The organism is Pseudomonas sp. BN415 (genome assembly GCF_029871195.1).
In the GTDB taxonomy this organism is placed as follows: Bacteria; Pseudomonadota; Gammaproteobacteria; order Pseudomonadales; family Pseudomonadaceae; genus Metapseudomonas; species Metapseudomonas resinovorans.
On the sequence record NZ_SSOK01000063.1, the window covers coordinates 180,790 to 237,264 of the forward strand.

Consider the following 56,475-nt stretch of genomic DNA (forward strand, 5'->3'; position numbering starts at 1 on the left):
GGTGATTGCTGCCGCCCGTGGAGAGCGCTCTGCTGCCTTGTGCAAGACCACCAGCGGCACCTTGTCCGAGCGGGAGACGGAGATACTCCGGCGCATCAGTTCAGGGGCGAGCAACAAGGAAGTGGCGCGCGATCTCGGCATCAGCTCGAGCACGGTGCGAACCCATGTCGAGAATGTATTCCGCAAACTGAATTGCTCGACTCGCGCGGCGGCGACGCTGAAGGCGCTGACGCTTGGGTTGATCTGATCGGCTGGACCGCCAGCCCAACCCTGCTGCCCGCCGTGTTGGTAGGCATGGGCACCGTCGCAGCGCCGTTGCTGGTGATGCAGCCGGCCATGAGCGCCGGCCTGTTCGTCAGCAAGACGCCCACATTGTTGAAGAACTGCCTGCGCAGCCTGATCAATCACAGCGTCTTCGGTCTGGGCCTGTTGCTTGCCGCTGCCTTGGTGGACTGGGTCGCCCGCTGATATGCAGGATGAAGTCGATTGTCTGTAGTAGCCCGGATGAAATCCGGGGAAAGTCTGATCGCCGCTCCCGGATTTCATGCGGGCTACGATCTGGCTAGCGGCATCCGCGATGCCACCTTATTGGGGGCGTAGGCAAGTCCACGCAGCAGTCCCATAGGGTGGCCGCCGTCAGTTCAACCGGTACTTCGCCAGCTCATCCTTCGTCAGCACCCGCATGCGCGTTGGCTCGATGCTGTTCATCTCGTCCAGCAGGCTCAAGGGGACGTTCATTTCCCTGAGGTAGGCAGTCGGGCTGTAGCGGCTGCCAACGGGGGCAACCTGGGCGGAATCGCCATGGGGGAAGTAGGGGCGGTGCAGGCCGACGTAGCCGCGCACGGTCTTGTTGCGGCCGGCGGCCAGGAGGTAGACGCAGCTGCCCTGGCACACACCGTCAGTAGGGACCATCACATCGAAGCCGGTTTCCCGCAGCAGGCGGCCCATGCGGATGGCTTCGGCCACGCTGCCGCCGATGTTATCCAGCAACACCAGCTTGCGGTCGAACTTGCCGGCGTTGGCGCGCAAACCTTTCATCAGTGCTTCGTAGTCGCCGGGGGCGATGTCTTCGGAAATCTGCACGGCGAGAATCCGGCCCGCCTTGGTGTGCTGGACGGGCTGGACTTCCACCTTGGCAGAGGCGGCAGCCGAACAGAGGGCGGCAAGACAGAAGACAGCAGCCTGGAGGGTGGTACGGCTCATGGAGCAGGCACTTCCTGTGGGGGCGGTTGGCGACGGCTGGAGAAGATACCCGCAAAGGTGCATGGGCTCCATATGGGCAGGCAAGGTGGTTTCGTCGGCTGGCCACTGGAAGCTGGGAAGGGGAAATTGCGGGAATACTTGCAAGCTATTATCATTCGCGCCTTTCGATTTCCGACCCTTCCTATTCCCAGATGCCTCAGCGCAATCATGGCTTCTTCGAACACTATGAAGAGCTCATCGGCACGTGGACGCGCCGGCTGAGGAATCGCCATCGCGCCGAAGATCTGGCCCACGACGCCTTCGTGCGCGTGCTGGAAACCGACCAGGGCAACGTCCAGCAACCCCGCGCTTACCTGCACCAGACCACGCGCAATATCGCAGTGGACCAGTTCCGCCGTGAGGAGCGCCGCGCCCAGTTGGAACTGGACATGGCCGGGCAGGACGAGGAGGGGAGGAACGACCCCGAGGCCTATATGCACGCCGTGCAGCTTGCCGATTCCATCGAGAAGGTGCTGGCTGAGTTGCCCGTGAACTGCCGGCAGGTTTTCATCTGGCAGAAGCTGGAAGGGCTGAGCCAGGCGGAAATTGCCGAGCGCCTAGGGTTATCCAAGAATATGGTGGAGCGTTATATGATCCGCACCCTTCGCCATTTGCGTGAGCGCCTGGACTTGAGCGCTTCATGAGCCGGACCTACCAGACAGGGCACCAAGACCTGATCCATGGACAACCACCGCAGCCTGATTCCCGCCACCTGGATGGCGCAACGATGACGCACGCCTGCAACGTACGAGACGAGGCTGCCCACTGGTTCAGCCGCAATCGCGACCCCGAGCAGAGCGTCGAGGAGCGCTGCCGCTTCGAAGCCTGGCTGCAGGCGGATGCGTTGCACCGTGAGGAGTACCGGTTGCTCGAGCAGATGTGGAGCGCCGCCGACCTGATCCCCGAGCAACGTCTGCGTGCGCTCTGCACGGCGGAGGTTCGAGCCTTGCCGGTAGCGTCGCGCCGGCGTTTCCTGCAGGGCGCGCTGGCGGCTGCAGCCAGTGTGGTGCTGGCGGGTGGGGCGACCTACCTGTTCGATCCCTTTTCTCTGCGCGGCGACGCCTTTGTCACCCAGCTTGGCGAGCGCCGCCAGGTCACGCTGGCGGATGGTTCGACGCTCGACCTCAATGGCCGGACCCGCGTCACCGTCCAGTACGGTGACGACCGCCGCCTGGTGCGGCTGGATGCCGGTGAGGCGATGTTCAGCGTGGCACCCGACAAGGCGCGACCCTTTGTGGTGGAAGCCGGGCCTGGCCGCGTGACGGTCACCGGCACCCGCTTCAACGTCCGCCATGGCGTGCAGGAGATGCGTGTGGCAGTCGAGTCGGGCCAGGTGCTGGTGGCAGGCGGGCAGGGCGCGGCAAGCCGGCCGTTGCTGGCCGGAGATGGCGTGCGGGTAGGGGCAGACGGTAGCGTCGGAGCGGTGCAGCGCATTGACATCCAGGCCATCACTGCCTGGCGCGAGGGCAAGCTGATGTTCAACGATGTGCCCCTGTCCGAGGTCGCGGCAGAGGTGTCCCGCTACCGGGAAAAACCGCTACGGGTTTCTCCAGAAGTGGCGAGCTTGCGCTTCTCCAGCGTGTTCCGCTCGGACGATACCAATGCCCTGCTGACGGCCTTGCCGCGCATCTTGCCAGTCAAGGTCAGAACCCTCGCTGACGGCTCAAACGAAATTATTCCGTTTTAGATTCAGGTTTTTTTCGTCTCGTTCGTCTTCTCGTCCGACTCTTCACGCCCAGCGCATGGCTGGGCGCTTTCTTTGGCTATGTCCGCTTGACGTGTTGCAAGCAGCTGCATTGCCCGTAGGAGCTGGCTTGCCAGCGAATGGCCCAGTTTCGCCGGCAAGCCAGCTCCTACAAGGCTTTTGGCCTGATGGTAAATCACTCGCAACAGCCAACGCAGACATAGCGCCTTCTTTCAGGACCGGACGAACGTGAATAACGAAGTACAGCAACACGCGGTATCGCCAGCCTCCTCTCGCAAGCCCCTTCGTAGCCAACCCTGGTTGTCCCTGAGCCTGGCCGTCGCCCTGGCGGTGGGCAGCCTCGGCGCCGTGGCCTCCGAGCGCAAGGAAGTGCACATCCCGGCCCAGTCCCTGGCTGGCGCCCTTGGTCAGCTCGGCCAGCAGACCTCGCTGCAGCTGTTCTTCAGTCCCGATCTGGTGGCCGGCAAGGCGGCCCCGGCGGTCGACGGCACCCTGTTGCCGGAAGAGGTCCTCGCTGCGTTGCTTGCCGGCAGCGGCCTGACCTTCGACCTGACGGACGGCACCGCCATCCTGCGCCGGGTTTCCAGCGAAGAAGGCGCCTCGGCCATGGAACTCCCGGCGTCCAGCATCAGCGTGGTGGGTGACTGGCTGGGTACGGCTGAAGATGCCGTGGTACAGAACCACCCCGGCGCCCGCACCGTGGTGCGCCGTGAAGCCATGATCGAGAAGGGCGCGATGAACGTGCGCGACGCCTTGCGTTCGGTCCCCGGCGTTCAGGTGCAGGAGTCCAACGGCACCGGCGGTAGCGACATTGCGCTGAACTTCGGCGTGCGTGGCCTCACCTCGCGCCTGTCGCCCCGTTCCACCGTGCTGATCGACGGCGTGCCGGCAGCCTTCGCCCCCTATGGCCAGCCGCAGCTGTCCATGGCGCCCATCTCGCTCGGCAACCTCGACAGCATCGATGTGGTGCGCGGTGCCGGCTCTGTGCGCTATGGCCCGCAGAACGTCGGTGGCGTCATCAACTTCGTCACCCGCGCCATCCCGGAGAAGTTCTCCGGTGATGTGTCCACCACCATGGAAGACACCGCCCACGGTGGCTGGAAATACCTCAACAGCGCCTTCATCGGCGGCACGGCCGACAACGGCTTCGGCGCCGCGCTGCTCTACTCGGGCGTCAATGGCGACGGTTACCGCGACAGCAACAACAACAACGATATCGACGACGTCATGCTCAAGACCCACTGGGCGCCCACCGAGCAGGACGACATCTCGCTGAACGTTCACTACTACGACGCCACGGCCGACATGCCTGGCGGCCTGACCCAGGCGCAGTACGACGACAATCCCTTCCAGTCCGACCGCGACTGGGACAACTTCAGTGGTCGCCGCAAGGACGTCTCGCTGAAGTACCTGCGCCAGGTGGATGACGTTACCCAGGTCGAGGTGCTGACCTACTACAGCGACAGCTTCCGGGGCAGCAACCTCGCCAGCCGCGACCAGGCATTCCTCAGTTCCTTCCCGCGCAGCTACTACACCTACGGTTTCGAGCCGCGTGTTTCGCGCATTTTCTTCGCCGGCGAGAGCACCCATGAAGTGGGCGTCGGTTACCGCTACCTGAAGGAAGCCATGCACGAAGAGACCAGCCGGGTGCGGCTGGTGAACAACGTTCCGACGCCGACGACCGGCCCGTCGGCGGACGGCCATGTCTATCAGGACCGCACCGGCGGCACCGAGGCCAACGCCTTCTACCTCGACGACAAGATCGATGTTGGCAACTGGACCATCACCCCCGGCATCCGCTTCGAAAGCATCAACACCGACTGGCATGACCGCCCGGTGCGCGGCACCAACGGCCTGCCAGTGCAGGAGAAGAACCGCAGCAAGGACTACAACGAGCCGCTGCCGGCCATCAGCGTCATGTACCACCTCTCCGACGCCTGGAAGCTGTTCGCGAACTACGAAACCTCCTTCGGCAGCCTGCAGTACTTCCAGATCGGCCAGGGCGGCGTCGGCGACAGCACTGCCAACGGCCTGGAGCCGGAGAAGGCCAAGACCTACGAAGTGGGTACGCGCTACAACGGCGACATCTGGGGCGGCGAAGCGACGCTGTTCTACATCGACTTCGACCATGAACTGCAGTACATCAGCAACGACGTGGGCTGGACCAACCTGGGCGCCACCAAGCACCAGGGCCTGGAGCTGTCGGGCTACTACAACCTGGACGAGATTCTCGCCGGCCTGAGCCTGACCGGTACCTACACCTTCACCCGCGCCACTTACGAGGGCGACATCCCGGGCTTCGAAACCCGCGACCTGCCGTTCTACTCGCGCCATGTGGCCAACGTCGGGCTGCGTTATCAGGTCGAGCGCTGGACCTACAACTTCGATGGCTACGCGCAGTCCGGCCAGCGCGCACCGGGCACCGGCATCGATTCCAATGGGAACTTCACCGGCGACTACATCACCGAACCGACCGCCGACGGCCAGTTCGGTGACATTCCCGGCTACGTGACCTGGAACCTGCGCGGCGCCTATGACTTCGGTGAGCAACTGTCCAACCTGAAACTGGGGGTAGGGGTGAAGAACATCTTCGACAAGCAGTATTTCACCCGCTCCAGCGACAACAACGCAGGCATCTACGTCGGCCAGCCGCGTACCTGGTACGTGCAGGCCAGCGTGGGGTTCTGAGGCCTCGTCACGCCCGGTGGACCGGTGAAGCCCGGTCCACCGGAGTCGGCCGTCGTAGGATGCGGTAGAGCGAAGCGAAACCCATCAGGGGCGCCTCGAGCTTTCACTCCCAATCATCCGGCTTCTTGTCCTTGCAGGGTGCCTTGTCGCTGATGCGTTTGACGTCTGCTGCCGGTACCTGTTCCGGTGGCTGGCTGGGCCCCTGTGGCCTGGGGGCGGGTGTGCGGACATTGGGATCGCTGCTCATCGCGAGTCTCTCCGGTTTGCGCCATCCCCTAAGCCCAGCACAACGGCGAGTGATGCGCTGGCCGTCGGTCGCCTCGGGTATCGGTGAATGGCGCGATGGTGGAATCTAGGTCCAGACCACTTGGCAAGCGGGAGGCTGGGCCATGAGCAGCAACGTCGACTTGAACCAGCGACCGCCCTACGACCAGGTGATCCAGGACATCGCGGACTATGTGCTGGATTACCGTGTGGAATCGGCGGAGGCGCTGGACACCGCGCGCAACTGCCTGATGGACAGCCTTGGCTGTGCGCTGCTGGCCTTGCGCTTCCCCGAGTGCACCAAACTGCTCGGCCCGCTGGTGGAGGGCACCCAGGTGCCCCAGGGATCACGGGTGCCGGGCACCTCCTACCGGTTGGACCCGGTCAAGGCCGCCTGGGACCTCGGCGCCATGATCCGCTGGCTGGACTTCAACGACACCTGGCTGGCGGCGGAGTGGGCACATCCCTCGGATAACCTCGGCGGCATCCTCGCCGTTGCCGACCACCTGTCCCAGCGGCGCGTGGCGCGTGGCGAGCCGCCGCTGAGCATGCGTCTCGTGCTTGAAGCGATGGTCAAGGCCCATGAGATACAGGGCGTCATGGCCCTGGAGAATTCCTTCAATCGCGTCGGCCTGGACCATGTGGTGCTGGTCAAACTCGCCTCCACCGCAGTGTGCGCCTGGCTGATGGGGGCGACCCGTGAGCAACTGCTTTCGGCCATTTCCCACGCTCTGGTAGATGGCCAGGCCCTGCGCACCTACCGCCATTCGCCAAACGCCGGATCGCGCAAGTCCTGGGCGGCTGGGGATGCCACCAGCCGGGGCGTACGCCTGGCGGATATCGCCCTGCGCGGCGAGATGGGCGTTCCCGGTGTGCTGGGGGCGCCGCAATGGGGCTTCTACGACGTGTCCTTCAGCCACACCAACAAGGACCTGGCGACCAAACCTTCGGCACAGCACCGTTTCAGCCTGCCCCAGCCCTTCGGCAGCTATGTGATGGAAAACATCCTGTTCAAGGTCAGCTACCCGGCGGAGTTCCATGGACAGACGGCCTGCGAAGCAGCGGTGCGCCTGCATCCGCTGGTACGCAACCGCGTCACCGAAATCGATCGTATCGTCATCAACACCCAGGAGTCGGCCATCCGCATCATCGCCAAGGAGGGTGCCCTGGCCAATGCCGCCGACCGCGATCACTGCCTGCAATACATGACAGCGGTCGCCCTGGCCTTCGGCGACCTGACCGCCGAGCACTATGAAGACGGATTCCATCAAGCCCACCCGATAATCGACCGCCTGCGCGAACGCATGGAGGTGATCGAGGACCCGCGCTACAGCCGCGAGTATCTGGAACCCGACAAGCGCTCCATCGCCAATGCCGTGCAGGTGTTCTACAAGGATGGCCGCAGCACCGAGAAGGTAGAGGTCGAGTACCCCATCGGCCACCGCCGGCGGCGCAGCGAAGGGATGCCCTTGCTGGAGGAGAAGTTCAAGGTCAGCCTGGCGACCCGCTTCGCGCCTCAGCGTTGCGCCGGGGTCCTCGCCCAGTGCAAGGACCAGGCCGCGCTTGAGGCGATGCCGGTGGAGCAATTCGTGGAGTTGTTCGTGATCTGAGGCGGAAATGGGACCGGCGCGATTGGCCGGCCCCGGAGCGATCAGTCGTCGTAATGGTTTCGCCCGCGACAGACCCTTTCCTTGTCGAATACTTCGCGGGAGGCACTGATGCGAACCCGGCAGGCGCCGTCTCGGTAGTCGCGGTGCCAGTCGCCGCGTCGCCAAGTCTTTCCACGACCGTTCGGGCAACGGATGACTTTCCTGAAATAACCGCGGTCGGTGATTTCCTTTACCCGGCAGGGGCCGTCGCGATACTGCTCGACCCTGCCGTCGTCCCTGTCCCATCTGTGATCCGCCTGGGCACTTTGCACAGTGCCGGCAAGGGCTGCGACCAGAACAAACACACCCACGAACGGGCCTGTTTTCATTGCTTTACCTCGATTCCGATACGACTGGAGTTGGCCAGTGCCCACGCACTCATCGCGATGCTCGACCTGGCGACGATTAAGACCGCGCGGCGGCGTTTTTGCTCCGTGGTGCAGCGTGTCCGACAACGGGATGGGGTAGAGACGGGGTACCTATACTCAACGAACCTGGGCCTAAAGGCACACGGGTGGGCGAACCCTCATGAGCACTGCGCAAGTTTGCCTTGGAATCCGAGTGGAGCAGGTGCCCGGCAGGCTCCTCGGAACGCCGGGTACGCTGCTTTCGATGCTGATTGTCATCCTAGCGCTGACGGTCAGCGGGTGCGCGTCGAAACCCGAACCACCTCCCGTGGTGGTATCCCAGGCCACCTGGAGCCGGGTGGACAGGGACATCGTCGCCGCTTCCCTGGCGGCCACCAACCAGGCTCGTCGTTATGCCCAGGCATCCATGGAACGCTGGATGGATCTGGTCTACCGGCAAACCGATAGCGAATTCCTCCCCTGGTTCTCCAGTTTCTGGACCCGCAAGTGGCTGAGCATGAAGGTGGGCTGGTATCGCCTGAGTTCTGACGGCAAGCGTGAGGAAACGGTGAACCGGCTGGCCGTCTACCTGCAGGAGGAATATGACGAGCAGGTGCTGGAACCGGTTTCCCGGGAGCTCGATCCGGACGACATCATGGAGCAGGCCACGCGCACCTACATCCAGCAGCTCGATGAGCGTCTGCAGGTTATTCCCCAGCGTTTCGGTGTGCCCGGCGATCAGTTCGCCCAGCATTTGCAGAAGATCCCAGCCATCGAGTTGCCGCCACCGGGCCATAGCGCATCCCTCTACCAGGTGCTGAAGGCCGACCCGCTGGAGGAACTGCCCGCTTATTCCTCGCTCATGGAGCGGATCCGCAATGCGCCGGGTGGCGCCGGGGCCTGGGCCACCGATGACGGCCTGTCGCGCATCACCCGGGACACCAGCCAGCAACTGGAATCGGAACTGGCGACCAGCGGTGCCGCCAGTGTCGTTACCAGCTTCATGGGGCGCGTGGCTGGCCCGGTGTTGTCCCTCGGCTTCACCGGCATCAGCGCGATGCTCAATGAAGAAGGGCGGACTGACCGTGAAGCGACCTTGCGCAAGAGCCTCAACCAAGCCTTCGACGAGGAGTGGCTGGAACTGATGCGCAACCCGGAAGTAGGCGTGATGGCCGGGGTGATCCACCTGTCCGGGCAGGTGGAAAACAGCCTGACGCAGACCAGGACCCAGCCCATCCAGTTCCAGCCGCTGCCACGAGTGATTCCTGCCGAGTAACCCGCCGTGGGCCTCGCGGCTTCCTCGTCGGCCTGCCAGGCCTGTCATGAAATGCGAAGCGCCTGACGCCCTATGAGAAGCAGCCAATAGGGGGGATGCCTAGAGTCCAATCCATGGGTCCGTGACCCGACTACAAGAATCATGATTGGAGAAAAGGCATGGCCAAAGCCGTTCGTTTCTATGAGACCGGGGGTCCGGAAGTACTTCGCTACGAAGAGGTCGAGGTCGCTGACCCGGGCCCCGGTGAAGTCCGAATCCGTCACGTTGCCGTAGGGTTGAACTACGCCGACACGTATTTCCGCAATGGCACCTATCCCATTCCGCTGCCCAACGGCATCGGCGTGGAAGCCGCCGGCGTAGTGGTGGCGGTGGGCGAGGGCGTGAGCAACGTCGCCCTGGGTGACCGCGTGACCTACACCGGCTTCCTCAACACCCTTGGGGCCTATAGCACCGAGCGCCTGGTGTCGGCAGCGCCGCTGATCAAGCTGCCCGAAACCATCGCCTTCGAGACGGCCGCCGCGATGACCATGCGCGGCCTCACGTCGGCCTACCTGATGCGTCGCATCCACGACTTCAAGGAAGGCGACAGCATCCTCCTGCATGCTGCCGCTGGTGGGGTGGGTCTGATCGTTTCGCAATGGGCCAAGCTGCTCGGCCTGACCGTGATCGGTACCGTATCCACCGAAGCCAAGGCGGAAGTCGCCCGGGCCCACGGCTGCGACCACGTGATCAACTACAGCGACGAAGACATCGCCAAGCGCGTTCGTGAGCTGACTGGCGGACGCGGTGTCGATGTGGTCTTCGACAGCGTGGGCAAGAACACTTTCAACGCCTCGCTGGATTCGCTCAAGCGTCGTGGCCTGCTGGTCTGCGTCGGCACCGCCTCCGGCCCGATTCCGGCCTTCGACCCGGTGCTGCTGGCCATGAAGGGCTCGCTGTTCATTACCCGGCCGGCCCTGGCGGACTATATCGCCGATCCGGTCGAGAAGGCCGATCTGGTGGGCGAGCTGTTCGACCACGTCGGCAGCGGCCGCATCAACATCGACATCAACCAGCATTACGCGTTGGAAGATGCGGTCCAGGCCCATCGGGACCTGGAGTCGCGCAAGACCACCGGTTCGTCCATTTTCGTCATCTGAGGCCGCTGACCATGAAAGTCGAGCAACTCACCTGCGCCATCGGTGCCGAGATCAGCGGTGTGAACCTGGGCGATGCGTCCCGCGACGACGGCCTGTTCGCCGAGATCAAGGCGTTGCTGCTCCGGCACAAAGTGCTGTTCCTGCGTGATCAGGACATCAGCCGCGCCGAGCATGTGGCCTTCGCCCGTCGCTTCGGCGAGCTGGAAGACCATCCGGTGGCGGGCAGTGACCCGGAGCATCCCGGCCTGGTACGCATCTACAAGAATCCCGACCAGCCCAACGACCGCTACGAGAATGCCTGGCACACCGACGCCACCTGGCGTGACGCACCGCCCATGGGCTGCGTGCTGCGCTGCGTGGAGTGCCCGCCGGTGGGCGGCGATACCATGTGGGCGAACATGGCCCTGGCCTACGAGAAGCTCCCCGAAGATGTGAAACAGCGTATCGAGGGCTTGCGCGCCCGCCACAGCATCGAGGCCAGCTTTGGGGCAGCCATGCCCATCGAGAAGCGCCTGGCACTCAAGGCACAGTTCCCGGACGCCGAGCACCCGGTAGTGCGTACCCATCCGGAAACCGGCGAGAAGGTGCTGTTCGTCAACGCCTTCGCCACGCACTTCACCAACTTCCATACGCCGGAACATGTCCGTTACGGCCAGGACTACAGCATGGGCGGCAGCGACCTGCTGCGCTATCTGGTCAGCCAGGCCTACATCCCGGAGTACCAGGTGCGCTGGCGCTGGAAGAAGAACAGCGTGGCCATCTGGGACAACCGCTCCACCCAGCATTACGCCGTGATGGATTACCCGCCCTGCGTGCGCAAGATGGAGCGCGCCGGGATCATCGGCGACACGCCTTACTGACCACCGATTCGCCCGGTCGGACATCACCCGGCCGGGACTACCGAACAAAAACATACCGAGGACATTCCCATGCAATTCTTCGACGATTCCCTGCACCCGGAAAATATGGAAAAGGTGGTCATCACCGTGGCGCCCTATGGCCCCGAGTGGATGCCAGCGGATTTCCCGGAAGACATCCCGGTGACCATGGAGGAACAGGTCCAGAAGGCCGTGGACTGCTATGAAGCTGGCGCCACCGTGCTGCACCTGCACGTACGCGAGCTGGATGGCACAGGCTCCAAGCGCCTGTCGAAGTTCAACGAGCTGATTGCCGGCGTGCGCGAAGCCGTGCCGGACATGATCATCCAGGTGGGCGGCTCCATTTCCTTCGCCCCCGAGGGTGAAGGCGAGGCGGCCAAGTGGCTGTCCGACGATACCCGCCACATGCTGGCCGAGCTGACCCCGAAGCCCGACCAGGTCACCGTGGCCATCAACACCACCCAGATGAACATCATGGAGCTGCTCTATCCGGAGTACCTGAAGGGCACCTCCCTGGAGAACCCGGTCTACCAGGCCGCCTACAGTGAGATGACCGTGCCGGCCGGCCCGGCCTGGGTCGAGGAGCACCTCAAGCGCCTGATGGCCAATGGCATCCAGCCGCACTTCCAGCTCACCGGCATGCATGCCCTGGAAACCCTCGAGCGCCTGGTGCGCAAGGGCGTCTACAAGGGCCCGCTGAACCTGACCTGGATCGGTATCGGCGGCGGCTTCGACGGCCCTAACCCGTTCAACTTCTTCAACTTCATCCACCGCGCCCCGAATGGCGGCACCCTCACCGCCGAATCGCTGCTGAAGAATGTGCTGCCGTTCAACACCATGGCCCTGGCCATGGGCCTGCACCCGCGTGTGGGCATCGAGGACACCATCATCGACCAGCACGGCAAGCGCTTCACCTCGGTGCAGCAGATTCAGCAGACCGTGCGCATCGCCCACGAGCTGGGTCGCGAAATCGCCAGCGGCAAGGAAGCGCGCGAGATCTACAAGATCGGCGTGGAGTACAAGGACGTGGAAGAAACCCTGCGCATGAACGGCATGGCACCAAACCGCCAGCCGGGCCAGAAACACGTTCCCATGCGTGCCTGACCAGCGTAGCCAGAACGGCCGGCCCACAAGGTCGGCCCCGGCGGGGCGCCAACCGCGCTCCCGCCAGCTAGCGTGACAAAAACAACTACACGCACAGATTCAAGGTAACCGCGATGGCCTTTCATTCCGCTGCCACCGCCGATTTCGACCAATCGGCCGTGAACGTCCCCCGCACCTACGCCTGGGTAGTCTTCGCCCTGACGTTCGGCCTGCTGATCTCCGACTACATGTCGCGGCAGGTGCTCAACGCGGTATTCCCGCTGCTCAAATCCGAATGGACGCTCACCGACTCCCAGCTTGGCCTGCTCAGCGGCATCGTTGCCCTGATGGTGGGGCTGCTGACTTTCCCGTTGTCCCTTCTGGCGGACCGCTGGGGCCGGGTGAAGAGCCTGGTGCTGATGGCCATGCTCTGGAGCCTGGCAACCCTGGGCTGCGGCCTGGCGAAAAACTACGAGCACATGTTCATTGCCCGCTTCCTGGTGGGCGTGGGCGAGGCAGCCTATGGCAGCGTAGGCATCGCAGTGGTGCTGTCGGTATTCCCCCGCGAGATGCGCGCCACCATCACCGGCGCCTTCATGGCCGGTGGCATGTTCGGCTCGGTACTGGGCATGGCCCTGGGTGGCGTGCTGGCGCAACAGCTGGGCTGGCGCTGGTCGTTCGCCGGCATGGCGATCTTCGGACTGGTGCTTGCAATGATCTATCCGCTGGTGGTCAAGCAGTCGCGCATCGGCAACCCACTGCCGGCGCCGAGCGCGACGGACGAGTTCCCTTGCCGCCGTCCGCTGAAAACCCTGTTCGCCAGCCGCTCGGTGATTTGCGCCTACATCGGCAGCGGCCTGCAGCTGTTCGTCGGCGCGGCAGTGATGGTGTGGTTCCCCAGCTACCTCAATCGCTACTACCACATGGGTACCGACCAGGCTGGCGTGGTCTCGGCCATCATCGTGCTCACTGGCGGCGCTGGCATGATCGTCTGCGGCATCCTCAGTGATCGCCTGTGCCGCAACGCCCCGGACCGCAAGATCGCCCTGGCCATCGCTTACTGCCTGATCAGTTGTGTGCTGCTGTCCGTGGCCTTCGGCATGGCGCCCGGCTTGCCGCAACTGGTGATCATTGGCCTGGCCATGCTGGTGGCGACCGGTACATCGGGCCCGGCCGGCGCGATGGTTGCCAACCTCACTCACTATTCGATCCACGGTACGGCCTTCGCCACCCTGACCCTGGCCAACAACCTGTTGGGCCTGGCGCCTGGGCCGTATATCACCGGTGTACTGGCTGACAGTGTCGGCCTCGACCGCGCCTTCCAGTTCGTTCCGCTGATCAGTGTCGCCGCGGCCCTGGTGTTCTGGTACGGCAAGCGTCACTACCACCGGGACATTCAAAAGCTGGCGCCTATGATGGCCAGCGAGGAGCGCCCATGAGACCGCTGTTGGTCGAGATGACCTTCGACTTCATCTGTCCCTGGTGCCTGATCGGCAAACGCAACCTGGAGCGGGCCCTGGGCACCCTGGCCAAGAGCCGGCCCGAGGTTCCCGTCGATATCCGCTGGCGGGGTGTGCAGTTGCTGCCCGACCTGCCGGCACAGGGCGTGCCCTTCATGGAGTTCTACGTGCAGCGGCTCGGTAGCGAGGCGGCGGTGCGGGCGCGCCAGGAGCAGGTGCAGGACGCTGCGTACCACGCTGATGTGGACATGGACCTGCGCCGCATCACGACCATGCCCAACACCGCCAATGCCCACCGCCTGTTGGCGCTGGCCATGGAGCAGGGCAGCGAACGGCAGGTGGATACCCTGCTGGAACGCCTGTTCGCCGGTTACTTCCAGTCCGGCGAGGACCTGGGTAACAGCGAATTACTGCTGAACGTGGCCAGGCAGTGTGGTTTCGACCCGCGCCGCCTGGAAGCCGCCCTGTTCGACGACGGACGCCCCTATGTCGGTAGCGAGGCCGTCCCGGCTACCCAGGCGGTGCCGTCCTTTGCGATCGACCAGCGCCTGTCGCTGGCCGGCGCCCAGCCGCCGTGGCTGATGCTGGCCCAATTGCAACGCGCCCTGGAGCTGCGCTCCGTGGCGGAGGTCTGCGCGCCATGACCCGGTTGGTGGAAGTTCCGGCAGCGCAGGTGCCGCCGGTAGGCGGGCGCAGCCTGTTCCGCCATGAAGAAAAATCGCTGGTGCTGTTCAACCAGAACGGCGAGCTCTACGCCATCGACGAAGGCTGTCCGCACAACGGCGCCTCGTTGTTCGGTGGTCGCCTGGACGGGCGTCTGCTGCATTGCCCGGCCCACGGCCTACGCTTCGATCTCGCCACCGGTTGCGTGGCTGGTGTTAAAGGCTTTGGTGTCGCCACCTACGCGGTAGAGCTGCAGCAGGGCCGTTGTTTTATCGATCTGTCGCGGCCCCGGCCGCAGGAAGCACACGCATGTCTGCAACTGCAATAACTGCGCTGGGATCGCGCACCCGGGTACTGATGCCCGGCGTAATCGTCAGCGCCATGGTCGCCGCAGCGGCCACATTCCTTTCCGAGCACTACGGTGCCCCGGTGATGCTGTTCGCCCTGTTGCTGGGGCTTTCGGTGAACTTCCTCGCGGCCGATGGCGTGTGCAAGCCCGGCATCGAGTTCACCGCCCGCGAAGTGCTGCGCGTTGGCGTGGCGCTGCTGGGTATCCGCATCACACTGGAACAGATCGCGTCCCTCGGCTGGCAGCCAGTCGCCATGGTGGTGGCACTGGTGGTGGTTACCATCCTTGTGTCAGTCGCAGTGGCGCGTCTATTGGGTTTCAACAGCCTGTTCGGCCTGCTTACCGGCGGTGCCACGGCCATCTGCGGCGCCTCGGCGGCCCTGGCCCTGGCGGCGTCCCTGCCGGCTCATCCGCAGAAAGAGCGCGCCACGCTGTTCACCGTGATCGGTGTGTCGGCGCTGTCCACCCTGGCGATGATTCTCTACCCGATGATCGCCGAGGCCCTGGGGCTCTCTCCGTTGCATGCCGGGCTCTTCATTGGCGGCACCATTCATGACGTCGCCCAGGTCGTGGGCGCGGGCTACAGCATGGGTCACGAGACGGGCGACAGCGCCACCGTGGTCAAGCTGATGCGCGTCGCCATGCTGCTGCCGGTGATCCTCTGCGCCGCGATGATCACTCGCATGCGCGGCGCCGAGCCGGGCAGCAAGCGTCCGCCGCTGCTGCCCTGGTTTGCGGTGGGCTTCGTGATCCTCGCCGCAATCAACAGCACAGGCGTGATTCCGCCGGTGGTTCAGGATGCTGGCAACGAATTGTCGCGCTGGTGCCTGGTGATCGCCATCAGCGCCCTGGGCATGAAGACCCAGCTCAAGGATCTGGCCTCGGTGGGTATCAAGCCCATCCTGCTGATGGTGGGGGAAACCGCGTTCCTCGCCGTCCTGGTACTGGCCATGCTGCACTGGGGTTTCTAAAGCGTTACTCCTGCTCCCGTGAGGGGGTCATCGACGCCTGCCACAGCGGGCTTTCACCGCGCCGAAGCTTTGTGGGACGGGCTTCGTAGCGCGGTTTTTTTTTGCGTTTTTTTGTGGGTCCGAATGCAGAGGCGAAACGGGCCGAAAGGCCGTTCGTAGGATAGGAAGAGCGCAGCGAAACCCATCGCCAGATTGATGGGTTTCGTACCTCTACCCATCCTACGTCGCTGTCCTTTGTCACCCGACGCTGGCTGCGGCTCTCACTCTTCTGCCTTGACCTGGTGCTCGCGCCGCCACGCCGCCGGCGAGCTGCCGAACTGGGTGGTGAACCAGCGGGTGAAGGAGCTGGGCACCGAGTAGCCCAGCAGGTCGGCGATACGACCGAGGGAGTAGCGCGGGTTTTCCATGTAGCGCAGGACCAGGTCGCGTCGCACTTCGTTGATCAGGTCAGAGAAGGTCACTTGGCTGTCTTCGAGCCGGCGCTGCAGGGTCCGCACGTTCAACCCCATGGACTGGGCGATTTGTTCGATGGTGGCGCGCCCCATCGGCAGCAGCAGGTAGATGGCCTTGCGCACATCGTTCAGCGTCGACTGTTGGGCCGCGCCGGGTAGCGTCTCCACCAGGCGGAGGGCATGCCGGGCCATGGCCGGGTCGGCCAGGGGGTTGGCTTTGTCCAGGTCTGAGGCCTGGCAAACGATGCCGTTGAATTCGCTGCCGAACTCCACTTTGCACCCGAAGACGCGCCGATGCAGTTGCAGGTCCGGCGGTGCGTCGTGGCTGAAACTCACCGAAAGCGGGCGCCACCCCGAGCCGAGCAGGGCGCTGCACATGCGAAACAGGACCCCGATCGCCAGTTCCATGCCCTGGCGAATGGGCACCGGAGGATCCGTGATGATTTCCTCGCGCAGGACCACGGTCTTGCCGACCTCGTCCACGAACAGCGCCAGGGATTCGTTGAGCAGGTGGCGGTACTGCACGATGGTTTCCAGCGCATCGCGCAGGGTTGGCTGGTGTGATAGCAGCAGACTGATAACGCCGAAATCGGACAACTGGCGGGATTCGGCCATACGCAGGCCGAAGGTGAGGCAGCCGCTGGCGCGGGCCGAGTCTTCCAGCAGGGTAGCCGCGGCTGACGTGGGAATGCGTTGCTCGGGGTTTTCCACCAACGCCTGGCTGAGACCGACCTCGCGCAGCATCTGCTGCGGGTTCAGGCCGAGGTGCTGGGCCACTTCGATGTAGTTGGTCAGGGCCGCTGCGCGAACCATTGGGGTCATGTCGATCGCCACGCTGCTGTTGTGCCGGTGAGGCGCTGGTGCTCCAGGCTCCGGTCGTTATTGTCGTTTAAAGCGAAGTGAGCTCGTTGCATTGGATGGTCTTCCAATTTGTCTTTGATGACAACGCCGGTTCTTTTCTTCGTTCAGGGCTGATGCAAGTAAAGCCAAAGCCTGGAAATCGGCGCGGGCCACGGACGGCGGGCACAGCCGCCGGGGAGGAAACGGGGCGGGGTGGAAAGGCCCTGTCATGAAATGCGAAGCGCCTGACGTTCTATGAAAAGCGGTCACCCCCCTGCGTCTCTACTGTTTGCATCACGAAGTTCCTTCCGCCGCGATGGCGATCCCATCGAACGCAAAAGGGTAATGCCGTGATCGACAACAACAACGCAACCATCCTCATCGTCCCGGGTCTTCGGGAGCATGTGCCGGAGCACTGGCAAACCCTGCTGGCCGAGCAACTGCCCAAGGTGCGCAGCGTACCGCCACTGGAGCGGGACAAACTGAGCCTGCCGGCCCGAGTGGAGGCCATCCAGCGCGAGCTGGAGCAAATCAACGGGCCGGTAATCCTGGTGGCCCACAGCGCCGGTGTACTCATGGTGGCGCACTGGGCGGCCCGGTACAGCCGGCCGATCAAGGGGGCGCTGCTGGCGACCCCACCGGACCTGGATGCGACCTGGCCAGCGAACTACCCGAGCCCCGAATCCCTGCAGGCCAATGGTTGGACGCCACTGCCGCGACAGCCGCTGCCGTTCCCGAGCCTGGTCTGCGCCAGTGACGACGATCACTTGGCCAGCCTGGACGCGGTTCGCCGCCTGGCCGATGACTGGGACAGCAGCCTGGTCGAGCTGGGCAAGGTCGGACACCTCAACCCGGCATCGGGTTACGGCGAATGGCCTTTTGCCCATGAGCTGATCCAGCTGCTGGATCGCTGAAGCACAACCAGATCGATTTCGGCCGGGGAGACTGGCGAATGAAGCGCGCGGCGATGCAACCGACTGCGCGCCAACGAAGCAGGGAGCACGGAAAGGTTGCGGTAGCGATTACAACAAGAAGCGGAGCCAACGCATGAAGTACAAGAACAATCACAACCTCAACTTGCGCAAGTGTCTGCTCGCCTCGGCCATTGCCGCCGGGGTGGGCGCGCCGGGCATGGTGCAGGCCTTCGAAGTCGACACCGGTAACCCGGACTGGTCGATACGCTTCGACAACACCGTGAAGTACAACTACGGCGTGCGCACCGAGAGCGCGGACAAGCGCATGCTGGCTACGCCGAACAACAACGACGGCGACTACAACTTCCGTCGTTCCGGCACCAACATCACCAACCGTGTGGACCTGCTGACTGAACTGGATGTGATCCACGGTGGTAACAAGGGCTTCCGCGTCAGTGCCGCGAGCTGGTACGACAAGGCCTACGACAACACTGGTTCCAACTCGAACCCCTTCGTCAACGGCAACGAGGCGTTCTCGCGCATTGCCGGCCAGCCTGGCACCAACAATGCCGTGCTGGGCAGCCCGCACCTGTCCAACTATGCCCAGCGCTACTACAGCGGCCCGTCCGGCGAAATCCTCGACGCCTTCCTGTTCTACAGCACCGAAGTCGGCGACGAGTCGATGTTCAGCATCAAGGCCGGCCAGCATAACGTGTACTGGGGCGAAACCATCCTCAACCCGGTGCATGCCATCAGCTACGGCCAGTCTGGCCTGGACCTCGCCAAGCTGGCCGCCGCCCCGGGCACCGAGGCGAAGGAGCTGTTCGTTCCGCGCAACCAGGTTTCGGCGTCCTTCACCATCAACCCCGAACTGACCGTTGCCGCGCAGTACTTCCTCGACTGGGACGCCGCACGTCTGCCTGAGGCCGGCACCTACTACGGCAGTTCCGACGTGGTGGGCGAGGGCGCCCAGTCCTTCCTCCTTGGCCACACCGGTGGTCCGGGCCTGGCCGGGCCGAACGGCACCCTGACCAACATCCGTCGTGGCCACGACATCACCCCGGACAAGCGTGGTGACTGGGGCCTGATGCTGAAATGGTCGCCGGAATGGCTCGACGGCACCCTCGGCGCTTACTACCGCCAGACTGCTGAGATTCTTCCGCAGGCTGTGCTGGATGGCACCGGTCTGACCGCACGCGGTGCGGCGGGTCCCATCGCCAACGTGCAGAACTCCATCCGCACCACCAACTACAAGCTCGCCTACGGCGACGACATCGACATCTTCGGCCTGAGCCTGTCCAAGGAGTTCGGCGGCATCAGCGTCGCCAGCGACCTGAACATTCGCCACAACATGCCGTTGGCGAGCATCCCGGCCATTGTCAGTGCCTCCGGTCCTGGCGGCCTCGCCGCGGGCCTCGGCCTGCTGCCAGCGCGCATTCCGGGCTCCGGCGTGGTCACCGAACTGCCGAGCAGCGGCGACAGCATGAGCGCCACCGGCGACACTTTGCACTGGACCTTGAACGGTCTGATGACCATCGGCGACACACCGCTGTTCGACGCGGCCAGCCTGCTGGGCGAGCTGTACTACAGCAACCTGCTGGAACTCGATAGCCACAACGAGGCGCTCTACAAGGGCAAGTCGACCTACCGTGGCATCGACAAACCGACTCGCGACAACTGGGGCGTCGCGGTGAACTTCACGCCCACCTGGTACCAGGTGTTCCCAGGCGTGGACCTGTCCGCACCGATGTCGGTGAACGTTGGCCTGGACGGCGTTTCGCCGGTCCAGGGCGGCGGTGCCGAAGACACCGGCAACTACGCCGTGGGTATCGGCGCGGCCATCTACAACCAGTACTTCGTCGACCTGAAGTACGTGGACTCTTTCGGCGATGCCAAGAAGTGCACCAACGGTGCCACCGACGGCTCGACTCCTAACGCATTGGATGCCACGCAGCGCTACACCTGCTACGCCGGAGGCTATTCCTCCTTCTCCGGCGGCGGAGCTACCACGGAAGACCGTGGCGCGGTTTACCTGACCTTGAAGACCACCTTCTGACATTCCGCACCGCTCGACACCCGAGCAGGAGAACAACGAGATGCAATTCGTGAAAACTCTGATGGCGGCTTCCCTCGCGGTGGCCTTCGCTAGCTCTGCCCTTGCCGCTGTATCGCCTGATGAGGCGGCCAAGCTGGGCAACAACCTGACCCTGGTCGGCGCCGAAAAGGCCGCCAGCGCCGATGGCTCGATCCCGGCCTACGACGGCGGCCTGACCACCCCGCCGGCCGGCTTCAAGTCGGGCGACAGCATGCGCCCGGATCCCTTCGCCAGCGAAAAGCCGTTGCTGGTAATCGATGGCAAGAACGTCGATCAGTACAAGAACCAGCTCAGCGCCACTACGGTGGAACTGGCCAAGCGCTACCCGGGCTTCCGCGTGGATGTCTACCCGACCCACCGTACCGTGGCCATGCCCCAGGCGGTGCTGGACAACGCAGTGAAGAACGCCACTGGCGCCAAGACCGGCAATGGCGGACTGGCCCTTGAAAACGTGCTGCCGGGCGTACCGTTCCCGATCCCGCAGTCGGGCGCAGAAGCCATGTGGAACCACTTGCTGCGCTACCAGGGCGTGACCATCAACTCCAAGTACGACTCCTGGAACGTTGACGCAGCCGGCGTAGCCACCCTGGCCACCACCGGCCAGGCGTTCATCAACTACCCGATCTACCAGGATCTGAACAAGCCCATCGCCAATACCGACGTGTATTACCAGATGAAGCTGTACTACTCGGGCCCTGCGCGCCGTGCCGGCGAGGCGATCATGCTGAAAGACGCCGCCAACGCCGTTGAGCAGCCACGCCGCGCCTGGCAGTACCTGCCCGGCCAGCGCCGTGTGAAGCTGGCGCCGAGCCTGGCCTACGACACCCCGAACCCGGGTACCGCTGGTGCCGGCACCTATGACGACGTATTCGTCTTCAACGGTGCACTGGACCGCTACGACTGGAAGCTGGTGGGCAAGCAGGAACTGATCGTTCCCTACAACACCTACAAGCTGACCTACGCCCAGGACCCGAAGGCCCTGACCACCCCGAATCACCTGTCGCCCGACTACGTGCGCTGGGAAAAACACCGCGTCTGGGTCGTGGAAGGCACGTTGAAGGACGGCGCCCGCCACATCTACGCCAAGCGCCGCTTCTACCTGGATGAGGACAGCTGGGTCGCCCTGGCTTCCGACCAGTACGACGCCCGTGGGCAGATCTACCGTGGCTCCTTCGCCTTCCTCAGCCAGAGCTACGACAAGCAAGTACCGGATACCACACCGTTCGTGATCTACGACTTGGTGGGTAACTCCTACAACATCAATGGCATCGTCGGCCCGTACGGCGGCATCCGTTACATCGACCCGCTGACCAAGGCTCAGTGGGCAGCCGAGTCCCTGGCTGGCGCCGGCATTCGCTAAGCCAGGCTGGTTGTCGCTCCCTTTGAGTGTGGGGGAGCGACAACCCCTTTTTTTTAGAGGACGTCCCGATGTTTTCTTTCAAACCGATTGCCCTGGGCCTTGCCCTGGTGGCCGGCAGCTGTGGTGCCGCGCCCCTGGTGGATGTGCTCGAACTGCCGGCGCAGCGCAGCGAACTGGCGCTACGCAGCCCCTTGCTCGATCTGGCACAGGCTGGCCAGCGCCTCGTGGCGGTAGGCCAGCGCGGCCACATTCTTTACTCCGATGACGAGGGCCAGAGCTGGACCCAGGCCAGCGTGCCGGTCAGCTCCGACCTGACTGCCGTGCAGTTCCCCACGGAGAAACAAGGCTGGGCCGTAGGCCATGACGGCGTCGTGCTGCACAGCGGCGATGGCGGTGCCAGCTGGCAAAAGCAACTCGATGGCCGCCAGCTCGGCCGGCTCATGCAGGACCATTACAGTGCCCGGCCCGACGCCGGGCAATGGCTGGAAGAGAGCAAGCGGATCGAGACCGAAGGCGCGGACAAACCCTTCCTCGACCTCTGGTTCAGCGATGAACGCAATGGTTTCGTCGTCGGTGCCTTCAATCTGATCTTCCGCACCCGCGATGGCGGGCAGAGCTGGGAGCCCTGGACCGACCGCACCGACAACCCGTCCGGCTACCACCTCAATGCCATCTCCGGCGACGGTGAGCATCTCTACATCGCCGGAGAGCAAGGCCTGCTGCTGCGCCTCGACGACAATGGGGAACGCTTTCAGGCCCTGGAATCGCCCTATCAGGGCAGCTTCTTCGGTATCAGCGCCCAGCCCGGTGCAGTGCTGGCTTACGGCTTGCGTGGCCATGCCTATCGCAGTACCGATGGCGGCGCCAGCTGGACGGTGGTGAAGACCGGGCTGAGCAGCAGCATCACCGCGTCCACGCGTGACGGCAAAGGCAACCTCTACCTGTTCGGCCAGACCGGCCAGGCCCTGGCCAGCCGTGATCAGGGCGCCAGCTTCCAGCCTCTGGACATCGGCCAGCCGGTGCCTGTCTACGGCGCCCTGGCGTCGCGTGACAACGGCCTGCTGCTGGTGGGTGCGCGTGGCATCAGCCAGCGCCCCGTGGTTTCTGGAAAACAAGAATAAGAGCGAGGCATACCCACATGGGTGGCATGAAACAAGAGGCGATGCCGGTTATCCGGGATCTGAAAGACTTCGATGCGCGCAGCGGCAACCTGCTGGAGCGCCTGGTGTTCAACCACCGTTTGCCGTTCGTGCTCGGCATCCTGCTGGTGACGGTGCTGCTGGGCTACATGGCCTTCACGCGGCTGGAGCTCAAGCCCAGCTTCGAGAAGATGATTCCCCAGGGGCATCCCTACATCCAGAACTTCCTGGAAAACCGCAAAGCCCTGCGCGGATTGGGCAATAGCGTGCGAATCGTGGTGGAGAACACCCAGGGCGACATCTTCGACCCGGCCTACCTCGACGCGCTGAAAAAGGTGCATGACGAGCTGTTCCTCACCCCAGGCGTCGACCGCGCCTGGATGAAGTCCCTCTGGGCGCCCGGCGTGCGCTGGACCGAAGTGACCGAGGAAGGCTTCCAGGGTGGCCCGGTCATGCCCGATGGCTATGACGGCTCGCCCGCGAGCATCGAGCAACTGCGGCAGAACATTGCCCGCGCCGGCATCGTCGGCAGCCTGGTGGCCAATGACTTCAAGTCCACCATGCTGGTGGTGCCGTTGCTGGACCAGGCCACCGCTGGCAGCCAGGGCGTGGACTACCACCAGTTCTCGCGCAACCTGGAAGAAAAGCTGCGCCTGCACTTCGAATACCAAGGCGACCGCAAGGCGCAGGCCTCGGGTGAAGAAGGGCAGGGCCCGATCAAGGTCCGCGTGATCGGCTTCGCCAAGCTGGTGGGCGACCTGATCGACGGCCTGATGCGCGTCATGGCCTTCTTCGGCCTGGCCGTGGTCACCACCTTCTTCATCATCCTGGCGTACACCCGCTGCCTGCGCAGCAGCCTGCTGGTGATCGTCTGCTCGCTGCTGGCGGTAGTCTGGCAACTGGGGATCGTCGCCTGGCTGGGCTACGCGCTGGACCCGTACTCCATCCTGGTGCCGTTCCTGATCTTCGCCATCGGCGTGTCCCACGCGGCGCAGAAGATGAACGGCATCATGCAGGACATCGCCCTCGGCACCCACCGCCTGGTGGCCGCGCGCTATACCTTCCGCCGCCTGTTCCTCGCCGGGGTCACCGCGCTGCTGGCCGACGCCGTGGGCTTTGCCGTGCTGATGCTGATCGACATCCCGGTGATCCAGGACCTGGCCATCACCGCCAGCATCGGTGTTGCGGTGCTGATTCTCACCACCTTGCTGATGATGCCGGTGGCACTGTCCTACGTGGGTGTGGGCAAGAAAGCCGCCGAGCGTGCCCTGCGCATCGACACCAATGCCGCTGCGCACAAGGGCTTCGGCCATATCTGGGACTTCCTCGACCGCTTCACCGAGAAGCGCTGGGCCCTGACCACCGTTTGCCTGGCCTTCGTCCTCGGCGTAGGCGGCTTCATGGTCAGCCACCAGCTGCAGATTGGCGACCTGGACGCCGGCGCCCCGGAACTGCGCCCGGAGTCGCGCTACAACCGCGACAACGCCTACATCACCAGCCACTACGCGCTGTCCAGCGATTTGTTCGCAGTGATGGTGAAAACGCCTGCCGAGGGCTGCCTGAACTACCATACGCTGATCCAGGCCGACCGCCTGGCCTGGGCGTTGCAGCAGCACCCGAACGTGCAGGCCACCTCGTCCCTGGCCAACGCAGTACGCCAGATCACTGCCGGTACCTACGAGGGCAATCCGAAGTTCCTCAGCCTGCAGCGCAACCAGGATGTGCTCAACTACGCCGCCCAACAGGCGTCGGTGAACACGCCCGAGCTGTTCAACACCGATTGCTCGCTGATGCCGGTGATCGCCTTCCTCAAGGACCACAAGGCGCAGACCCTGGATGAAGTGGTCGCCATCGCCGAGCGCTTTGCCGCCGAGAACAGCAGCAAGGATCGCCAGTTCCTGCTGGCGGCGGGCAGCGCAGGTATCGAAGCGGCGACCAACATCGTGGTGCGCGACGCCAACCGGACCATGCTGCTCTACGTCTACCTGGCGGTTACGTTGTTCTGCCTGGTCACCTTCCGGAGCTGGCGCGCGACCCTGGTGGCGCTGCTGCCGCTGGTGCTTACCTCGGTGCTCTGTGAGGCGTTGATGGTGGTGATGGGCATCGGCGTGAAAGTTGCCACGCTGCCGGTCATCGCCCTCGGCGTCGGCATCGGCGTGGACTACGCGTTGTACCTGCTCAGCGTGCAGCTGCAGTACCAGCGCCAGGGCATGCCACTGTCGGCCGCCTACAAGCAGGCGGTGTCCTTCACGGGCCGGGTGGTGGCGCTGGTTGGTATCACCCTGGCCGCCGGCGTGGTCTGTTGGGCCTGGTCGCCCATCAAGTTCCAGGCCGACATGGGCATCCTGCTCACCTTCATGTTCCTCTGGAACATGATCGGCGCGCTGATCCTGATCCCGGCGCTGTCGTACTTCCTGCTGCGCGAGCGCGGAGAGGCGACCCGCCCAATCGCCCCGGCCGATGTGCCGGTCGCAAGCTCGGCCACCGAGGCTGCGCAAAATAGCCGGATGGAGTCCGTGCAGCCCTGACCCGCAAGCGAAGGAACTTCGACTAATCTGGAAAACGGGGGATTGCCGCCGGCCGCTTTGCGGTCGGCGGCGATACCGTTTTCGGATTCGTCGACGTGCCTGCTCCCATGTTGTGAGGGCCGTCTCCAAGGACATAACAACATGCTTGATTACTTCGCGCTGGGCGTTCTCTTCTTCGTGGGGGTCGTGCTGTTCTACGGCATCATCGTGCTCCACGACATTCCCTACGAAATAGCCGTACACCGTAACCATCCCCATCAGGACGCCATCCACGCCGCCGGCTGGGTGAGCCTGTTCACCCTCCATGCGCTTTGGCCCTTCCTGTGGATCTGGGCGATGTTGTACCGCGAGGACCGTGGCTGGGGCTTCGACCACGGCAAACCAAGCGCCGCCCAGGGCGCTGACCTGGCAAAGGAACTGGCGGAGCTGCGCCAGCGCATCGAACAGCTCGAAGGGCGCACGTCGATTGCCCGGAACGAGAAGGAGGATTGAGCCATGGACCTGTTGCTAATCCTTACCTATACGGCGTTCTGCGTTGCCATCTTCAAGATCTTCAAGATCCCGCTGAACAAGTGGAGCGTGCCCACCGCCGTGCTGGGCGGCATCGTGCTGATCGGCGCGCTGATCTTCCTGATGAACTACAACCACCCCTACTCGGAAGTGGCGCGGACCTACTTCGTCTCGGTGCCCATCGTGCCCGAGGTGTCCGGCCAGGTGATCGAGGTGCCGGTCAAGGCCAACCAGCCACTGGAGAAGGGGGATGTGTTGTTCCGTATCGACCCGACGCCATTCGAGAACAAGCTGAAGTCGATCAAGGCCCAACTGGTTTCGGCCCGTGCCGATCAGTCCCGCGCCCGTGAGCTGGCTGCGCGCAATGTCGGCAACCGCCGCGATGTAGACCTCACCACCGCGCGGGTGGACGACCTGCAGGCGCAGTTGAACATTGCCCAGTTCGATCTCGACAACACGGTGATACGGGCGCCGAGCAAGGGGTTCGTCACCCATGTTTCGCTGCGCCCGGGCGTGCGGGCGGTGAAACTGCCGTTGCGCCCCTCCATGGTCTTCATTCCGGACGAAGGCTTCTATTTCATCGCCTGGATGCGCCAGAACAGCCAACTGCGCCTGAGCGTTGGCGACGAGGCGGAAGTCGCCTTCGACGGCATCCCCGGCAAGGTGTTCTCGGGCAAGGTGAAACAAGTGATCGGGGTGATTGGCGAGGGACAGGTGCAACCGTCCGGCACCCTGATCAGTTATACGGGCTCACCCCCTCCGGGGCGGGTGCCGGTGTTCATCGAAATCACCGATCCGGCCTACGCCCAGTACGCCGCGCAGATGCCGGGCGGGGCCTATGGCCAGGCCGCGCTCTACAGCCAGCATTTCCACCATGTGGCGATCATGCGCAAGATCCTCCTGCGCATGGCGGCCTGGATGAACTACATCTTCCCGTTCCACTGACGGCGCTAAGGCGGGCTGTCCCCCGGGCGGCCCGCCTCGTATGGATGCTCGGCCATCCAATGCCGGGCGATGTCTTCCCGCCGACACACCCAGACCCCGTCATGTCGCTGCACATGGTCAAGAAAGCGCGCCAGGGCCAAGGCACGGGCCGGGTGGCCGCTGATCCGGCCGTGCAGGCCGATGCTCATCAGCTTTGGCTGCCGCGCGCCTTCCTGCCATAGCCAGTCGAAGGCGTCCTTAAGGAGTTGGAGGAAGTCCTGGCCCGAGGCGAAACCGTGGGGCATCAGGTAGCGGGCGTCGTTGTTGACCAGGGTGTAAGGGATCACCAGGTGAGGCGGCGAGCCGGGCAGCCAATAGGGCAGGTCGTCGTTGTAGGCGTCCGAGCTGTAGAGAAAACCACCTTCCTCACGCAACAGCCGGCGGGTATGGGCGCTGACGCGGCCGGTGTACCAGCCCAGCGGGCGGCGGCTGCAGATGCGCTCGATCAGTTCGATGGTCAACTGGATATGGCGTCGTTCCTCGTCTTCGGCAATCTCGCGGTAGTCCAGCCAGCGGTAGCCGTGCCCGGCGATCTCATGACCACCGGCGCGCAAGGCGTGGCCGATTTGCGGCACCAGCTCCAGGGCACGCCCGACGGCGAAGGCGGTCAACGGCAGGCCACGCTCGTTGAACAGGTCGAGAATGCGCCAGACGCCGGCGCGGGAGCCGTATTCGTAAAGGCCTTCCACACTCAGGTCGCGCTCGCCGGCGCGCGCGGGGCGGCCTGGCAGTTCGTGCAGGTAGGCTTCCGACTGGGCATCGCCATTGAGTACGCAGGACTCGGCGCCTTCCTCGACGTTCAGCACGAACTGTACGGCCAGCCGTGCACCCCCGGGCCAGCGGGGGTGGGGCGGCTGGCCGCCATAACCGAGCAGGTCGCGCTCGACCATCAACCGAGCTCGAAGGTGGTGACGCCGAAGACGCGGTCCTGGGCGACAACGGGTGCAGGGCCGAGGTACATCCGCGCGCAGCCAAAAACTTCGCTCATTCGGTGGCGTTGCACCAGTGCCATGGCCGCGGGATTGTTCTCCGGAGCATCGAGGAACAGCGGCCCGCCCGCAGCAAAGCCTGCCAACGGCGCGTAAAGCGCTTCGGCCGCGTGAATGTCATCGGCGAACAACGGTCCGATCTTGCAGCCGCTCTGACAGCGCCTGACGACCGCGAAACCGGCCAGGCGGCCATTGCGCCGACAGCCAAGTGCCAGCGCATCGGGCTGGGTGATCCAGCCCTGGAGGAAAACGCGGCGTGGTGCCGGGAAGCAGGTGCGGTCATATGCGAGCACCTCGTTCAGGGTGAACTCGGCGAGGGGGACGATCTCCTCATCAGCGGCCGATTGTGGTGGCTCGGTGATTTCCGTCTGGAATCGCAGATTGCGGTGGGAGAAGACGAAACCGCCCTTGGCGTAGTAGTCCTGCATGGCGAACACACCGTCCATCCCGATGGTGGCGCCCGGATGCAGCCGGGCCAGGAGGCGGTCACGGCGGGCATGCCAGAGACGGTCGCCAAGGCCATGTCCGCGAAACTCCGGACGGATGATGAAAAAGCCCATGAACCCAAATTCGCCGCCGTAGGACGTGATGGCGCCGCCGCCGATCAGTTCGCCGTCCTGCTCAGCCGCTATATAGGCTTCGGGATCGGTCGCCCAGAACAGCTGGGCATCGTGCAGGCCAGGGTTCCAGCCCTCGCGCGCGGCCCAGCCGACCAACTCGTCCAGCTCGGGGCGGAGCATGTTGCGGATCACCAGCGGGGTGGACATAGGGCGTTACTCCTCGGCGTGAAGCGAACGCTTTCGGTATAGCGCCAACCGGGGAGGGCGGCCAGACCGCCCGGCGGGCGTCAGGCATAGCAGCCGCCAGGTGATCTCCGGATGCAGCTCAAGACGCCATTGAAATCCTTCCCGCAGCTAACTGGCGTCGATTTGTCCGCCGCTCTAAGCTCCATTTTTTCTCTCAGGGACGACTCTCCATGAACACCGCTCTACTGATCATCGATGTCCAGCGCGCCATCAGCGTCGGTGAATACGCTGCCTTCGAGATCGATCGCGTGATCGATACCATCAACGTCCTCAGCGCCAAGGCACGAGCCGCGGGCCTCCCGGTTGTGGTGATCCAGCACGAAGAACCCGGCGACTACTTCCAGTTCGGCAGCGAGGGCTGGCAGCTGGCGGAAGACCTTGCCGTGGCGGACGGCGATATCCGCATCCGCAAGACCACCCCCGACTCGTTCCACAAGACCGAGTTGCTGGAAATGCTCCAGCAACATGGCATCCAGCGCCTGATCATCTGCGGTCTGCAGACCGACTACTGCGTGGATACCACGGTGCGCCGCGCCCTGGCCCTGGGCTATCAGGTGGTATTGCCGGCCGATGCCCATTCCACCTTGGACAACGCCGCACTCAGTGCGCCGCAGATCATCGCCCACCACAACGCGGTGCTCGGCAGCATGTCGAGTTTCGGCGTGCTGGCGCTGGTGGTTCCCGCCGAGTCGGTGTGCATCGAGGGCTGACGATTTCGCCCAGGCCCCCGGCACGGCTAGGGTGTCCAGTCCACCCCGTGCTCTTCAAGGTAGTCGTCCACGGCGGCGCCTACCGTCGGCTGGAAGATGTCGCTGCCGATTCGCGACAGCACTTCCAGCCGCCGGAGCTTGTCTTTCACCGGGTCCTTCATCTCTGCGAACCGCAATTCGACGCCTGACGCTCGCAGCGCCTGTTCCAGCTCGATGAGGATGTCGGCCGAGGTGACATCTACGCTGGTGACCGGCTCCGCCGCCACCACGACTCTGCGCACTGGCGTCGGACTGTTCGCTACGGCTTCCAGCACACAGTTCTGGAACAGTTCGGCGTTGGCGAAGAACAGCGGTGCGTCCCAGCGGAACAGCACCAGGCCGGGGACGAGGCGGGCATGGGGGTAGCGGGAAACATCGTGATAACCGCGGATGCCGTCGACTCGGCCGAGCACGGCGAAGTGCGGGCGCCAGCCGTCCCACAGGAACTCGATCACCGCGATGACGACCGCCAGGCCGATGCCGGGCACCGCTCCCAGTACCGCAACGCCAACGAAACAGGTGATGGACAGCCAGAATTCCCATTGCTGGATGCGGTAGATGCGGCGCAGGTCCTTGAATTCGAACAGGCCAAGGGCCGCAGCAATCACCACTGCTGCGAGAGCGCTGTTGGGCAGGTGCTGAAGCAGGTCGGGAGCAAGCAACAACAGCAGCGCCACGCCCAGGGCGCCAAAAACGCCGGTCAGTTGGGACTGCGCACCGGCCGCCTCGGCGACGGGAGTGCGCGATGAGCTGCTGCTGATGGGGATGCCCTGGAAAAAGCCCGTCGCCAGGTTAGCTACACCCAGGCCAAGCATTTCCTGGTTCGGATCTACCCGTGTGCGCGTCCTGGCGGCATATGTGCGCGACAGTACGCTGGTATCGGCGAAGGAAACCAGGGCCACGGCGAATCCACCGATGAGCACAGTGCCCAGGTCACCCGCCCCGATGAGGGGTAGGCTGAAGCTCGGCAATCCCTCAGGCAGTGATCCCACCACCTTGACGGCATGGGTTGCGTCCAGGCCGAACAGGCCTACCACCAGCGTGGCGGCCACTACCGCAATGAGAAGGCCCGGCACGCGCGGATATCGTTTGAGCAGGAGAATGATGGCCAGGGTGCCGGCGCCCACGGCAAAGGCGTGCCAGTTGGCCTTGCCATCGAACAGGGCCTGGAACAGGTGCAGCGTATCGCGCAGGGGGCCGGCGCTTTCGAAGGAGATGCCGAACAGCTTCGGCGTCTGGCTGATCAGTACTGTCAGGGCGATGCCGTTCATGTAGCCGTAGCGAATGGGCTTGGACAGCAGCTCGGTTATGAAACCGAGGCGCAACAGGCCGGCGCCGATGCAGACCAGCCCGGACACCAGGGCCATGGCGCTGGCGAGGGTTATCGCGCGGAGCGGATCGCCACCGGAAGCCGGCAGCACAACGGCCAGGATGATGGCGACCAGTGCCGAATCCGGGCCGAGCACCATGATGCGGCTGGGGCCGAACAGCGCGTAGGCGAGCAACGGAACGATGGTGGCATACAGGCCATAGATGCCCGGAACGCCCGAGGCTTCCGCATAGGCGATCCCGACGGGTACCAGCATGGCCGTCAGCACGAGGCCGGCGAGCAGGTCTTTTGGCAACCAACCCGCCTGGTACTGGCGCAGCGCCTGAAAGCCCGGCAGCCAGCGTTGCCACCCAGACGGAGCTGGCACTCGTGGTGTCTGCCCCGGGTCGGCCGTCTTGATTGATGGTGGTTCGCTCATGGGCGGTACCGGCAAGGATCAGGTGACTGGTGCGTGTGGCGTAAAGCTTAGTAGGGGCCGACGCAGGGCGCGGACGACTTGCCGGCATCGACGAATGTTTGCGGCAGATTCCGCCTTGCACTGCGCATTCATTGGCTAGGCTTTGTGCTAATTGGCCTTCTATCGCGGGCTCTGATGGGGGCAACCGCCGAGCGGGGTGTCTACATTTCTGTGTCGGGTGGCGCACAAATGGCAAATAGCAACGGACTGATCATTTGCGAGTATTGCGATGCGGTGTACCGGAAGGCCGCGTTGAGCAAGCACCAACGCGCCTTGTGCGTACGTTGCGGCGGGTTGATTCAGCGGCACGGGGGACTTTCGGTGCAGCAGCGCCTGGCGCTGAGTATCACGGCGGCGATCCTGCTGGTGTTCGCCAACGTCTACCCGGTCATGAGTATCAGCCTGCAAGGGCTCAGCAATTCGGCGACGCTCTGGGACTCGGTGCTGATCCTCAGTAACGGCCCCATCACCTTTATCGCACTGGTCGCCGCGCTGGCGATCATCTTCGCCCCGGTGCTGCAGGTCGGCCTGTTGATCTGGGTGTTCGGCTTCGCCGTCGCGGCCCAGCGTGCGCCGGGGTTTTCCGTCTGCATGCGCAGCCTGGAGGCACTGCGACCCTGGAGCATGCTGGAGGTCTGCTTGCTGGGCGCCATGGTGGCGGTCATCAAACTGGCGGGGATGCTGGATGTGATTCCGGGAATCGGCCTGGTCGCGCTTGCCGCGCTGAGTGTGTTGATCATCTACATCGCCGGTCGCGACGTCCGCGACCTCTGGGAGTGCCTGTGAACCCGCCGCTGGCAAGCGAGATGAACCTCTGTCTGTGCCACGGTTGCGGACTGGCGTGCGACCTGGGCAGCCATCGGCACCACTGCAGTCGTTGCGGTGCGCCTTTGCACGCACGCAAATCCGACTCCATCACACGCACCTGGGCCTACCTGCTGGCTGCGCTGGTGTTCTACATACCCGCCAACCTGCTGCCGGTGATGAACACCAGCATGTTCGGCAGCGGCCTGGACAGCACCATCGTGGGCGGCGTCCTGGAGTTCTGGGAAAGCGGCGCCTGGGACATCGCACTGATCATCTTCATTGCCAGCATCGGCGTGCCAGCCATCAAGTTCGGCGCCTTGCTGCTGTTGCTGGTCACTGCGCAGAAGCGCAGTGGCTGGGCGCGGCGCCAACGCGCTCAGCTCTATCGCTTCGTCGAGTTGATCGGCTACTGGTCGATGCTCGATGTGCTGGTCGTGGCCCTGGTCGCAGCGCTGGTACAGATGCAGGAGCTGGGCACCATCGAACCGCGCCCCGGCATCCTCTTCTTCGGCGTGGTGGTGGTGTTCACCATGCTCTCGGCCATGAGTTTCGATCCACGCCTGATCTGGGACGGCGAACTATCCACGGGGGATGCAACCCATGCAGCAACACACTGAAGGCGGTTCAGCGCCTGGGCAGGCGGAGATCCGGACACGGCGCTGGAACGTGTCGCTGGTCTGGATAGTGCCCATTGTCGCATTGCTGGTGGGCGCGTCACTGGTGGTGCGCAGCTGGATGGAGCAAGGCCCGACCATCACCATCAGTTTCAAGACCGGTGAAGGCCTGGCCGCGCACAAGACGCTGGTGAAGTACCGCAACGTGGTGATTGGCGAGGTCACCGCCGTCGAGCTGGCCGCGGACAAGAAGAGCGTCAACACCACCGTGGAACTGTTTCGCGAGGCGGAGTCTTTCGCCAGCGAGGACTCGGTGTTCTGGGTGGTGCGCCCGCGCATCGGGGCCGGCGGCGTCACCGGTACCGACACTTTGTTGTCAGGCAATTTCATTGGCGCCGATGCGGGGCAGTCGACAAAGCGCTCAAAGCACTTCACCGGACTCGAATCGCCACCGGCAATCACGTACGGCGAGAAGGGCAAGATCTTCACTCTGCACGCCAAAGACCTGGGTTCACTGGATATCGGCTCGCCGATCTATTACCGCAAGATTCCGGTGGGTGAGGTGGTTTCCTATGCGCTGGACGCCAAGGGTACAGGCGTCGACATCGGCATATTCATCGAGGCCCCCAACGACACGTTCGTCACCACCAACACGCGCTTCTGGAATGCCAGTGGCATTGATGTCGCTCTGGACTCCAAGGGTGTGAAGGTCAACACCGAGTCACTGTCTTCAATACTGATTGGTGGCCTGGCGTTTCGCACGCCCGAATACATCGTCGATGACAAACCGGCGGCGGAGAAAACCGATTTCGAGCTGTTCGCCGATGAAGAAACCGCCCTGGCGCCACCCGATGGCATTGCACGCCAGCTGCGCCTTCGATTCGACCAGGCGCTGCGTGGCCTGGCCGTTGATGCGCCCGTGGAGTTCATGGGCGTGAATTTCGGCAAGGTCACCGCCGTTCGCCTGGACTTCGACCCCGTGAAGCGGACGTTCCCGGTGATCGTCGATGCGATCATTTACCCCCAACGCATAGGCCCCGCCCACAACAAGATGCTGGAGGTCCTCAAGCACTCTCCCGACGATGAAAAGGCCAGCGGCCTGTTGCTCGCCGGCTTTATCGAGCACGGCCTGCGCGCCCAGGCGCGCAGTGGCAACCTGTTGACCGGCCAGCTTTACATTTCGCTGGACTTCTATCCGGATGCGGAAAAGGCTGCCTTCGATCCGAACCAGACGCCGTTCATGATTCCCACGGTGCCTGGCAGTCTCGAGAAAGTTCAGGAGCAGCTGCAGCAGATGGTCAACCGGATCAACGCGCTGCCGTTGGAGCGCATTGCCAACAACCTCGATGGCAACCTGAGCGAACTGAATCGCAGCCTGAAGCAGTTCAACACCCGGACGTTGCCCGGCGTCCAGGGCACCCTGGACGAGATTCGCAAGACGGTGCAAGCGGCCAATTCGGCATTGGCGGAGGACTCCCCACAGCGCGAACAGATGACCGATACCCTCGAGCAGCTGGAGCGGATGTCCCGCTCGCTGCGGGACCTGTCGGATTATCTGGGCAGGCACCCCGAATCGCTGATCCGCGGCCGTCCGGCAGCCACCGATGCACAGAACCTGCAGCCATGAGCACCGCGAACAAGGAGTCGAGTCGAATGACGATATTGCACAAAGCATTTCTGGTCGGGCTGCTGGTGATGCTGGGCGCTTGCAGCAGCGCGCCGATCCGCTACCACACGCTGGTTCCCAAACAATCGACGAGCGGCGTCGCCCTGGATATCCGCGTCGACCAGGTCACGGTGCCGCCCCAGGTCGATCGCTCGCAGATCGTCGTGCGCCAGGGTGATACCGGCCTGGCGATCCTGGAGACCGAATGGTGGGGCGCCAGCCTGGCCGATGAGCTGCAGAATGCCCTGGTCGACCAGCTCGGCTCGACGCCCGCGGCTTCGGCGCAGGCGTCCTTGCGGGTGGATGTGCAGCGCTTCGATTCGGTGCCCGGTCAGTTTTCGCTGCTGGATGCCAGATGGCGCCTGAAACCGGCGGGGGCGGGTGCCATCACAGCCTGCCGGACCACATTGCAAACCCCGGCCGGCAACTCGGTGGACCAACTGGTAGCGGCGCATCAGGTTAACCTGCAAAAGCTCGCGGAAATCATCGGCCAGGCCAGTCGAGGGCAACTGAGGGCGTGTCCGACGGCTTCAGTCAACTGACCGGAGAGGGCGTCAGGCGTCGCGCAACAGGTCGTGGGCGTCGAGCAGACGCCAGGCGATTTCCGGATGCAGTTCAAGACCGCGGCGGATGGCCGCCGGGATGGACTGCCGCGTCTTGCGGCAAAGACCGGGCAGCTCGTCGATGCGGATATCGATGCCACGCATGCTGCGCACTTCGTTGAAGCCGGGGGCGATATGCAGGCGCACGCCGAGCTGCTCGTAAATGCGCCGCTGCATATGCTCCAGGTCTTCCAGGCTGCGGATGTTCTCCAGCCTCTCCAGCAGGCGCTTCTCCTCCTGACGGGTCAGCAGCAGGATGCGGACATCGGCACCGGGCAGCTCCAGCAACTCCTCACGCCCGCAATTGCAGGCGCCGGGAGGGCAGGGTTGTCGGGTAGGGAGAGTGAGCGTCATGGGTTCCGATCATAGTCAGCCGATTGCCCGGACGCCATCGGCGCCCGGGACCGGTTCATCGCAGCAGTTCAGCCACCGCCAGGAGCACTGCCTCCGGCTTTTCGCGATGGGGAACATGACCGCAGTCTTCGATGAGCAGCATCCGGGACGGGCCGTCGGTCAGGCGCGCGATCTGCTGAGGATGCAGCTCGGAGCCGAACTCGTCCTGGTCGCCGTGGATAGCGAGTACAGGACAGTCCAGCCGGTCCACCTCCGCTTCAAGGTTCCAGTCGGCGAAGGCAGGCGACAGCCAGGTCTCCGTCCAGGCCTCCAGCACCCAGCGGGCCTTATCGCCGTGGTACTTGCGCAGTCGATCCAGTTGGTCGTCCTGCTGAAAAACCTGTTTGGCTTCACGGATGCCCGCCAGGGTACGGTCTTCGACAAAGGCCTGCGCCGACTCGGTGATCAAGGCCAGGCAATGCTCCCGGTGGCGGTTTGCGCAGTGAGTGGCCATGCCGCCGCCGACGCTGTGGCCGAAGGCGATGAACTCGCGTATACCGAGGCGGTCCTTGACCAGCGGGAAGTCGCGCTCGGCCTCATCTCCAACGAAGCCGAAGGCGAGCTGCCCTGGATGCGCGCTCGAGCGGCCGAAGCCCAGCCGGTCGTAGGCCACCACGGTCCTGCCGGTGATGCTCGCCAGTTTGGCGGGAAATTCACGCCACAGCTCCACGCAGCCGAGCGAGTCGTGGAATAGCACGATGGGTGCTTCGTCAACGGATGGGCTGAGGTGGTCGGGGCTCCAGATGCGCACGAAGAGCCTACCGTGGAGGCTGCTGATCCAGAGGTCCTGAGTGTGGTGGCTGGGGCTTGGCACAGCTGACTCCAGGGCAAGGGGACGCCCCACAGGCTGCCAGAAAATGGCGCGCCAGGCAGCCGACGTACCTGTTCGTGATTGAAGTTTCTTGCCTATGGCCCCTATGTGGGGGCATCGCAGATGCAGCAGGCCAGATCGTAACCCGGATGAACTCCGGGAGCGGCGATAGGACTTTCCCCGGATTTCATCCGGGCTACTGAAGATCCGACTTCATCCTGTAAACCAGGCATTTCGATCGTCACAGGCAGAGCCGATGAATCATGGCACGCCCTAACGACGTGGTTTCCCAGGCTCAAACGAAAAAGCCCCGCAACATGTGCGGGGCTTCTTCTTAAATCGGCGTTACAGCGGGCGAACCTGCTCGGCCTGAGGCCCTTTGGGGCCATCGGTGACGAGGAAGGAGACGCGCTGCCCCTCGTCCAGGCTCTTGTAGCCAGAGCTTTCAATCTGACGGAAGTGTACGAATACGTCCGGACCGGATTCGGGGCTGATGAAGCCAAAGCCCTTTTCGGCGTTGAACCACTTGACGGTTCCGTTTTGGCGGGTCGACATAATGATGAATCTCCAAGGTGCAGGAATACGGGGTCGGCAATAGCGTGACCGTGACTGAATGCGAAGTGAAGGGTGCCGAGGAGATGGAGAATCGTAAGGACAAAACATCAAGACGGTGCCGCAAGACTGGGCAGGCAGTGCTGTGAGAATACAGGGTTTGTTGGTATTGAATAGTTTTTTCTGACTGAGGACGACGCCCGGAATGCGCTGGAGGGCCGGACAATTGCCCCGGCGCGGCAATGGGTATGCCTGTATAGTCCCAAGTGAGTCGCTCGCAATGACGGCTCATCACTCAAAGGTGACTCCGATGTCCGATACACCGACAAGCCGATCGAGATCGCAGCTGGACGAGCAGACACAAGCATTCCTGTCAAAGGGCGGCGAGATCAAGGAAATACCCACCGGAGCAACCGGATGGAACACTGACCGCAAGAAGACGCAATGGACTAAAGCGCAGACGAAGAAGCCCGATGCGTGAATCGGGGCCCGCTGCCCGCAACGACCAAGCCCGCTGAAGCGGGCTTTTTTGCGGGTTGAACAACGGGTGGCGTCCTGCAAGGCAACCAGTGGGCAAGAAATCTCGACCTTGCTTGACCAATGGAACAATTCGCTGCAAACCGGCGACCCGCACCAGGTTGTCGCCAACTACGCTTGCAGTGACTCAACCAGCCAGTCGCAGAAGCTGCCGGTGAGCGGGTCGCCCTCGCTGTCGCGGTGCACCAGCCAGCTCCAGTTCGGACCACGCACGGTCTGTTCCGCGAGCGGCACCAACTGTCCCCGATCCCGCGCGTGGCTGCCCAGCAACTGGCTGACCAGGGCGATCCCCAACCCTTGGCTGGCGGCATCCAGCAGCAGGCCGGGATCGGAAAAATTCAGCCCCTGGCTCTGCTGTCCGACATCGACGCCGCCCTGCACCTGCCAGTGGCTCCAGTCCATCTCGCGCTCACCATGCAGGGTGGTCCGCGAGTCCGCAGCCATGTCCAGCAGGGCGGGGTGGCAGGCGGGGTAGAGGCGATCTTCCAGCAGCACGCGAAAACTGCATTCGGCTTGGGCGCTGAGGTCGTCGCGCACGGCGATGTCGATGGTCTGGGTGGCCATCTCCGGTGTCTCGTCAGTGGTCAGCAACCAGAGGTCGACCTGCGGATGGCGCTTGTGAAAGTCTGCCAGGCGCGGCACCAGCCAGTGGCGGGCAAAGGCGGGCGTGGTGTTGACCACCAGTTGATTGGGCTTGCGGTACTGGTCCAGGCGGCGGATGCCCACGGCCAGTTGCTGCAGTAGCGACTGGGTGGTGCTCAGCAGGTCGAAGCCGGCGTCGGTCAGCGCCACGCTGCGGCCGTTGCGGAAGAACAGCGGCTGTTCGAGGAAACTTTCCAGGCTGCGAATCTGCTGGCTGATGGCCGACTGGGTGAGGTGAAGTTCTTCAGCTGCTTTGTGGAAGCTGCCCAGTCGGGCTGCCGCTTCGAAGCCGCGCAGGGCATTCAGGGGTGGCCAGTGTTTCAGCATGATAGATAAGCTCGGCTAATCAGTAAGCTGCAAAATCTATCGTTTGTTCGTCCGTTTTTACAGGCCTAGCATGCAAGCCATTACCGCAGTCGCGGTTATTCAGTGATAACAAATACTTAACTGAAGGCGCTTGTATGCAACTCAAAGATTCGCAGAACGGCTGGGTCATGCCTGCCGAATGGGCACCCCATGCAGCCACCTGGATGGCCTTTCCCCATAACCAGGCCCTGTGGGAAAACGGCTGGGGCGTAACCCTGGCGGATGTGCAGGTGGACTTCGCTCGAGTGGCCAACGCAATTGCCCGCTTCGAGCCGGTGAAGATGGTGGTCGACCCCTCAGCACTGGAACGGGCGCGTGAGCTCTGCGGGCCGAATATCGAGTTGGTCGAATTGGCGATCAACGACAGCTGGTGCCGCGACTCCGGACCGAGCTTCGTCTGCCATCCGCGCCTGGGCACGGCCGGCGTGAACTGGCGCTTCAATGCCTGGGGCGGGAAGTCCGCCTTTGATCTGGACGAAAGCCTGGCAGGGCGCATCCTCAACGGCCTTGGCTTGGAGTGCTTCGATACCGCGCTGGTCAATGAGGGCGGCGCCATCCATGTGGACGGGCAGGGCACGCTGATCACCACCGAGTCGGTGCTGCTCAACGGCAACCGCAACCCGGGCATGAGCAAGGCCGAGATGGAGGAAATCTTCTCCCGCCTGCTGGGTGTGAAGAAGACCATCTGGCTGCCGGGCGATCCCGACTACGTCACCGGTGACATGACTGACGGTCACGTCGACGGCGTGTGCGCTTTTGCCCGGCCTGGTGCGCTGCTGGTGGATGCCACGCGTGACGCGTCTTCGGTGTACGCCGAAATCGTGCGCGAGAACCGCCGTGCCCTGGAGCTCTCCACCGATGCGCAGGGGCGCCGCTTTGAAATGCTCGAACTCTTCGAGGCCGGCGAAGCGGTGGATCAGGACGCCGAGGTGTTCTGCGCGTCCTACACCAACTTCTACATCGTCAATGGCGCGATCATCATGCCGGCCTACGGCATCGCCGCCGATGACGAAGCGGCAGCGACCCTGCGCCTGGCCTTCCCGGGGCGTGAAGTGGTGCCGGTGCAGATCAACCACTTGGCCCACGGCGGCGGTGGCGTGCACTGCATCACCCAGCAACAGCCGGCCTGGCCGCTGAAGGGGTGATGCCATGACTGGACTGACCGTCGCTACCACCCAGTTCGCCTGCAGCTGGGACCTGGAAAGCAACCTCGATCAAGCCGAACAACGGGTGCGGGAAGCTGCGGCCAAGGGCGCGCAACTGATCCTCCTGCAAGAGCTGTTCGCCACGCCGTACTTCTGCATCGAACAGGACCACAAACACCTGTCACTGGCGCAGGAATATGGCGATAGCCCAGTGCTCAAGCGCTTTGCCGATCTTGCCCGCGAGCTGGGGGTGGTGCTGCCTCTGAGCTGGTTCGAGCGTGCCGGCAACGCCTTCTTCAACTCGCTGGCGGTGGCCGATGCCGATGGCCGCCTGCTTGGCGTGTACCGCAAGACCCACATCCCCAATGCCATTGGCTACCAGGAGAAGGAGTACTTCAGCCCTGGCGATACCGGATTCCGCGTCTGGGATACCGCCTTCGGTCGCATCGGCGTGGGCATCTGCTGGGATCAGTGGTTCCCCGAGACTGCACGTTGCATGGCGTTGATGGGGGCCGAGGTGCTGCTCTATCCGACCGCCATCGGTTCCGAGCCCGGCGCTACCGGGCTGGACTCGCGCGATCACTGGCAACTGACCCAGCGCGGCCACGCCGCCGCCAACATCCTGCCGGTAATCGCCGCCAACCGCGTCGGTCAGGAAGTGGCCAGCAGCGACCCGGATTTGCAGATGCGCTTCTACGGCTCCTCCTTCATCACCGATCACAAGGGCAAGCTCCTGGCCGAGGCCGACCGCGATACCACGGGTGTGCTGGTGCAGCGGCTGGACCTCGCCGCCATGCGTGAGGAACGCCTGAACTGGGGCATCTACCGTGATCGCCGGCCGGAAATGTACGGGGCGTTGCTTGGGCTGGATGGTCGTCAAATCCACGAGCGCTGGCAGCGCCAGGGAGTCTGAAGATGAATGTCATGAAGAAGCTCTTGATCGTCTCGCTGGGCCTTGGCTTCAGCGCTCTGCAACTGGCCGCGCAGGCCGAGGAAAAGGTCCTGCGCCTGTACAACTGGGCGGACTACTTCGCCCCGGACACGCTCAACGCCTTCACGCGGGAGACGGGTATCCGGGTCATCTACGACGTGATGGACAGCAGCGAGACGCTGGAGGCCAAGATGATGTCCGGCCACAGCGGCTATGACCTGATCTTCCCCGGCGACACCGTGGCCGAGCGCCTGATGCGCGCCGGCGCCTTGCAGAAGCTCGATCGCAGCAAACTCGAACACTTGGCGGACGTCGAACCGGGCCTGCGGACTCTGCAGACGAAGTATCCCTACTCGCGGCATGCCACGGTGCCTTACACCTGGGGCACCATCGGGCTGACCTACAACCAGGCAATGATCGACAAGCGTCTGGCCGAGGCGCCGGTCAACAGCCTGGACATGATCTTCAAGCCCGAGCTGGCAGCGAAGTTCGCGGACTGCGGCATCTCGATGATCGATTCGCCCGATGAAGTGCTGGCTGTGGTGCTCAACTACCTTGGCCACGACCCCCGTAGCAGCAAGCCGGACGAACTGGCCGAGGCGGTGGCGCTGCTCAAGGGCATCAAGCCGTATATCCGCAAGTTCCAGTCACAGCCGGTCACCCAACTGGTCAATGGCGATCTGTGCCTGTCTCTCGGCTATAGCGGCGACATGACCCAGGCCCAGCGTGCAGCGGATGAAGCCGGCAAGCCCGCGCGCTTCCAGTACCGCATCCCCCGAGAAGGCACCACGGTGTGGATGGATACCATGGCCATCCCCGCCGATGCCCAGCACTCGGAGTATGCCTACGCGCTGATCAACTTCGTCATGCGTCCGGAAAACATGGCGGCCATCAGCAACGCCACCGGCTATCCCACCTCGAGTGCCCTGGCTCGGCCGATGGTGGATGCCGACATGCGCAATAACCCGGACATCTATGTCGACGAGGCGACCTACACGCGGCTGATCCCCGGCAAGGACATTCCGCAGCGTGACATGCGTGCGCGAATGCGCGCATGGACCACCTTCAAGACGGCCATTCACGACTGAACCCGCATCCCTACCCAACAGAGGACCTTACATGTCTACACGTCGTGACTTCATCAAGCAGATGATGGTCGCCAGCGGAATCGGTGCCGCTGCCACGCTTGGCCTTGGTCTTGGCGCGGCCCGTGTGCCCGCCGCCCTAGCCGGCAGCTGGTACATGCCCGACGAGCACGCCCCGCAGGAACGGGTGATCCTTGCCTTCGCGGCGTCCTCCACTGTCTGGGAGGACTGGGCGTCCGCGGTGAACGACACTATTGCCCTGCTGGCCAGGACCATTGCCAGGTACCAGCCGGTTACTGTGCTGTGCCGGGCCAACCAGCTGTCGTCGGCCAAGAGCAAATGCGGCACCACCAACATCGAGTTCCTGACCATGCCGCTGGATGACGTCTGGGTGCGCGACTACGGCGGCTGCTTCGTGGTCGACGGGGCGGGTGGCCTGGGCCTGGTGGACTTCAACTTCAACGGCTGGGGCAACAAGCAGACGTCGGCCAACGACGCCCAGGTGGCCGACGTCCTGAGCTACGAGATGGAGGCCGCCTACATCCGCAGCGCACTGGTAGGCGAGGGCGGCGGCATCGAGGTGGATGGGCACGGCACCGCGATTATCACCGAAAGTTGCTGGGTCAATGGCAACCGCAATCCGGGGCTCAGTAAGGCACAGATCGAAGCCGAGCTGAAGGCCAACCTTGGTGTGCGCAAGATCATCTGGCTGCCGGGCATCAGGAACAAGGACATTACCGACGCCCACGTCGACTTCTATGCGCGCTTCGTCAAACCCGGCGTGGTAATCGCAAACCTCGACAACGACCCCAAGTCCTACGACTACGCCGTGACGCGCAAGCACCTGGAAATCCTCAACGCTGCCACCGACGCCGATGGGCGCAGGCTGGTGGTTCACAGCTTGCCGCCGCCGCTGAGCGTGCGCAGCAATCAGTACACCCGCAACAACCCGGATTTCGCGCCGGGATACATCAACTACCTGCCGATCAACGGCGCCGTGATCGCCCCGGAGTTTGGCGATGCCGCCGCCGACAAGTACTGCAAGGACCTGCTGGCCAAGCTGTATCCCGGCCGCGCGGTGGTGCAGGTGAACATTGACCCGATTGCCGCTGGCGGTGGTGGTATCCATTGCGTGACCAAGAACATGCCGAAGGTTTGATGGCCCCCACAAGGAAAAAAGCCGATTCCGGGCACAAAACCGCGGTTTGTAGGATGGCGTGGAGCGAAGCGATACCCATCAACGAAGCGGCATTCAGTGCTCGGTCAGTATCCTCTCGTGAACGTACTGCCTGAACTGTTCAGCCGGCAGCGCGCGGGAGAACAGGTTGCCCTGGTAGGTCTGGCAGCCATGGGTGGCCAGGAAAGCGCGCTGCGCTTCGGTCTCCACGCCCTCTGCGATCACCGAGAGCCCGAGAATCTGGCTCAGGCTGATGATCGCGCAGGCGATGGCCGCATCGTTGGGATCGACCAGCACATCCCTGATGAATGACTGGTCGATCTTGAGCTGGTCCAGCGGCAGGCTCTTCAGGTAGGAGAGTGACGAGTAGCCGGTGCCGAAATCATCCAGCGAAAGGCCGATGCCGATCTCCTTCAGTTCGATCATCTTGGCGACGGTACTTTCCATGTCCTCCACCAGCAGGCCTTCGGTCAGCTCCAGCTTCAGCTTCTTCGGATCGGCCCCGGTGTACCGCAATACGGTCAGTACTTCTTCGACGAAGTCGGGATGGTGGAACTGACGGGCACTGACGTTCACCGCCACCACCAGCCGGGCGGTCTCCGGATGCCTGGCCCAGGCCACCAGCTGGGCGCAGGCGGTTTGCAGCGCCCAGTGGCCCAGCGGCAGGATCAGCCCTGTCTCTTCGGCCAGCGGAATGAACATGGCAGGCAACACGAGACCGCGCTCGGGATGTTGCCATCTCATGAGCGCCTCTGCGCCGATGATGCGGCCCTCGATGTTCACCTGTGGTTGGAAATGCAGCAGCAGCTCCTTGCCCTGCAGACCCTGGCGCAAATCCGCTTCCAGCCGGGCGCGTGCGGTGGCGACTGCCTGCATCTCGGGGTCGAAGAAACGCAGCGTGTTGCGCCCCGCCGCCTTGGCGCGGTACATCGCGAGGTCGGCGCGCTTCATGACGTCGTCAACCGAATTCAGCTGCCCCTGGAACAGCGCGATGCCCAAGCTGGGCGTGCTGTGGTGCTCGTAGCCATCCATCTGGTAGGTGATGTTGAGCGCGTTGAGGATTTTTTCGCAGACGGCTCTGGCCTGGATAGCGGCATCTGGCGGATTTTCGTTGAGCCCTTCGAGCAGGACGACGAACTCATCCCCGCCCAGACGGGCGACGGTATCGCTTTCGCGAATGCAACCGCAAAGGCGGTGGGCCACTTCCTGCAGCAACATGTCGCCGCGGTCATGCCCCAGGGTGTCGTTCAGCGCCTTGAAGTTGTCGAGGTCGATCAGGATGACGGCGCTCGTGTGCAGATTGCGGGCGCCGCCGGCCAATACATGCTGCAAGCGGTCCAGCAGCAGCCGGCGGTTCGCCAGGCCGGTCAGTTGATCGTAGAAGGCCAGGCGCCTGACCTCCTGTTCGGCGGCTTTGCGGTGGGTGATATCCGTGTTGATGGACAGAACGGATTGCGGCCGGCCGTTATCGTCGCGTACCAGGGTTCGGTGGCTTTCGAAGGTGATCGTGCTGCCATCCCGGCGTCGCAGCGTCACTTCACCCGACCAGTCCCCGGTCTCTATCAGGCAGTGGGTGGCCACATCGACAGCGGCGTGCCCCTGGTAGATCAGGTCCTGTGCCGACTTGCCCAGCGCTTCTTCCTTGAACAGCCCGTAGAGTCGCTCGGCGCTCTTGTTCCAGTACAGGATGCGGTGATCCATGTCGTGCACGACGATGGCGTCCTGGGCCTTGTCCAGCAGTGATGCCTGTTGGCGGAACTGCTTTTCGCTTTCGCGCAACACGGCCAGGTAACCCTCGCGCTCAGACGCGTGCGCTTCCATTTCGCGCTTGATCCGGCGGCCATAGAACACCGCCGCGCTGACCATCAACAGCACGAACAGCATGATGGAATACTCGATCCGTCGCAGTTCTTCGACTGACTCCAGTTCCTCTTCCAGCAGCTTGCTCTGGATCAGGCCAACGCGCTCCCGCACCGTGGCCAGCGAGGCGAGCAGCTTGGCGTACTTGCGGTCCATCGTGGCCATGCGCTTACCGGCGTTGTCCGACTGGCCTTCCCGGAAAAAGGAGAAGATCAGCGAGGCCTCCTTAACCATCTCGCCCATCGCAGCGTCGACTTCGGCTACCTCGTCCTTCAAGGCCAGGGTGAAAACCTGGATCTCGGCGCTGTGCTCCGCTTGATGGACGATCCGCTCCTGCAGTTGCTGCTTGACGTTGGAAAGGTGTTCGTTGAAGGCCTGCAAGGCCGCGGTCATATTGCGCGACTCGGCTTCGACATCGTGGGTGTCGAACACGTTGTTGCCGGGGGCGTTCACTTCCGATGCCAGGCTGCCCAGTGTCGAGTAGGCTGACAGTTGCAGGACCCAGGACTGGTTCGCCTTGATGGAGCGGTGATAGGTGTCGACGATCAGGTGGTTCAGCAGCACGCTCAGCACGACGACCAGCACGTCGAAGCCCGCGAGGAAGAAGTACATGCGGTGCCACTTGGTCGAGCGTGGCTTGTCGGAATGGCTGGATAGGGCCTGGTTGGCAGCGCTTTCACCTTCGAAAGAATCCATTTCACGATCTCCAGGCAAAGTCCCTGTAACGGCGTCGCGCGAACGTCCAATCAGGCGCTGCATCTGCGTGCGGATACAGCTGGCTGACGGTCGAGACTGGAAATGAACGAAGCGGCCCGGGCCGCCTCGATGGGACTCGACTACCGCTTAAGCATAGCTACGAAATGGCCACTATTTGGCCGGACGACTGCTGGCTTCTCAGCGGCGACGGACTGTAGTGGTGTCCTGACCCTTAGGTGCCCTGAATCCATTTCTCGATCACCGACGGTCGCACGCTATCGCATGAAGGTGTACGGCCGTGAGCAACGCCAGAGCAAAAAGGACCGTTACGGTGCCAAGGCGCAATCCGGCACGTCATACCGTGACAGTCAAACTCACGAACGATGAGCATTCATAAAATGCATCGTTTTCGCTTCTTGCGGCGCGCCGCTAAAGTCGTGCATTCGACCGTCCGGAGTTTGGGTCGAGCGCCAATGGTGGGTCGGTGAAGCGTTTTCCCCGCAACGGACGTCGCCGGTGCTGCGGTGGTTCGATGTGGCATTAGTGTTTGGCGGTTTGGCCGTGACGGATGAGTTCGATCCGCAAATCCGATTCATAGGGCGGGACGTGGCACTCGACGATGTCTCCGGGTGCGGCCTGCAGGCGAATGCCCACGATATCGGCACGGATTGGCTGGGTGCTTGTGCAGCGGTCCACCAGGACTGCGGTATGCACTCGGCGTGCGCCCTGTTGCGCGAGGTAGGCGCAGGTGCGCAGCAGTGAGTGGCCCTCGTAGAGCACATCGTCAACTACCAGCAAGGGCAACTCGGCCAGGTTCAGGGCCGCAAGCGCGTCATTGCCCGTGAGCGAGGTTTCCGGGTGGAGCAGGGTGAGGTCGTCGGCATAGCGCTTTACCTTGAGTGGGTAGAGCGGTGGCGCCGGGGCGTCGGTCAGGGCGCGGAAGTGCGCCTGGATCATGCCCGCGAGCGGGTCTCCCCGGCGCAGGATACCGACCATGGCAAAGGGGGTGCCGGAGAAGCAGGCGACGATCTGCCGTGCCATGGCTGCCAGCACGAGGTCGATTTCTTCTGGGTCATACAGGCAGATGCGATCGGTCACGGATCAGCCCCTGGCGTCAGTCGGTGTTGTGGATCAAGCGGTATCGGTCGACAAGGGTCGCCGCGATGCTCTCGGCGGTATCCACCACGACCAGGCGACCGGCTTTCAGGGCCAGTTCCACGCCCGGTAGGGGGACGCTATCGCTGATCGCGAGGCCTTGCAGCAGGGGCGACTCCAACAGCCCCATGCCCTCGGTGAAGAGGCCGTGGGTGGCCATCGCGAAGATTCGGCGCGCGCCTCCGGCATGGCAGGCCTGGGCCGCGCGCAGGAGGGTGGAGCCGGTGCTGATGAGGTCGTCCAGGAGGATCACGGTGCAGCCCTCGACTTCGCCCACGAGCATGCCGCCGCTAAGCGTTTCATCGCGCCGATATTTTTCGACGCAGGCATGGCCGATTGCGCGGCCCAGGCGCACCTCGAGCGCTTGCCGGAACAACTCGGCACGTTTGATTCCGCCGAGGTCTGGAGAGGCGACTACCACTGGCCCGCCATCGTCCCAGCCGATGAAGCTATCCGCGAACAGCCGGGCGTTGTCCAGGTTGACGGTGGGAATCCGGAAGGCATTGTCCAGAGCGGCCTGATTGTGTGTTTCCATGGTGATCAGGCTGTCGACCCGCGAGGCTTCCAGCAGCGTCGCGACGTAGCGGGTGATCACCTGGTCCTGCGCCTGGATTCGCCGCTCCTTGCGGCTGTAGCAGAGGTAGGGGGACACCACCAGCAGATGGTTCGCGCCGGCATCCTTGATGGCGGAACAGAGGAACAGGAGCCGACAAAGCTTGTCGTGCACGCTGAGGCCGGGCTCCGCATAAAGGCCGGCAAACACCACGACTTGCCTGCCGGCGACGGGTTCCAGGGGATGGCACTTGTATTCGCCATCCTCGTAGGTCCGCTCCGCCACTGTCCCCAACGGAATACCCAGGTGCCGGGCGACCCGTTCCGCAAAGGGGTGCGCCTCGTGGAGTGCGAAGAGCAGCGGGATGTCTCGACTCATCGGTTCACCTCCAAACAGGCGGTAACGGGGCCTTTGACCGGTCGGCGCCAGTCAGCCACCGGCGCTGATGTGATTGATATCAGGCGGACTTCACTGGAATCAGCTTCTCGGGCTTGATGGTATCCGGGCGCTTGGGCAGTGAAATTGTCAGCACACCTTTGGAAAAGCTGGCTTCGATCCGTTCTGCGTCGACACCTTTGGGCAGACTGAACGCGCGTTGGAATGCACCGTAATGCCGTTCGGACAGGTGGTAGTCCTTCTGCTTTTCCTCCTTCTCGGCCTTCTTTTCGCCACTGATGACGAGGTTGCCATTGGAGAGTCGGATCTGGATGTCCTTCTCTTCTACCCCAGGCAGTTCGGCGGTGACTTCGAATGAGTTTTCCTTCTCGGCAATATCGATTGCCGGTATGCCGCGACCGGGGGAGGTACTCCCCCAGAACGAATCGACGTCCGGCGAGCTGCGCCCGAGCGGGAAGTGCAGGGGAGACCGGCCGAAATCCTCGAACAGGCGGTCTATCTGTTGGCGAAGGGATTCGAAGGGATGCCTTTGCTCCTGTACCGCGGGGTTCTTGGCAGGCGTGGACTTGATCTCTTCAGGACGGCTGCGTTCAGTGTCGGCCATGGTGGTTCGCTCCTCGATCGGTTTCTCGGGACGGCTCTTCAATAATTCTGTGAGCCTCCCCGCGAGGATTGTTGATCTTCGTCAATTAGTTGATTTCTACCCCTGACCCCCGGTCCGGTTGCACGGTTGGGCATAGGCTGCGATGGGTGATTCCTCTATCGGGTCGGGGCGATGGGGATTCCTTGATGTTGATCAATCGCGCCAGCCTGCGCAGGGCATAGCGTGGATTTGACAATCATCGACAAGCGTCGAGTGAGGAAACCATGGGGGTCTCCAGGTTGGATCATCCCGCGAAGCTGCGGTCACACCCGGCGAACGGTCGCAGGCTTTTCGAGGTGCGCCCGGTCGATGGCGCTCTGGCTTGCGCGAGGGAATGGGCCTGGGATAGCGGCTTGTCGGAGACGTTCCAGTTGGAATCCCAAGGGCGCAATCCCAGTAGCGGTGCCGGGCAGCGGACGCAGCACTTGTGGTTGCACAAGTTCGGCAATGCCTTCAAGGAGCGCTACGACGGTTATGGGGGCGAGGGGTGCGGGCGATGCAAGCGTGCCGGCATGAGAGCGCTGCAGGTGTTGCGAGGGGTGAATGTTTCATGATCAGTCTCACCCCCCGAAGGCTGAAGCTGGCAAGGCGGCAGGAGGACGGCGACAGCACGCAAGTGCTTCAACTCGTCATCGATCATCCCCTGGATTGCGACCTTGAGACCATCCCAGGGCAGTTCTTCATGCTCAGCCTACCGGGTGTAGGAGAGGGCCCGTTCAGTTATCTGGAGATGCCGGACAGCCTGGGAAACTTTCGCGCGCTCGTTCGTTCCAGGGGGCGCCTCACTTCAGCGCTCCTGTCCCAACCGGAAGGGACAGTACTGGGCTACCGAGGGCCATACGGGGTCGGTTGGCCCTTGCTTATCGGCCGCCATTCCGTCCTGATCATTACCCTTGGATACGGGCTGGTTTCCCTGGCTTCCTATGTTCAGGAAGCCTGTAATTGGCGCCTGCCAGGGAAGCTGCGCCTGCTGCATATCAGCAACGGCCGCGCCTCCCTTGCGCTCGACGCGGCCCGTGCGTACTGGCACTCCGAGTTGGGCGTGGTGGAGCTTGAAGTGCCGGATATTGCCACCGCCTGGTTCCATGGCGCGGAGCAGCAGCTACTTGCGGACCTGTTTGCCGCCGAACGGCCGGATGCTGTGCTTTGCTGCGGACCAGAGCCCTTCATGCAGGCCGCCGGGCGCTTGTGCGTGGCCAAGGGCGTGGCGCCGGAAAGCATCTGGCTGTCGATCATGCGGCGCATGTCGTGCGGCGTTGGCCTGTGCGGTAACTGCCACTTCGGCACGACCTACGTTTGCATGCACGGCCCCGTCTTACGCTACGACCACTACTGGCAACAGATGCGCTACTGCGAACCGCACCAACCATGGCTGGGCGAATGGCTATATTGAGGGGCAGATGCCTGGAGCGAGTTGCTCGGGGGCACTCTAACGTTGGTTCGGGACGTCCGAGTTCTGTTCCTGCCTGCCTTCTTCGTCGTGGGGATGGCCTTGCCGACATAGGGCCTGGATATCCAGCAGTCGCACTTCACGCCCTTCGCCGTCGATCAGCCCCTGTTCCCGAAAGCGGGTGAACAGGCGGCTGACCGTTTCTGTTGTCATGCCCAGGAAGTTGCCGATATCACAGCGCTTCATCGGCAGCACGAATTTCGATGCCGACAGACCGCGCTGGCTGTAGCGCGCGGAGAGGTTGAGCAGGAACGCGGCGAAACGCTGCTCTGCACTGTCCCGTGAGTGGCTGTGACGTTCATGCTCTACATGGATTTCCCGACTCATTGTGCTGAGGAGTTGCTTTCTCAGCCCGGGTATCACCCCCGCCAACTCTTCGAGCTGATGCAGGGGAATGGTGCAGACCGCCGAGGTTTCCAGCGCGACCGAATAGCTGGGGTAGTTGTCGCGGCCTATGGCGTCCAGACCGATCAGCTCCCCTGGCAGGTGGAAACCAGTGATCTGCTCCACGCCGTCGGCGGTGAGCAGGTAGGTCTTGATAGCACCTGAACGCAGTGCATAGACGTGTTGAACGGGTTCACCCGCGCGGATCAGGTAGTCGTGCTTATGAATCGGCCGGTTTCGCTTGATGATGCCTTCAAGCTCGCTGATTTCAGCCTCGCGCAGGCTTACGGGCAGGCAAAAACGGTTCAGCGAGCAGTCGTGGCAGTTGATACGCAACGACGCCTCCGATTTCGGGGTGCTGTCCAGCGAGTCATGTGTCATGGAAAGCGATCGTTCAAGATTTCAAACACAGATTTTAGGTGGTTGAAGCGTGTTGGAGATGCCTGCTCGTCTGTTTTATGGCGAACTCACGCCTGCTTTCCTGATTTATATTTTTAGTCTCGATTTTATCGAAATTTATTACTTCTACCTTGACCTCGCCGAGTGCTACAGCATGCCCGCAAAGCCTCGCCGCTTCGTCATGGGCATCCGACGTGAAGGACTACGCTGCTGTTCGACCTGGCTCGATTGGCGTTCGCACCGGTTCTGATTGATTCAGGTGAGCATTGGAAGGGTCAACCCGGCTCGGCTTGATCCGCTGACTGGGCGGTGGCGTCCTCAGCACGCCACCGGGCCGATTCAAGGCGGTTGCGGCCACGTTGCTTGGCCTGGTAGAGCAACCGGTCCACGGCCTGGATGAAGGGCAGGGGTTGCTCATCGTGACGGGGAACCACCGTGCCGACACCGAGGCTGATGGTGAGCAGCGAAGCAACGCCGGATTTCTCGTGGGGGATGCACTGTTCGCGGATCAGTTTGCGGCAGCGCTCGGCCACCTGGCGGGCGGCAGGCTCGTCGGTAGCCGGGAGGATCAGTACGAACTCCTCGCCGCCGAAGCGGGCGACGAAGTCGCGGGGGCGGATGGCGGCATTCATCAGGGCGCGGCCGACATTCCTCAAGCAATCGTCGCCCTGAATATGGCCGTAGTGGTCGTTGTACTGCTTGAAGTAGTCGATATCGAGCAGGATCAGCGACAGGGGTTCGCCAGTGCGCTGGGCGTTGGCCCATTCCATGTCGAGCATCGAATCGAACATGCGGCGGTTGGCGACGCCGGTGAGGCCGTCCTTGTAGGAATACTCTTCCAGCTGCTTCTGCAGGTCGATCAGTTGCTGCTCGGCTTTCTTTCGTTCGCTGATGTCGAACATGAACCCGATCAGGGCTTCCACCTCGCCTTCGCTGTTGCGCATCACATGCACCACGTCGCGAATCCACACGTAGTCACCGTTGGCGGTGAGGGCGCGGTAGTCCGCCTCGTGGTCGGTACCGGCCTGGGACTGGGAGACGCAGAAGGCGACGACCGCGTCTCGGTCGTCCGGATGCATGCGTTCGGCCCAGTCATTGACCGTCACCCAACTGGACTGGCTCCAGCCCAGCAGTTCTTCGATCTGTGGGCCGATGTAGGCGAAGGTCATGGACTGCCAGTCGATCTTCCAGGGGATCGCCCGGGTGGACTCCAGCAGGGCCTTGTAGACCTCCTGGGTGGATTCGATTTCGTCGCTCATGACTGCCCCCGTGCTGGCCGATTCGGTTGGCGCCTTTCCTTGCGCAAAGCCTTCTTATACCGAATCAGCCGGGATTCAGGCAGTGGCCTCGAAGGCCGCGTGATAGCTCACATCGCCCTCGGGCCAGCTACCGCTGAAGGACAGGGCCTGGAAGTACTCGGCCGGCACGCCGGGCAGAACCAGCCCCGGGCGCACGATGAAGCCGAAGCGGCTGTAGTAAGCGGGGTCGCCCAGCAGCACACAGCCTTCCGCGCCCAGCTCGCGCAACCCGGCCAGGGCGGCCCACATCAGCTGCGAACCGATGCCGGTGCCCTGGTGCGCAGGCGCCACGGAAATAGGACCCAGGCCGTACCAGTCGCAGCTACCGGAAGAAATGCTCACCGGCGACAGGGCCACGTGGCCGACTATCTGACCTGCCTCTTCAGCCACCAGGGACAGCGACAGTTGCCCGGCATCGCGCAGGGCATTGACGATGAACTGCTCGGTGCCGCTGCTGTGGGGCGCCTGGGCGAAGGCGGCGACAGTCAGGGTTTCGATGGCGGCGATGTCGGTCGGGGCTTCAGGACGAATCTGCAGGCTCATGATTTGTTTCCGGGTGCGGGCTGGGTGGCGGCACCGGGCAGCGGTGCGCCCTTGGGCCAAAGCAGCCAGATCTGGCCTTGCTGCTTCATGTTGCCGGCCAGTTCGCCCGCTTCGGCGCCGGTACCCCAGAACAGGTCCGCGCGTACTTCGCCGGCAATGGCGCCGCCGGTGTCCTGGGCGGCCACCGGGCGGGTTACCGGGCTGCCGTCGGGGCGGGTGGTGGAGAGCCAGAGCAGGCTGCCCAAGGGGATTACCTTGCGGTCGATGGCGACGCTGTACCCGGCGGTGAGTGGCACGTTGAGGGAACCACGCGGGCCTTCGTTGCTGTCGGGGTTGAGGCCGAAGAAGACGAAGCTGGGATTGCTCGCCAGCAGTTCCGGCACCCGCTGCGGGTTCGTCTTCGCCCAGTCGCGGATTGCGCCCATGCTGACGTCTTCTTTCTTCAACTGCCCTTGCTCCACGAGCCAGCGCCCCACCGGGCGATAAGGGTGGCCGTTCTGGTCGGCATAGCCGATGCGCAGTTGGCGACCGCTTTCCAGCTGGATGCGACCGGAGCCCTGGATCTGCAGGAATTGCAGGTCCATCGGGTCGGTCAGCCAGGCCAGCACCGGGGCCTTGACGCCCTGGGTGCGGATGGTGGCGGCGTCGTCATAAGGCTTGAGGACGCGACCTTCCAGGCGGCCGCGCAAGCGCTTGCCCTTGAGCTCGGGGTAGAGGCCATCCAGGGCGACCACGATCATGTCTTCGGGAATCCCGTAGACGGGAATCGGCGTTTGCTCGGTCTGTTCCAGACTGCCGGCATACACCGGCTCGTAGTAGCCGGTGATCAGGCCTTCGGGGCTGTTGCGGGCGTTGCGCAGGCTGTAGACCTCCAGGTGGGACTGCAGATAAGCGCGCACGGCGGCCGGGTCTTCCGGTACCTGGGTGGCGCTGGCGCAGGTGGTCGACCAAATCGGATCCTTGGCCAGTCGCGCGCAGGCCGAACGCCAGGCGTTGAAGCCGGCAATCACATCGGCATCGCTGCTGGCGGGGAGGTCTTCCCAACGGGCCTTGGAATAGGTGTCGACCTTGGGGGGTTCGGGCTTAGCGGGTTCTTTGTCGCAACCGGCGAGCAGGGAGAGGAGGGCGGCGACGCAGAGCGCCAGCCGGCCCCGTCGGTAGAGAGGGGCAATCACGTCGTGATGTTCCTGGTGAGTGATTCGAGCACGGTAGCTTGGTGAATGGCTGGGTCGACGTCAAATTCGACGCACGGTTGTATTGATCCAAGCCACTGAAATCATAAGGAAATATTCATCTAATAGGGTGCTCGCAGCTTTTACAGAGGCCTTTGGTGTGACCCGTATCGTTAGAAACTTCCGCAAGACCCTCGACGCCGTGGCCCTGAACAACGAGGCCGCTGCCGTGGCCGTGATGCGCGCAGCCGATAGAATCGGCGACGCCGCGCTGAAAGAGCAACTGTTCAATGTGATCCAGCGAATGAATCAGGACGCGGCCGAGCTGCGCGTGGTGCGTGACCATGTCTCCTGAACCATTGCAGGGGATGCTTCCGCTTCGATCGAATGAAATTGCAGCTTGACCTGAAGGCACTCGGGCTTCTAGATTGCCCGCCATGACTCAATTCCCTTGGTTGTCCGGCCCCGCGATTATTACCGCCATTCCAGCAGTGGCGGGTTAGCCGACGACCAAACAGAAACCCGCCCTCGAGGCGGGTTTTTTCCTTCTGTCTCCTGGGCGCTGAAATCGAAACCAGGAGCCCAGCATGACCACTTTCACCACCCAACCCGGCACACCGCTCACCGAGCGCCCACTGGATGAGCGCGAAGGGCTGCTCAAACACTATGTGCGCAAGATCCTCGCCGCGCCCGTGTACGACGTGGCCATCGAAACGCCCCTTCAACTGGCACGGCAGCTCAGTGAGCGCCTCGACAACCAGGTGTTGCTCAAGCGCGAAGACCTGCAGCCGGTGTACTCGTTCAAGATTCGCGGTGCCTACAACCGCGTGGTACAGCTGAGTGAAGCGGAGCGTGCGCGCGGGGTGATCGCCGCTTCGGCTGGTAACCATGCGCAGGGGCTGGCGCTGGCCGCGCGTGAGCTGGGCGTGCAGGCGACCATCGTGATGCCGCGCACCACACCCGAACTGAAAGTGCAGGGCGTGCGCTCGCGTGGCGGCAAGGTGGTGCTGCATGGCGATGCTTTCCCCGATGCCCTGGCTCATGCGCTGAAACTGGCGGAGGAGCACGGCTTGACCTTCGTTCCGCCCTATGACGACCCCGACGTGATCGCTGGCCAGGGCACTGTGGCGATGGAAATCCTGCGCCAGCACGCCGGCCGCCTGGACGCGATCTTCGTGCCGGTAGGCGGCGGCAGCCTGATCGCGGGTATCGCCGCCTATGTGAAATACCTGCGCCCCGAAGTAAAGGTGGTCGGAGTCGAACCGGAGGACTCCAACTGCCTGCAGGCTGCCATGGCCGCCGGTGAGCGGGTGGTGCTCAGCCAGGTGGGGCTGTTCGCCGATGGTGTGGCGGTGGCGCAGATTGGCGCACATAACTTCGAGGTCTGCCGGCATTTCGTCGATGAGGTACTGACGGTGAGCGCCGACGAGATCTGTGCGGCGATCAAGGACATCTACGACGACACCCGCTCGGTCACCGAGCCTGCCGGTGCCCTGGCGGTGGCCGGGATCAAGAAGTACGTGGAACGCGACGGCGTCAGCGGCCACACCGTGGTGGCCATCGACTCGGGCGCCAATATCAATTTCGACCGCCTGCGCCATGTGGCCGAGCGTGCCGAGTTGGGGGAAAAGCGCGAGGCAATCATCGCCGTGACGCTGCCCGAGCGCCCGGGTGCTTTCAAGGCCTTCTGCGAGGCTTTGGGCCGTCGGCAGATCACCGAATTCAACTACCGCTACAACTCGGGGGACGAGGCGCACATCTTCGTCGGTGTGCAGACCCATCCGCTGACCGATCCGCGCCTGACTCTGGTGGAGAACCTGCAGGAGCAAGGTTTCCCGGTGCTGGACCTGACCGATAACGAGCTGGCCAAGTTGCACGTCCGTCATATGGTGGGAGGCCGCGCTGCGTACATCGGCGAAGAGCGGCTGTTCAGTTTCGAGTTTCCCGAGCGCCCCGGCGCTTTGTTCAACTTCCTCGACAAGCTGGGCGGGCGCTGGAACATCACCCTGTTCCACTACCGCAACCACGGCGCTGCCAATGGTCGCGTGCTGGCCGGGCTGGAAGTGCCGGAGGATGAGTCCCACCTGATCCACGAGGCACTGGACGAAATCGGCTACCCCTACCGGGAGGAGAGCGACAATCCGGCCTGCAAGCTGTTCCTGGGATAGCGTCTGCTTTTTTCGGGGGGCGATCTCAATCGCCCAGCGAACCACAGGTGCGCCTTTCGACATCCGAAGGGGGCAGCGTTGCTGCCCATGGCCAATGAAGTGGTTATGTCTGCGTAACGTGTTGAAGGCCCTGGAATCCCTTGTAGGCGCTGGCTTGCTAGCGAACGCGGACATTTTCGCCGGCAAGGACTCGGCGTCCCCCTGGCTCCTTCAGGCAATTCCGACAAAAGCGATGTTAACGCTAACAATCTGGTGTTAGAGTGCGCCACATTCGTTGACCGATCCTTTGGAGGACTGCCCATGTTGACCTGCGGAGAGCTGCTGGTTGAGCTGTTGGAAGGCTTTGGCGTGGATACCGTGTTCGGTATCCCGGGTGTGCACACGGTGGAGTTGTATCGCGGCTTGCCCAATACCGGTATCCGTCATGTGACGCCTCGCCACGAACAGGGCGCCGGCTTCATGGCTGACGGCTATGCCCGTGTCTCCGGCAAGCCGGGTGTGTGCTTCATCATCACCGGCCCGGGCATGACCAACATCACCACCGCCATGGGCCAGGCGTATGCCGACTCTATTCCCATGCTGGTGATCTCAAGCGTCAACAACACCGAACAACTGGGCATGGGCGGTGGCCGCCTGCATGAGCTGCCGTCGCAGCGCAACCTGGTGTCCGGTGTCGCCGCCTTCAGCCACACCCTGATGCGCCCGGACGAACTGCCGGAGGTACTGACCCGCGCCTTCGCTGTGTTCAATGGTGCCCGTCCGCGCCCGGTACACATCGAGATTCCGATCGACGTGATCACCGCCCCGGCGGACCACGTACGCCGCAAGTTGGGCGCGCTGCCGAGCCGCCCCGGCCCTTGCCTGGACGCCATCGCCCGCGCTGCCGAAATGCTCAAGGGCGCCAAGCGCCCGCTGGTCCTGCTGGGTGGCGGCTGTGCTGATGCAGGCGCTGAAGCACAGCGTCTGGTCGAAGCGCTGGATGCACCCACCGCGTACACCATCAATGCCAAGGGCGTGCTGCCCAAGGGACACCCACTGGCGCTTGGCTGCAACCAGGCCTGGGTGCCGGTGCGCCAGATGGTGCTGGAGTCGGACGTGGTGCTGGCCATTGGTACCGAGTTGGGCGAAACCGACTACGACGTGGTGTTCGACGGCAACTTCCGTATCGAGAGCCAGCTGATCCGCATCGACATCGACGCCGAGCAACTGAATCGCAACTACCCGGCCGATATCGCCATTCTCAGTGATTCTCGCAAAGCCATTGCTGCCCTGGCCGATGCGTTGGGCACGAAGGCTGCCTTCAATGCCGACAGCGCGGGCTCGAAGCGCGCCGCTGCTGTGCGCGAGCAACTGGACGCCCAGTGGCCGGAAACCTGGAACGGCCAGCGCAAGGTGCTGGAAACCCTGCAGCAGACCTTGCCGGACCTGATCGTGGCGGGCGATTCGACCCAGCCGGTGTATTCCGGCAACCACCTGTTCGAGGCCACCCGCCCGCGCAGCTGGTTCAACTCCGCGACTGGCTACGGCACCTTGGGCTACGGCCTGCCAGCGGCCGTCGGCGCC

The 56,475-nt window shown here is 63.4% G+C and carries 54 protein-coding genes and 1 pseudogene (2 of these 55 cut by a window edge); 36 read left to right on the forward strand and 19 right to left on the reverse strand.

From position 1 onward, the window contains the following. A protein-coding gene (locus E8F20_RS21730) for an HD domain-containing phosphohydrolase (RefSeq protein WP_280285659.1) crosses the window boundary here: on the forward strand, positions 1-247 show its 3' portion. 1,193 nt of this gene lie to the left of the window's left edge; 247 of the gene's 1,440 nt are visible here — the last part of the coding sequence; the start codon falls outside the window, past its left edge; its stop codon occupies positions 245-247. A 2-nt stretch (positions 248-249) separates the two neighbouring features. Further along, positions 250-468 (forward strand): annotated as a pseudogene (locus E8F20_RS21735) (DUF2938 family protein); the annotation flags it as partial. Positions 469-636: 168 nt separating this feature from the next. Here E8F20_RS21735 and E8F20_RS21740 read toward each other — a convergent pair. Then, a complete protein-coding gene (locus E8F20_RS21740) occupies positions 637-1,203 on the reverse strand; it encodes a hypothetical protein (protein ID WP_280285597.1) in 567 nt (188 codons plus the stop codon). A gap of 191 nt (positions 1,204-1,394) precedes the next feature. Between E8F20_RS21740 and E8F20_RS21745 the strand changes: the two genes are divergently transcribed. The 3 genes from E8F20_RS21745 (at position 1,395) to E8F20_RS21755 (ending at position 5,635) form a co-directional block, all read left to right on the forward strand. After that, a complete protein-coding gene (locus E8F20_RS21745) occupies positions 1,395-1,886 on the forward strand; it encodes a sigma-70 family RNA polymerase sigma factor (RefSeq protein ID WP_137821520.1) in 492 nt (163 codons plus the stop codon). 83 nt (positions 1,887-1,969) lie between these two features. After that, on the forward strand, positions 1,970-2,929 hold the full coding sequence (locus E8F20_RS21750) for a FecR family protein (protein ID WP_280285598.1): 960 nt from the start codon (positions 1,970-1,972) through the stop codon (positions 2,927-2,929). Positions 2,930-3,247: 318 nt separating this feature from the next. Continuing rightward, positions 3,248-5,635: a TonB-dependent siderophore receptor gene (locus tag E8F20_RS21755; RefSeq protein WP_280285660.1), complete on the forward strand. Its 2,388-nt coding sequence runs from the start codon at positions 3,248-3,250 to the stop codon at positions 5,633-5,635. Between the two features lie 103 nt (positions 5,636-5,738). Here E8F20_RS21755 and E8F20_RS21760 read toward each other — a convergent pair whose 3' ends face one another. After that, positions 5,739-5,882: a hypothetical protein gene (locus E8F20_RS21760; protein WP_280285599.1), complete on the reverse strand. Its 144-nt coding sequence runs from the start codon at positions 5,880-5,882 to the stop codon at positions 5,739-5,741. Between the two features lie 142 nt (positions 5,883-6,024). Here E8F20_RS21760 and prpD point away from each other — a divergent pair, with 142 nt between their 5' ends. Further along, a complete protein-coding gene (prpD, locus tag E8F20_RS21765; RefSeq protein WP_280285600.1) occupies positions 6,025-7,509 on the forward strand; it encodes a 2-methylcitrate dehydratase in 1,485 nt (494 codons plus the stop codon). A gap of 41 nt (positions 7,510-7,550) precedes the next feature. On the opposite strand, the gene E8F20_RS21770 is transcribed toward prpD, so the two are convergent. Next, positions 7,551-7,877 carry a hypothetical protein gene (locus tag E8F20_RS21770; RefSeq protein ID WP_280285601.1) on the reverse strand — a complete coding sequence of 109 codons (327 nt, stop codon included), beginning with the start codon at positions 7,875-7,877 and terminating at the stop codon, positions 7,551-7,553. A gap of 283 nt (positions 7,878-8,160) precedes the next feature. Here E8F20_RS21770 and E8F20_RS21775 point away from each other — a divergent pair, with 283 nt between their 5' ends. The 8 genes from E8F20_RS21775 to E8F20_RS21810 all read left to right on the forward strand — a co-directional run bounded on the left by E8F20_RS21775 (position 8,161) and on the right by E8F20_RS21810 (position 15,714). Further along, a complete protein-coding gene (locus tag E8F20_RS21775; RefSeq protein WP_280285602.1) occupies positions 8,161-9,171 on the forward strand; it encodes a hypothetical protein in 1,011 nt (336 codons plus the stop codon). Positions 9,172-9,329: 158 nt separating this feature from the next. After that, positions 9,330-10,310, forward strand: a complete 981-nt coding sequence (locus tag E8F20_RS21780; protein ID WP_280285603.1) for a quinone oxidoreductase — start codon at positions 9,330-9,332, stop codon at positions 10,308-10,310. A gap of 11 nt (positions 10,311-10,321) precedes the next feature. Beyond that, positions 10,322-11,170, forward strand: a complete 849-nt coding sequence (locus E8F20_RS21785) for a TauD/TfdA family dioxygenase (RefSeq protein WP_280285604.1) — start codon at positions 10,322-10,324, stop codon at positions 11,168-11,170. A 69-nt stretch (positions 11,171-11,239) separates the two neighbouring features. Then, positions 11,240-12,292, forward strand: coding sequence for a 3-keto-5-aminohexanoate cleavage protein (locus E8F20_RS21790; RefSeq protein ID WP_280285605.1), 1,053 nt, complete (start codon positions 11,240-11,242; stop codon positions 12,290-12,292). A gap of 113 nt (positions 12,293-12,405) precedes the next feature. Next, the gene (locus E8F20_RS21795; RefSeq protein WP_280285606.1) at positions 12,406-13,710 is read left to right on the forward strand and encodes an MFS transporter; all 1,305 of its coding nucleotides are present in this window, start codon (positions 12,406-12,408) and stop codon (positions 13,708-13,710) included. Continuing rightward, complete coding sequence (locus E8F20_RS21800; RefSeq protein ID WP_280285607.1) at positions 13,707-14,375, forward strand: DsbA family oxidoreductase; 669 nt, start codon at positions 13,707-13,709, stop codon at positions 14,373-14,375. Before E8F20_RS21795 ends, E8F20_RS21800 begins: the two co-directional genes overlap by 4 nt. Continuing rightward, positions 14,372-14,722: a Rieske 2Fe-2S domain-containing protein gene (locus tag E8F20_RS21805; RefSeq protein WP_280285608.1), complete on the forward strand. Its 351-nt coding sequence runs from the start codon at positions 14,372-14,374 to the stop codon at positions 14,720-14,722. Before E8F20_RS21800 ends, E8F20_RS21805 begins: the two co-directional genes overlap by 4 nt. Then, entirely contained in the window at positions 14,704-15,714 is a 1,011-nt protein-coding gene (locus E8F20_RS21810; RefSeq protein ID WP_280285609.1) for a putative sulfate exporter family transporter, read from the forward strand. Before E8F20_RS21805 ends, E8F20_RS21810 begins: the two co-directional genes overlap by 19 nt. A 260-nt stretch (positions 15,715-15,974) precedes the next feature. On the opposite strand, the gene E8F20_RS21815 is transcribed toward E8F20_RS21810, so the two are convergent. Further along, positions 15,975-16,979, reverse strand: coding sequence for an AraC family transcriptional regulator (locus tag E8F20_RS21815; protein WP_280285661.1), 1,005 nt, complete (start codon positions 16,977-16,979; stop codon positions 15,975-15,977). A gap of 377 nt (positions 16,980-17,356) precedes the next feature. Here E8F20_RS21815 and E8F20_RS21820 point away from each other — a divergent pair, with 377 nt between their 5' ends. The 7 genes from E8F20_RS21820 to E8F20_RS21850 all read left to right on the forward strand — a co-directional run bounded on the left by E8F20_RS21820 (position 17,357) and on the right by E8F20_RS21850 (position 26,497). Further along, positions 17,357-17,920, forward strand: coding sequence for an alpha/beta hydrolase (locus E8F20_RS21820; protein ID WP_280285610.1), 564 nt, complete (start codon positions 17,357-17,359; stop codon positions 17,918-17,920). Between the two features lie 133 nt (positions 17,921-18,053). Beyond that, positions 18,054-19,976, forward strand: a complete 1,923-nt coding sequence (locus tag E8F20_RS21825) for a DUF1302 domain-containing protein (RefSeq protein ID WP_280285611.1) — start codon at positions 18,054-18,056, stop codon at positions 19,974-19,976. Between the two features lie 40 nt (positions 19,977-20,016). After that, the gene (locus tag E8F20_RS21830; RefSeq protein ID WP_280285612.1) at positions 20,017-21,375 is read left to right on the forward strand and encodes a DUF1329 domain-containing protein; all 1,359 of its coding nucleotides are present in this window, start codon (positions 20,017-20,019) and stop codon (positions 21,373-21,375) included. A 68-nt stretch (positions 21,376-21,443) separates the two neighbouring features. After that, positions 21,444-22,496, forward strand: a complete 1,053-nt coding sequence (locus tag E8F20_RS21835; protein WP_280285613.1) for a YCF48-related protein — start codon at positions 21,444-21,446, stop codon at positions 22,494-22,496. A gap of 17 nt (positions 22,497-22,513) precedes the next feature. Beyond that, on the forward strand, positions 22,514-25,042 hold the full coding sequence (locus E8F20_RS21840) for an MMPL family transporter (protein WP_280285614.1): 2,529 nt from the start codon (positions 22,514-22,516) through the stop codon (positions 25,040-25,042). 141 nt (positions 25,043-25,183) lie between these two features. Beyond that, positions 25,184-25,534 (forward strand): DUF3302 domain-containing protein, encoded by a 351-nt coding sequence (locus E8F20_RS21845; RefSeq protein WP_280285615.1) that lies wholly within the window; start codon positions 25,184-25,186, stop codon positions 25,532-25,534. Positions 25,535-25,537: 3 nt separating this feature from the next. Further along, positions 25,538-26,497: an HlyD family secretion protein gene (locus tag E8F20_RS21850; RefSeq protein WP_280285616.1), complete on the forward strand. Its 960-nt coding sequence runs from the start codon at positions 25,538-25,540 to the stop codon at positions 26,495-26,497. A gap of 5 nt (positions 26,498-26,502) precedes the next feature. Here E8F20_RS21850 and E8F20_RS21855 read toward each other — a convergent pair whose 3' ends face one another. Together E8F20_RS21855 and E8F20_RS21860 are read right to left on the reverse strand one after the other, a co-directional pair. Next, on the reverse strand, positions 26,503-27,426 hold the full coding sequence (locus tag E8F20_RS21855; RefSeq protein ID WP_280285617.1) for a polysaccharide deacetylase family protein: 924 nt from the start codon (positions 27,424-27,426) through the stop codon (positions 26,503-26,505). Continuing rightward, a complete protein-coding gene (locus E8F20_RS21860; protein WP_280285618.1) occupies positions 27,426-28,292 on the reverse strand; it encodes a GNAT family N-acetyltransferase in 867 nt (288 codons plus the stop codon). Before E8F20_RS21860 ends, E8F20_RS21855 begins: the two co-directional genes overlap by 1 nt. Positions 28,293-28,501: 209 nt before the next feature. Here E8F20_RS21860 and E8F20_RS21865 point away from each other — a divergent pair, with 209 nt between their 5' ends. Then, a complete protein-coding gene (locus tag E8F20_RS21865) occupies positions 28,502-29,041 on the forward strand; it encodes a cysteine hydrolase family protein (RefSeq protein WP_280285619.1) in 540 nt (179 codons plus the stop codon). Positions 29,042-29,067: 26 nt separating this feature from the next. Here E8F20_RS21865 and sulP read toward each other — a convergent pair whose 3' ends face one another. Continuing rightward, positions 29,068-30,777: a sulfate permease gene (gene sulP / locus E8F20_RS21870; protein ID WP_280285662.1), complete on the reverse strand. Its 1,710-nt coding sequence runs from the start codon at positions 30,775-30,777 to the stop codon at positions 29,068-29,070. Positions 30,778-31,056: 279 nt separating this feature from the next. Here sulP and E8F20_RS21875 point away from each other — a divergent pair, with 279 nt between their 5' ends. The 4 genes from E8F20_RS21875 to E8F20_RS21890 are packed head-to-tail and all read left to right on the forward strand — an operon-like array spanning position 31,057 to position 34,496. Further along, positions 31,057-31,653 (forward strand): paraquat-inducible protein A, encoded by a 597-nt coding sequence (locus tag E8F20_RS21875; RefSeq protein WP_280285620.1) that lies wholly within the window; start codon positions 31,057-31,059, stop codon positions 31,651-31,653. Further along, positions 31,650-32,291 carry a paraquat-inducible protein A gene (locus tag E8F20_RS21880; protein ID WP_280285621.1) on the forward strand — a complete coding sequence of 214 codons (642 nt, stop codon included), beginning with the start codon at positions 31,650-31,652 and terminating at the stop codon, positions 32,289-32,291. Before E8F20_RS21875 ends, E8F20_RS21880 begins: the two co-directional genes overlap by 4 nt. After that, positions 32,275-33,915: an MlaD family protein gene (locus tag E8F20_RS21885; RefSeq protein ID WP_280285622.1), complete on the forward strand. Its 1,641-nt coding sequence runs from the start codon at positions 32,275-32,277 to the stop codon at positions 33,913-33,915. Before E8F20_RS21880 ends, E8F20_RS21885 begins: the two co-directional genes overlap by 17 nt. Beyond that, positions 33,912-34,496 (forward strand): PqiC family protein, encoded by a 585-nt coding sequence (locus tag E8F20_RS21890; protein ID WP_280285623.1) that lies wholly within the window; start codon positions 33,912-33,914, stop codon positions 34,494-34,496. The genes E8F20_RS21885 and E8F20_RS21890 overlap by 4 nt, the downstream gene beginning before the upstream one ends. 12 nt (positions 34,497-34,508) lie before the next feature. Here the strand turns inward: E8F20_RS21890 and E8F20_RS21895 are convergent, their stop codons facing one another. The 3 genes from E8F20_RS21895 to E8F20_RS21905 all read right to left on the reverse strand — a co-directional run bounded on the left by E8F20_RS21895 (position 34,509) and on the right by E8F20_RS21905 (position 36,315). Beyond that, entirely contained in the window at positions 34,509-34,910 is a 402-nt protein-coding gene (locus E8F20_RS21895; protein WP_280285624.1) for a hypothetical protein, read from the reverse strand. A gap of 55 nt (positions 34,911-34,965) precedes the next feature. Then, positions 34,966-35,763 (reverse strand): alpha/beta hydrolase, encoded by a 798-nt coding sequence (locus E8F20_RS21900; RefSeq protein WP_280285625.1) that lies wholly within the window; start codon positions 35,761-35,763, stop codon positions 34,966-34,968. A gap of 342 nt (positions 35,764-36,105) precedes the next feature. Further along, positions 36,106-36,315: a cold-shock protein gene (locus E8F20_RS21905; RefSeq protein ID WP_028629355.1), complete on the reverse strand. Its 210-nt coding sequence runs from the start codon at positions 36,313-36,315 to the stop codon at positions 36,106-36,108. A gap of 307 nt (positions 36,316-36,622) precedes the next feature. Here E8F20_RS21905 and E8F20_RS21910 point away from each other — a divergent pair, with 307 nt between their 5' ends. Then, positions 36,623-36,793, forward strand: coding sequence for a hypothetical protein (locus tag E8F20_RS21910; protein WP_280285626.1), 171 nt, complete (start codon positions 36,623-36,625; stop codon positions 36,791-36,793). Positions 36,794-36,960: 167 nt separating this feature from the next. On the opposite strand, the gene E8F20_RS21915 is transcribed toward E8F20_RS21910, so the two are convergent. Continuing rightward, complete coding sequence (locus E8F20_RS21915) at positions 36,961-37,818, reverse strand: LysR substrate-binding domain-containing protein (RefSeq protein WP_280285627.1); 858 nt, start codon at positions 37,816-37,818, stop codon at positions 36,961-36,963. A 134-nt stretch (positions 37,819-37,952) separates the two neighbouring features. Here E8F20_RS21915 and E8F20_RS21920 point away from each other — a divergent pair, with 134 nt between their 5' ends. From E8F20_RS21920 to E8F20_RS21935, 4 genes are read left to right on the forward strand one after another with little or no spacing between them, the layout of a single operon-like run. Further along, the gene (locus tag E8F20_RS21920) at positions 37,953-39,002 is read left to right on the forward strand and encodes an agmatine deiminase family protein (protein WP_280285628.1); all 1,050 of its coding nucleotides are present in this window, start codon (positions 37,953-37,955) and stop codon (positions 39,000-39,002) included. Between the two features lie 4 nt (positions 39,003-39,006). Continuing rightward, a complete protein-coding gene (gene aguB / locus E8F20_RS21925; protein ID WP_280285629.1) occupies positions 39,007-39,915 on the forward strand; it encodes an N-carbamoylputrescine amidase in 909 nt (302 codons plus the stop codon). A 2-nt stretch (positions 39,916-39,917) separates the two neighbouring features. Beyond that, complete coding sequence (locus E8F20_RS21930) at positions 39,918-41,021, forward strand: extracellular solute-binding protein (RefSeq protein ID WP_280285630.1); 1,104 nt, start codon at positions 39,918-39,920, stop codon at positions 41,019-41,021. Positions 41,022-41,052: 31 nt separating this feature from the next. Next, positions 41,053-42,177, forward strand: coding sequence for an agmatine deiminase family protein (locus E8F20_RS21935; protein ID WP_280285631.1), 1,125 nt, complete (start codon positions 41,053-41,055; stop codon positions 42,175-42,177). 93 nt (positions 42,178-42,270) lie between these two features. Here the strand turns inward: E8F20_RS21935 and E8F20_RS21940 are convergent, their stop codons facing one another. From E8F20_RS21940 to E8F20_RS21955, 4 genes are all read right to left on the reverse strand, one after another. After that, on the reverse strand, positions 42,271-44,751 hold the full coding sequence (locus E8F20_RS21940) for an EAL domain-containing protein (RefSeq protein WP_280285632.1): 2,481 nt from the start codon (positions 44,749-44,751) through the stop codon (positions 42,271-42,273). Between the two features lie 540 nt (positions 44,752-45,291). Further along, positions 45,292-45,849: a phosphoribosyltransferase family protein gene (locus tag E8F20_RS21945; protein ID WP_348529640.1), complete on the reverse strand. Its 558-nt coding sequence runs from the start codon at positions 45,847-45,849 to the stop codon at positions 45,292-45,294. Between the two features lie 16 nt (positions 45,850-45,865). Next, a complete protein-coding gene (gene prs / locus E8F20_RS21950; protein WP_280285633.1) occupies positions 45,866-46,837 on the reverse strand; it encodes a ribose-phosphate diphosphokinase in 972 nt (323 codons plus the stop codon). Positions 46,838-46,916: 79 nt separating this feature from the next. Next, positions 46,917-47,459, reverse strand: coding sequence for an Hsp20/alpha crystallin family protein (locus tag E8F20_RS21955; RefSeq protein ID WP_280285634.1), 543 nt, complete (start codon positions 47,457-47,459; stop codon positions 46,917-46,919). Between the two features lie 589 nt (positions 47,460-48,048). On the opposite strand from E8F20_RS21955, the gene E8F20_RS21960 reads away from it, so the two are divergent. Further along, a complete protein-coding gene (locus tag E8F20_RS21960; RefSeq protein WP_280285635.1) occupies positions 48,049-48,891 on the forward strand; it encodes an oxidoreductase in 843 nt (280 codons plus the stop codon). Between the two features lie 36 nt (positions 48,892-48,927). On the opposite strand, the gene fnr is transcribed toward E8F20_RS21960, so the two are convergent. Next, positions 48,928-49,713, reverse strand: coding sequence for a fumarate/nitrate reduction transcriptional regulator Fnr (gene fnr / locus E8F20_RS21965; RefSeq protein ID WP_280285636.1), 786 nt, complete (start codon positions 49,711-49,713; stop codon positions 48,928-48,930). Between the two features lie 58 nt (positions 49,714-49,771). On the opposite strand from fnr, the gene E8F20_RS21970 reads away from it, so the two are divergent. Then, positions 49,772-49,981, forward strand: a complete 210-nt coding sequence (locus E8F20_RS21970; RefSeq protein WP_280285637.1) for a hypothetical protein — start codon at positions 49,772-49,774, stop codon at positions 49,979-49,981. Positions 49,982-50,006: 25 nt separating this feature from the next. On the opposite strand, the gene E8F20_RS21975 is transcribed toward E8F20_RS21970, so the two are convergent. From E8F20_RS21975 to E8F20_RS21985, 3 genes are all read right to left on the reverse strand, one after another. Further along, positions 50,007-50,990, reverse strand: coding sequence for a sensor domain-containing diguanylate cyclase (locus tag E8F20_RS21975; protein ID WP_280285638.1), 984 nt, complete (start codon positions 50,988-50,990; stop codon positions 50,007-50,009). A 75-nt stretch (positions 50,991-51,065) separates the two neighbouring features. Beyond that, positions 51,066-51,572: an N-acetyltransferase gene (locus E8F20_RS21980; protein WP_280285639.1), complete on the reverse strand. Its 507-nt coding sequence runs from the start codon at positions 51,570-51,572 to the stop codon at positions 51,066-51,068. After that, positions 51,569-52,747: a murein transglycosylase A gene (locus E8F20_RS21985; RefSeq protein WP_280285640.1), complete on the reverse strand. Its 1,179-nt coding sequence runs from the start codon at positions 52,745-52,747 to the stop codon at positions 51,569-51,571. Before E8F20_RS21985 ends, E8F20_RS21980 begins: the two co-directional genes overlap by 4 nt. A 157-nt stretch (positions 52,748-52,904) precedes the next feature. Between E8F20_RS21985 and E8F20_RS21990 the strand changes: the two genes are divergently transcribed. From E8F20_RS21990 to E8F20_RS22000, 3 genes are all read left to right on the forward strand, one after another. After that, a complete protein-coding gene (locus E8F20_RS21990) occupies positions 52,905-53,099 on the forward strand; it encodes a hypothetical protein (protein WP_028629375.1) in 195 nt (64 codons plus the stop codon). A gap of 298 nt (positions 53,100-53,397) precedes the next feature. Further along, entirely contained in the window at positions 53,398-54,912 is a 1,515-nt protein-coding gene (ilvA, locus tag E8F20_RS21995; RefSeq protein ID WP_280285664.1) for a threonine ammonia-lyase, biosynthetic, read from the forward strand. A 300-nt stretch (positions 54,913-55,212) separates the two neighbouring features. Further along, positions 55,213-56,475, forward strand: partial view of a 5-guanidino-2-oxopentanoate decarboxylase gene (locus E8F20_RS22000; protein ID WP_280285641.1) — the 5' portion only. The gene runs 348 nt beyond the window's last position; the window shows 1,263 of its 1,611 coding nt (coding positions 1-1,263); it begins with the start codon at positions 55,213-55,215; its stop codon lies off the right edge, out of view.

Bases quoted from the DNA above. Each gene is read 5' to 3' on its own strand.
- E8F20_RS21770 (WP_280285601.1), bottom strand. From the start codon at position 7,877: ATGAAAACAGGCCCGTTCGTGGGTGTGTTTGTTCTGGTCGCAGCCCTT.
- E8F20_RS21955 (WP_280285634.1), bottom strand. From the start codon at position 47,459: ATGGCCGACACTGAACGCAGCCGTCCTGAAGAGATCAAGTCCACGCCT.
- E8F20_RS21825 (WP_280285611.1), top strand. From the start codon at position 18,054: ATGAAGTACAAGAACAATCACAACCTCAACTTGCGCAAGTGTCTGCTC.
- E8F20_RS21740 (WP_280285597.1), bottom strand. From the start codon at position 1,203: ATGAGCCGTACCACCCTCCAGGCTGCTGTCTTCTGTCTTGCCGCCCTC.
- E8F20_RS21750 (WP_280285598.1), top strand. From the start codon at position 1,970: ATGACGCACGCCTGCAACGTACGAGACGAGGCTGCCCACTGGTTCAGC.
- E8F20_RS21930 (WP_280285630.1), top strand. From the start codon at position 39,918: ATGAATGTCATGAAGAAGCTCTTGATCGTCTCGCTGGGCCTTGGCTTC.
- E8F20_RS21835 (WP_280285613.1), top strand. From the start codon at position 21,444: ATGTTTTCTTTCAAACCGATTGCCCTGGGCCTTGCCCTGGTGGCCGGC.
- E8F20_RS21780 (WP_280285603.1), top strand. From the start codon at position 9,330: ATGGCCAAAGCCGTTCGTTTCTATGAGACCGGGGGTCCGGAAGTACTT.
- E8F20_RS21905 (WP_028629355.1), bottom strand. From the start codon at position 36,315: ATGTCGACCCGCCAAAACGGAACCGTCAAGTGGTTCAACGCCGAAAAG.
- prpD (WP_280285600.1), top strand. From the start codon at position 6,025: ATGAGCAGCAACGTCGACTTGAACCAGCGACCGCCCTACGACCAGGTG.
- E8F20_RS21845 (WP_280285615.1), top strand. From the start codon at position 25,184: ATGCTTGATTACTTCGCGCTGGGCGTTCTCTTCTTCGTGGGGGTCGTG.
- E8F20_RS21840 (WP_280285614.1), top strand. From the start codon at position 22,514: ATGGGTGGCATGAAACAAGAGGCGATGCCGGTTATCCGGGATCTGAAA.
- E8F20_RS21790 (WP_280285605.1), top strand. From the start codon at position 11,240: ATGCAATTCTTCGACGATTCCCTGCACCCGGAAAATATGGAAAAGGTG.
- E8F20_RS21940 (WP_280285632.1), bottom strand. From the start codon at position 44,751: ATGGATTCTTTCGAAGGTGAAAGCGCTGCCAACCAGGCCCTATCCAGC.
- fnr (WP_280285636.1), bottom strand. From the start codon at position 49,713: ATGACACATGACTCGCTGGACAGCACCCCGAAATCGGAGGCGTCGTTG.
- E8F20_RS21895 (WP_280285624.1), bottom strand. From the start codon at position 34,910: ATGACGCTCACTCTCCCTACCCGACAACCCTGCCCTCCCGGCGCCTGC.
- E8F20_RS21800 (WP_280285607.1), top strand. From the start codon at position 13,707: ATGAGACCGCTGTTGGTCGAGATGACCTTCGACTTCATCTGTCCCTGG.
- E8F20_RS21785 (WP_280285604.1), top strand. From the start codon at position 10,322: ATGAAAGTCGAGCAACTCACCTGCGCCATCGGTGCCGAGATCAGCGGT.
- E8F20_RS21885 (WP_280285622.1), top strand. From the start codon at position 32,275: ATGCAGCAACACACTGAAGGCGGTTCAGCGCCTGGGCAGGCGGAGATC.
- prs (WP_280285633.1), bottom strand. From the start codon at position 46,837: ATGAGTCGAGACATCCCGCTGCTCTTCGCACTCCACGAGGCGCACCCC.
- E8F20_RS21980 (WP_280285639.1), bottom strand. From the start codon at position 51,572: ATGAGCCTGCAGATTCGTCCTGAAGCCCCGACCGACATCGCCGCCATC.
- E8F20_RS21920 (WP_280285628.1), top strand. From the start codon at position 37,953: ATGCAACTCAAAGATTCGCAGAACGGCTGGGTCATGCCTGCCGAATGG.
- E8F20_RS21775 (WP_280285602.1), top strand. From the start codon at position 8,161: ATGCTGATTGTCATCCTAGCGCTGACGGTCAGCGGGTGCGCGTCGAAA.
- E8F20_RS21855 (WP_280285617.1), bottom strand. From the start codon at position 27,426: ATGGTCGAGCGCGACCTGCTCGGTTATGGCGGCCAGCCGCCCCACCCC.
- E8F20_RS21960 (WP_280285635.1), top strand. From the start codon at position 48,049: ATGATCAGTCTCACCCCCCGAAGGCTGAAGCTGGCAAGGCGGCAGGAG.
- E8F20_RS21860 (WP_280285618.1), bottom strand. From the start codon at position 28,292: ATGTCCACCCCGCTGGTGATCCGCAACATGCTCCGCCCCGAGCTGGAC.
- aguB (WP_280285629.1), top strand. From the start codon at position 39,007: ATGACTGGACTGACCGTCGCTACCACCCAGTTCGCCTGCAGCTGGGAC.
- E8F20_RS21815 (WP_280285661.1), bottom strand. From the start codon at position 16,979: ATGGTTCGCGCAGCGGCCCTGACCAACTACATCGAAGTGGCCCAGCAC.
- E8F20_RS21865 (WP_280285619.1), top strand. From the start codon at position 28,502: ATGAACACCGCTCTACTGATCATCGATGTCCAGCGCGCCATCAGCGTC.
- E8F20_RS21850 (WP_280285616.1), top strand. From the start codon at position 25,538: ATGGACCTGTTGCTAATCCTTACCTATACGGCGTTCTGCGTTGCCATC.
- E8F20_RS21935 (WP_280285631.1), top strand. From the start codon at position 41,053: ATGTCTACACGTCGTGACTTCATCAAGCAGATGATGGTCGCCAGCGGA.
- E8F20_RS21830 (WP_280285612.1), top strand. From the start codon at position 20,017: ATGCAATTCGTGAAAACTCTGATGGCGGCTTCCCTCGCGGTGGCCTTC.
- E8F20_RS21810 (WP_280285609.1), top strand. From the start codon at position 14,704: ATGTCTGCAACTGCAATAACTGCGCTGGGATCGCGCACCCGGGTACTG.
- E8F20_RS21890 (WP_280285623.1), top strand. From the start codon at position 33,912: ATGAGCACCGCGAACAAGGAGTCGAGTCGAATGACGATATTGCACAAA.
- E8F20_RS21875 (WP_280285620.1), top strand. From the start codon at position 31,057: ATGGCAAATAGCAACGGACTGATCATTTGCGAGTATTGCGATGCGGTG.
- E8F20_RS21795 (WP_280285606.1), top strand. From the start codon at position 12,406: ATGGCCTTTCATTCCGCTGCCACCGCCGATTTCGACCAATCGGCCGTG.
- E8F20_RS21745 (WP_137821520.1), top strand. From the start codon at position 1,395: ATGCCTCAGCGCAATCATGGCTTCTTCGAACACTATGAAGAGCTCATC.
- E8F20_RS21910 (WP_280285626.1), top strand. From the start codon at position 36,623: ATGTCCGATACACCGACAAGCCGATCGAGATCGCAGCTGGACGAGCAG.
- E8F20_RS21970 (WP_280285637.1), top strand. From the start codon at position 49,772: ATGCCTGCTCGTCTGTTTTATGGCGAACTCACGCCTGCTTTCCTGATT.
- E8F20_RS21975 (WP_280285638.1), bottom strand. From the start codon at position 50,990: ATGAGCGACGAAATCGAATCCACCCAGGAGGTCTACAAGGCCCTGCTG.
- E8F20_RS21805 (WP_280285608.1), top strand. From the start codon at position 14,372: ATGACCCGGTTGGTGGAAGTTCCGGCAGCGCAGGTGCCGCCGGTAGGC.
- E8F20_RS21915 (WP_280285627.1), bottom strand. From the start codon at position 37,818: ATGCTGAAACACTGGCCACCCCTGAATGCCCTGCGCGGCTTCGAAGCG.
- E8F20_RS21760 (WP_280285599.1), bottom strand. From the start codon at position 5,882: ATGAGCAGCGATCCCAATGTCCGCACACCCGCCCCCAGGCCACAGGGG.